The organism is Pseudarthrobacter sp. MDT1-22 (assembly GCF_054511035.1).
In genome coordinates this window covers 1-57,671 of sequence record NZ_JBTNDK010000010.1, presented here as the reverse complement: position 1 = coordinate 57,671, position 57,671 = coordinate 1, and the positions used below count along the sequence as shown (strand labels likewise).

Below are 57,671 nucleotides of genomic sequence, written 5' to 3'. Positions count from 1 at the left end.
CATCGACCTCATGGGCGCACCGCGGGAAGAGCCACTGTTGTCGTACCGTGGCGGCAGTCTGCGGGATCTCTCACCGGGACGTCAGCGAACCTCGACGCCTGCCGCGGCATACAGGGACTCCAGTTGGATCTCGACGGCCTGCAGTCCATCTGGCAAGCGGCGTTGGAACTCGATCAGCCACGGTTGGCGCACACCTGGATGCACACCGACCTCAAGCCCTCCAACCTCCTGGTCCGAAACAGCGTGCTGGTGGGGGTGGTCGATTTCGGCGGTCTCTCGGTCGGTGATCCGACCTGCGAGCACGCCGCGGTCTGGGATCTCCCGGCCGAAGCCAGGCATGCGTACGCCGAGGAACTGGGCCTCGACAAAAGCACGCGGCTGCGCGCTCGTGCCTGGGCGTTGGCCATCACACTGTCGGGGGTTCCCTACTACTGGTCCACCTGGCCGGACTTCGCACAGGAGTGCGTTCGCAGGCTTCAACTGATTCTGCGGGACACGGACGATGTGTAACGCGGGGACCTCACAACGTGTCCCGGAAGCGGACCGGTTGACGGAACCTGGAACCCGCCAAACTAAGCTGCAATTAGCCGCCACTCCTGGCTAACAGTCACACTTGCCGTCCTGACCTTTCCGAAAGGCACAAATACCCCCTTACGACCTGGCCATCATCGGATCCGGATCCGGCAATTCGCTGATCACGCCGTTCTGGGATGACAAGAAGGTAGCCATGATCGACGCCGGCGTGTTCGGCGGCACGTGCCTGAACGTCGGCTGCATCCCCACGAAGGTGTTTGTGTACCCGGATACCTTGGCGGCCGCGCCCAGGGAGGCCGCCCGCCTGGGTGTGGACCTGAGCCTGGACAAGGTGCGGTGGAATGAGCTGCGGGACAGGATCTTTGGCCGGATTGATTCGATTTCCGAGTCCGGCCGCCGCTACCGCGCGGAGGAATTGAAGAATGTGGACCTATACCAGGAACACGTCCGGTTCACCGGTCCGCGGACGCTCACCACTGATTCCGGGGTGGAGCTCACCACGGACCGCGTGGTGGTGGCCGCGGGTTCCCGGGCTGTGCTCCCCGACGTGCCGGGGATCGGCCTGCCGCACGTGCACACCTCGGACACCGTGATGCGCCTCGACGGTCCGCCCGAGCGGGTGGTGGTGGGCGGCGGGTACATCGAGGACAACGGCGACGGCAGCGTCACCGTTGTGTTCGCCGACGACGACGGCAAACCTCTGCGGGTCGCGGCGGACATCGTCCTGATGGCCACCGGGCGGGTGCCGAACACCGACCGGCTGGGCGCGGACGCCGCCGGCTTTGACCTGGATGAGGACCATACCCTGTCCGTGGACGCGAACCTCCGGGTCCTCGCCGGCGGCAAACCCGTTGACGGTGTCTATACCCTGGGTGACATCGCCAATAGCTACCAGCTCAAGCGCGTCGCCAACCGGGAGGCCCGGGTGGTGGCGCATAACCTGGAACACCCGGACCGGCTCCGGACCAGCGACTACACCGCAGTGCCGTTTGCGGTATTCAGCAATCCGCAGGTGGCCTCCGTGGGCCTGACCGAGGATGAAGCCCGGTCCCAGGCAACAGCCGGGACAGACGTTGTGACCGCCGTCCAGGACTACGGCTCCACTGCCTACGGCTGGGCCATGGAGGACGAGGAAGGGGTGGTCAAGCTTGTGGCCGAGCGGTCCACCAGCTCGCGCGGGGACCGTACTGGATCCATCCGGCCCTCATGGAAGTGGTGGAGAACGCCCTGCTCGCGCTGGACGTGGACGTGCCTGAAAACGCGCCGCTGTAGGGCGAACGTTCAGCGCAGCCGCGCCGCGAGGCCGCCGACGGACCGTATCAATTCCCCGAAGGCCTGCTCAGGGTTGTTGTTCGAGACGATCCGGGCATTTGGCGGGTGATTCCACAGGTTCCGGTAATCGGCCACGGTGGTCCCCATCAGCAGGGGCGATTCAACCTCGACGTCCACGGTGGCCAAGCGGGTTGCGTAATCGAGCGTCCCGGCGGCCACACCGGCAGCGAAGTAGTCGTGGACGTGCGCCAGGTAGCCCTGGCCGTAGAGACGGTGAAACTCAAAGTAGAAGCGAAGGGCATCGGACAGGTGCCGCACCAGCGGACTGTCGGCCGTGCTCCTGAGCCCTTCAGGCTGCTTCGGCAGGACCAGCTCCCGCTCACTGCAGCCGGCCGCCTCCGCGAGCCGCAACACATGCTCCGGCCGCAGCTCGATCCGCTCAGTGGTGTCCAGTGAACAGACAATGGGCAGCCGGTCCACCGGCAGGCCGCGGTAGGCCGCATAAACTTCCTTGGCCGCCTGCGGATCAACGTGAGTATTCCATTCGGCGGTGGGAGTGGTGTTCCCCTGGTGGTAGAAGCTGCCGCCCATGATAACTACCTTGCCCAGCAGTTCTGGCAGCCGAGGTTCGCGGCGGATGGCCAGCGCGAAGTTCGTCAGCGGCGCCGTGATCAGGGCCGTGAGCTCCCCCGGATGTGCCCGGGCCGCCTCCACCCACAGGTCGGCGGCGTGCCGCGCCGAGACCGTCCCGGACGGCGGCGGCAGGACGGCGTGGCCAATGCCCTGGGGACCATGGGTTTCGGGCGTGGTCACCAGCGGAATGCTCAGCGGAGCGGATGCCCCCACGGCGACCTCCACCCCGGTGCGTCCGCACAGTTCCAGCATGGCGAGGGTGTTCCGCGCCACCTGGTGTGCGTCCACGTTCCCGGGCGATGCCGTCACGGCCACGAACTCCACCTCCGGCAAGGAGGCCAGGTAAGCCAGCGCCAGGGCATCGTCGATCCCGGTATCAACGTCCAGTAGTAGCTTGGTCATCTGCGGAGTTTCCTAAAAGAGCGCAACTTTGGGGACCTTCGGGAAGATCGCATCCAGTTCCGCGAGCTCTGCCGGCGACGGCACCCAGGCCGCAGCGGCCGCATTTTCGCGGACCTGCTCCGGCCTGGTGGCGCCGGCGATCACGCTGCTGACGGCAGGCTGGGCCGCGAGCCAGGAGAAGGCCACCTGGATCTCGGTCAGGCCGCGGACTGCCGCGAAGGAACTGAAACGCTGGAGCTGGTCCCAGTCGGCGTCGTGCACCATGTTGGTCCGCGTATGGCTCAGCCGCGACCCCGCCGGAGCCGAGCCCGGCGAATACTTGCCCGTCAGCAGGCCGTTGGCCAGCGGGAAGTAAGGCAGGACACCCAGGCCGTAGGCTTCTGCCGCCGGGGTGACCTCGAGTTCTGCCCGCCGGTCCAGGAGGTTGTAGTGGTTCTGCGTCGAAATGAAACGTGTGCCGCCGGCGGCCCGGGCCACAAATTCCGCCTCGGCAATCTGCCAGCCGGCGCGGTTGGAGTGTCCGATGTAGCGGACCTTGCCGCTGGAGACAACGTCATCGAGGGCACTCAGTGTCTCCTCGATGGGGGTCAGGGGGTCAGGCGTGTGGAACTGGTAAAGGTCGATCCAGTCCGTGCCCAGCCGCCGCAGCGAGGCCTCCACCGCACGGACTATGTAGCGCCGTGACCCCCGGGCCCCAAAGTCGTTGCCATTGGCACCCCGGACGTCCATGCCGAACTTGGTGGCCACCACCGCATCATCCCGCTTGCCGGCCAGGGCCTTGCCCAGCATCGTCTCGCTGAGTCCGGGCTCCCGCCCGTAGTTGTCAGCAACATCGAAAAGCGTCACGCCGGCGTCGAGGGCGGCATGAACGACGGCGTCAGTCCCCGCCTGCGATTCGGTCACCGTATTGGCACGGCCCAGGTTGTTGCAACCGAGCCCCACCACGGAGACGGTCAGCCCGGAGTTTCCCAGGCGTCGGTAGTCAGGCATGGATTTCCCCTCTAGAGGCTGAACGAGTTGGCAGGCTTCGGGGAGTGCTTGAGTTTGAAGTTGTCCGGTTCGCTGAAGGGCGCGGCGCCGATGCTGAGTTTGGTGAAGTCGAGGTCTTCGCCACGGCTGCAGACCTTGATTGCGCTGACAGCCTTGTTCACGTCGGGGCAGAGGCAGAAGATGTTCAGTTTATAGTCGCTGAACTCCGAGCGTTCCACGGTTCCCAGGCCGCGCCAGGCCAGGTGGCTGATGAGGGCGTCCTTCGCCTTTTCCTCAAGGTAGCGGTCACGGTCCGTGCCCTCCTTGGTTTTGAGGGCGAACTGCGCCACCACCCAGAACTGGTCCTCGTCGGGGATTTCGGCGAAGCCGTCCTCGGCGCACTGGACGGCAAAGGCATCCATCAGGCCCTCCACCGCGGCGGCGTCCGCCACATCGGTCTCTTCGGTTTTGCTCTGGTGGCCAACCACGCCGTAGTTCATCACGAACTGGCTGTAGTCCTCGTCGAACCAGCCTTCACGGAAGTGCAGTACTCCCTCGTCGTCCCGTTTGTAGACCCTGATGATCCCGCTCATGACCGTCCCTTCGTGAACCATCCGGCGTCTGTTCCGTCGAATGGTGCGTGCTGTGCCTTGACGGCCTGATATAGCTCGTCCGTGGCCGCCTGGATGTCATCCACCAGCAGGTCCGGGTAATTCATGGCGACGCGGTGCTCGGCGAACTCGTCCTGGTCATCGATGAAGACGCCCCGGCCGGCCATGCGGATCACGTCCAGGTCCATGTCGATCACATGGAACTCGGTGACGGCGGGCCGGATGTCCGTCCACTCGTGGGCGACGGCGAGGTCAACGTAGACCCTGACGCCGCTGGGGTGGGCGTCGTCGTAGAACGTGGCCACCCAGTCTCCGGACCGCGGCACCAGCAGCACGGCGTCGGATGCTGTGTAAAAGGCGGCGCCCGGGCGCGAACAGAATTCGTTGGTTCCCTGGAAGATCCACCAGCCGTGCCGGTCCTCGCCGAGGTACCGCCCCGGGACCACCCAGTGGGCTTGCCCGTTCCATTTCCGGTTCCGGGCCACCACCAGCTGGCCTGGCTGCAGTCCCGCAGGAACGCGGGTGGTGCTCGTGTGCCTCGCCGGGCTTGAATCCCCGACGGCGGACGGATACTTCAGTGCGTCTTCTTCCCTCACAGGATCGGCAGGCTGCCGGTGGTGGGGTGCTCCTGGCCTGGCAGGGGGCGCGCGAAGGGGACCTTTGTGCCCAGAACCTGGGCGACGACGTCGTGCGTGATCTGCTGGGCCGTCAGCCCCACGCGCTCCAGCACCTGGCTGCGTGTGCCGTGGTCCAGGAACTCCGCGGGGAGCCCCACCTCGTTCAGGGCGGTGTCCACGCCGGCGGCGCGCATTTCCTGCCGGATCCGCGATCCGACGCCGCCTGCCCTGACACCGTCCTCGATGCAGATGACCAGCCGGTGGTGGGAGGCCAGCGCGATGATGGAACGCCGCACCGGCAGCACCCAGCGCGGGTCCGCCACAGTGGTGCTGATGCCTTGGGCGCCCAGGCGGTTGGACACGTCGAGGGCCAGTTCGGACATCGCTCCGACACTGACGATCAGGACGTCGTTTTCGGTGGAGCCGGCCGGCCGGCGGGCCAGCACGTCAACACCGTCGCCCAGGCGTTCGATGGCCTCCACTTCGGCGCCCACGGTGCCCTTGGAGAAGCGCACCACGGTGGGGGCGTCGCTGATGGCCACGGCCTCGCGCAGCTCTTCCCGCAGCCGGGAGGCGTCGCGCGGCGCGGCGAGGTGGAGTCCGGGCACGATCTGGACCATTGCCATGTCCCACATGCCGTGATGGCTGGCCCCGTCAGGGCCGGTGACACCGGCCCTGTCCAGGACGATGGTGACGCCGGCTTTGTGCAAGGCCACGTCCATGAGGAGCTGGTCAAAGGCACGGTTCAGGAAGGTGGCATACACGGCCACCACGGGGTGGAGCCCGCCGAAAGCCATGCCGGCGGCGGACGTCAGCGCATGCTGCTCGGCGATGCCGACATCGATCACGCGGTCCGGGTGCTTGGCCGCAAACTTATGCAGGCCCACGGGAATGAGCATGGCCCCGGTGATGCCCACAATGTCGGGGCGTTCGTCGGCGATCTTCGCGATTTCGTCAGCAAAAACAGACGTCCAGGACTGTGCCCCGGAAACTCCCGTCGGCTCACCGGTCTCCGGATCGATAATGCCGACGGCGTGGAACTGGTCCGCTTCATGGGCCCGGGCCGGGGCGTAGCCGTGGCCCTTTTCGGTCATGGCGTGGACAATCACGGGGCCGGCGTAGTTCCTGGCTGTGGACAGGGCGTGCTCCATGGCCTGCAGGTTGTGGCCGTCAACCGGGCCGATGTACTTCATGCCGAGGTCTTCGAACATGCCCTGCGGCGCCCACCAGTCCTTGATGCCCTTTTTCATGGCATGCAGGCTCTTGTAGGTGAACTGGCCTACGGGGCCGCCGTTCTGGAGCTTCTTCTTCCACCAGTCCAGCGTGCCCTCATAGGCAGGGGCGGCGCGAAACGAGTCGATGGTGGGGCGCAGTGAGGCGAGGTAGTCCGCGAAGCCGCCCACCGTGGGGGCGTAGGAGCGGCCGTTGTCGTTGACCACGATCACCACGCGGCGGCGCTTGTCCGCCGCAATGTTGTTGATGGCTTCCCAGGCCATGCCGCCGGTGAGCGCCCCGTCTCCGACGACGGCGACGGTGTAACGCTCCGACTCGCCGGTGAGCTGCCTGGCACGGGAGATGCCGTCCGCCCAGGAGAGGGAGGAGGAAGCATGCGAGCTTTCCACAATGTCATGCTCGGACTCGGCGCGGGAAGGGTAGCCGGACATTCCGCCCTGCTGGCGCAGGGTACTGAAGTCCTGGCGGCCGGTGAGGAGCTTGTGCACATACGACTGGTGGCCCGTGTCGAACACGATGCTGTCCCGGGGCGAATCGAAGATGCGGTGCACGGCCAGGGTCAGTTCCACAACGCCGAGGTTGGGTCCGAGGTGTCCACCTGTCTGGGAGACGTTGGTGATCAGGAAACTCCTGACCTCAGCGGCCAGCTCTTCGAGCTGCTCGTGAGACAGCTGGTTCAGGTCCTGCGGATTCCGGATGGTGTCCAAGATTCCCAATGACCCCTCCTTCGGGTGGTAGACGTGCCTGTTAACTCTAACGCCTTGCGGAAAATGCAAAGCCGAAGCCCCGGCTGGTCGGTGACCGGCCGGGGCTTCGAAAGAGTACTGCGTGGGTTCAGATTCCGGCTAGTTGGCCGAGATCTGGCGCAGGACGTACTGCAGGATGCCGCCGTTGCGGTAGTAGTCGGCTTCGCCCGGAGTATCGATGCGGAGTACTGCATCGAAGGACTTGGCGGAGCCGTCTTCTGCGGTGGCGGTGACCTTGAGGGTCTTGGGCGTGGTCCCTTCGTTCAGGGCAATAACGCCCTCAACCGAGAAGGTTTCCGTGCCGGTCAGGCCCAGGGTGGCCGCGGACTCGCCAGCCGGGTACTGCAGGGGCAGGACGCCCATGCCGATCAGGTTGGAACGGTGGATACGCTCGTAGCTCTCTGCGACGACGGCCTTGACGCCCAGGAGGGCGGTGCCCTTCGCTGCCCAGTCACGCGAGGATCCGGAACCGTATTCCTTGCCCGCCAGGACCACCAGCGGGGTGCCGGCTGCCTGGTAGTTCTGCGCGGCGTCGTAGACATATGCCTGCGGGCCGTCAGCCTGGGTGAAGTCGCGGGTGAAACCACCTTCGACGCCGTCCAGCAGTTGGTTCTTGATGCGGATGTTCGCGAAGGTGCCGCGGATCATGACTTCGTGGTTGCCACGGCGTGAGCCGTAGGAGTTGAAGTCCTTGCGCTGCACACCGTTGGCCAGCAGGTACTGGCCGGCGGGGGTGTCCGACTTGAAGGAACCGGCCGGGGAGATGTGGTCGGTGGTGACCGAATCGCCCAGCTTCAGCAGCACGCGTGCGCCGGAGATGTCCTGGACGGGTTCCGGCTGCGCCTTCATTCCGTCGAAGTACGGGGGCTTCCGGACGTAGGTGGAGTTCGGATCCCAGGCGAAGGTGTCACCGGCCGGCGTGTCGAGCGCCTTCCAGCGTGCATCGCCGTCGAAGACGCCCTCGTAGCCGCGGGCGAACATGTCCTTGTCGATCGAGGAGTCGATGACCTGCTGGACCTCAACCGGGTTGGGCCAGATGTCCTTCAGGAAGACGTCGTTACCGGCTTCGTCCTTGCCCAGGGAATCGGTGTCGAAGTCGAAGTCCATGGAACCGGCCAGGGCGTAGGCAATGACCAGCGGCGGGGAGGCCAGGTAGTTCATCTTCACGTCCGGGTTGATCCGGCCCTCGAAGTTGCGGTTACCGGAGAGCACCGCGGTGACGGAAAGGTCGTTGGCCTGGATGGCCTCGGAGATTTCGGCGTCCAGCGGTCCGGAGTTGCCGATGCAGGTGGCACAGCCGTAACCCACGATGTAGAAGCCGAGCTTCTCCAGGTACGGCGTCAGGCCCGACTTGTTGTAGTAGTCGGTGACAACCTTGGAGCCGGGAGCCACGGAGGTCTTGACCCACGGCTTCGAGGTCAGGCCCTTGTCGACGGCGTTGCGGGCCAGCAGGGCTGCGGCCAGCATCACCGAGGGGTTGGACGTGTTTGTGCAGGACGTGATGGAGGCGATGGATACCGCTCCGTGGTCCAGTTCGAACTCGCGGCCGTCTTCAGTCTTGATGTGCACCGGGTTGGTCGGACGCCCGTGGGCGCCGTTCGCTGCGGACACAACACGGCTGGTCTCGGTGGTGTGCGAGTCGGCGTGCGTGAACGACGGTGCATCCGATGCGGGGAAGGACTCGTCCAGGGACTCGTCCACGCTGCCGTCTTCGATGGCGACGTAGTTGTGGATGTCCTTGCGGAACTGTTCCTTGGCATCCGTCAGCTCAATGCGGTCCTGGGGACGCTTGGGGCCGGAGATGGAGGGAACAACCGTGGACAGGTCCAGCTCGAGGTACTCGGAGAACTTGATCTCGCGGGAAGCATCGTGCCAGAGGCCCTGTTCCTTGGCGTAGGACTCCACGAGCGCCACATTTTCGTCCGAGCGGCCGGTGAGGCGCAGGTAGTCCAATGTGACGTCGTCGATGGGGAACATTGCGGCAGTGGAGCCGAATTCCGGGCTCATGTTGCCGATGGTGGCGCGGTTGGCCAGCGGCACTGCCGCAACACCTTCGCCGTAGAATTCCACGAACTTGCCCACAACACCGTGCTTGCGCAGCTGCTCGGTGATGGTCAGCACAACGTCCGTAGCGGTGGCGCCGGCCGGAATGGACCCGGTCAGCTTGAAGCCCACAACACGAGGGATGAGCATCGAGACAGGCTGTCCCAGCATGGCCGCTTCGGCTTCGATGCCGCCAACGCCCCAGCCCAGGACACCCAGGCCATTGACCATGGTGGTGTGCGAGTCGGTGCCGACGCAGGTGTCCGGGTAGGCCCGGAGGACGCCGTCAATTTCACGGGTCATGACCGTGCGGGCCAGGTATTCGATGTTGACCTGGTGCACAATGCCGGTTCCCGGGGGAACAACCTTGAAGTCGTCGAATGCGGTCTGGCCCCACCGCAGGAACTGGTAACGCTCGCCGTTGCGCTGGTATTCGATCTCCATGTTGCGCTCCAGTGCGCCGGAGTTGCCGAAAGCGTCGATCTGCACGGAGTGGTCAATGACCATTTCCGCCGGAGCCAGCGGGTTGACCCGCTTGGGGTCACCGCCGAGTTCCTTGACCGCTTCACGCATTGTCGCCAGGTCCACCACGCAGGGGACGCCGGTGAAGTCCTGCATGATCACCCGGGCAGGCGTGAACTGGATTTCTGTATCGGGCTGGGCATTGGGATCCCAGCCAGCCAAGGCACGCACGTGATCGGCCGTGATGTTCGCGCCGTCCTCGGTCCTCAACAGGTTTTCAAGCAATACCTTGAGGCTGAACGGAAGGTTTTCTGCACCTTCAACGGAGTTCAACCGGAAAATTTCGTATTCGGTTCCGGCTACATTAAGTTTGCCTTTTGAACCGAAGCTGTCCACTGTGCTCATCGCAGGACTCCTCTCGCAACAGTTTCATCTTTGTCGCGCGGTAGACCGCTTGCTAGTTAGGCAGGCCTAATTAGTGCTGGCCACACAAATTGCAGGAGGTCAGCCGTGAATACGGGGCGCGACGTGGGATTACTACCGCCATCCTAGTAGCATCACTGACCCGGCGTCAGTAACGCCACCGTCTCCAGGTGGTGGGTGTGCGGATAGAGATCGAAGGCCCGCAGGCCCGCCAGGGACCAGCCTGCCTGCTGGAAGTACCCCACGTCCCGGGCAAACGATGCCGGATCACAGGACACGTAGGCGATGGCGCGGGGGCCGGCGGCGATCAGCTGGCTGACCACGGGCTTCCCGGCGCCCGCCCGGGGCGGATCCAGCACGATGGCGTCGAAATTCCGCGGCTTTTGGCGGAGGACACGTTCCACCCGGCCGTGCTCGATCTCCACCTGCGGCGCACCGTGAAGGTTCTTGCGGGCGTCCCGGCTGGTTCCCGGTGCTCCTTCCACCGAGAGAACCGACCCGGTCTCCCCCACCGCGTCAGCCAATGGAGCCGTGAACAGCCCGGCGCCGGCGTAGAGGTCTGCCACCACGGAACCCGGCGCCAGGAATCCGCCATTGTGGAGGAATTCTGTGACGGCCCCCACAAGCGTCCCGGGCGCGTCGCGGTGGATCTGCCAGAAACCCGCGCCCGTAACCCTGTAGTCGTGGCCGGCTGCCGACTCCTGGACCCAGGTCCGGCCACGCAGCTGCGCGACTTCCCCTGTGAGGGGGTCGAACGTGGCCACGGAAACGTCGTCCGGAAGCTGGGCCGCGATGGCACTGAGCCGCTTGGGCTTGGTGCCGGGTGCAGGAGCCAGCAGCACCAGTGGGCGTGAACCGTTCGACGGCGCTGCCACCTCCACGCGTTCGATGCCGGTCAGGTCGAGGTCCCACAAGCGCAGCCGGTTGATGCGCTCCGTTGCGAGCGGCATCTCCCGGACGGCAATGATGTGGTCGGAACGGTGCGCGTGCATGCCAAGTTTGCCGCCCGGAGTCACCGAGAAGCTGGCGCGCGTCCGCCACCCCAGGCCAGTGCCGGCGTCGTACGTTGACTCAGTCTCCAGGCTGGAATCCCGCCCGCCCGCGTCCACAGCCTCCACAGCCTCCACGAGGTTTCCGAGGTCCAGCCCGTCGGGCAGGCGTTCGACGGCGGCGAGGCGCTGAAGCTGTTCGGCCAGTACCGCCGACTTGAGCGCGCGCTGGCGGGTAAGGGAGATGTGGCCGAATTCGGCTCCGCCCACCGGCGGATGTCCGTGGGCCCAGGCGCGGAGGGAGTCAGCCGGACGCCAGAAGTGCTCCGCCCGGTCAGGGGAGGCTTCCAGCACCTCCACAACGTCGGCGCGCCAGAACTTGGCAGACTCCCCCGCGTCGGTGAGGCGGACGCGTACCTTTTCGCCGGGGATGCCGTGCCGGACAAAGATAACCCTGCCCTCGTGCCGGGCCACACAGTGGCCGCCGTGGGCCACCGGGCCGACGTCGAGCACCAGTTCGGTGGGGGCTGCCGTGGCAGCTGCGGGGTGGCTCTGGGTCTGGGGGTTCATCGGATATCCTGCATGTTTTTGGCTTCTTCGGACGATTTCAACTGCCACGGGACACTGGCCACCATCACGCCAGGTTCAAAGTGCAGCCGGGTTTTGATACGCAATGCTGTCTGGTTATGGACCAGCTGTTCCCACCATTTGCCGACCACGTATTCAGGGATGTAGACCACGATCAGGTCGCGGGGGGAATCACGGCGCATGTTCTTGACGTATTCCATGATGGGCGTGATGGTTTCCCGGTACGGGCTGGCGAGGACGGTCAGCGGCACGGGGATCTCCAGCTTTTCCCAGTCGGCAACCGTATGCGCGGTTTCCTCTGCATTAATGTCCACCGTGATGGCGTCCAGCCGCGACGGCCGCGAGGCCCGGGCGTAGGCCAGGGCACGCAACACCGGCTTGCGCACGTGGGACACCAACAGTACCGCGTGGACCCGGGACGGCAAGGCACGCGGCGAGGAGTCCTCGTCCACGGCCAGTTCCTTGGCCACGTTGTCATAGTGTGCCCGGATGCTCCACATGATCAGGAACAGGATGAACATGGCCAGCAGCGCGATCCACGCGCCTTGCTGGAACTTGGTGATCAGCACGATCACCAGCACCAGGGACGTCATGCCGAACCCGATGCTGTTGATGGTGCGGGACTTCACCATCCGGCGTCGGGTGGCTTTGTCCTTGGCGAGCTTGAGGTGCCTCCCCCAATGCCGGATCATGCCCAGCTGGCTGAGGGTAAAGGAAATAAAGACGCCCACGATGTAGAGCTGGATCAGTTTGGTGACGTCGCCGTTGAACGCGAGGATCAGCACCAACGCTCCGGCGGCCAGGGCAAGGACACCGTTGCTGAACGCCAGGCGGTCTCCCCTGGTCCGCAGCTGGCGAGGCAGGTAGCCGTCCTGGGCGAGGATGGAGCCAAGTACCGGGAACCCGTTGAACGCGGTGTTCGAGGCGAACACCAGGATTACTCCGGTGGCGGCGACCACGATGAAGAACAGGATTGATCCCGGGCCGAAGATGGTCTGGGCGATCTGGCTGATGGCCGGACTCTGAATGTAATCCTCCGGCAGCGGCAGGCCGTTCATCAGGAATTCCGTCGCCGGATCCAGCACAATATGCACCTTCGTGGCGTTGGCGAGAAAGATGATGCCGGCCAGCATGGACGAGGCGATGACGCCGAGCAGCAACAGCGTGGTGGCCGCGTTCTTGCTCTTCGGTTTCTGGAAGTTCGGCACACCGTTGCTGATGGCCTCAATGCCGGTCAGCGCGGCGGCGCCGGAGGAGAACGCCCGGAGCAGGAGGAAGGCGCCGGCCAGGCCCACCAGCCCTTCGTCGAAACCGGGAGCCGGCACAATCTCGAAGGCCGCCGACGGTGCTTCGCCCAGCTGGCCTGTGGCGGCCTGGAAGACGCCCACCGCTGTCATGCCGAGGATCGCTGCCATAAAAATGTACGTGGGGACAGCGAAAACGCTGCCGGCTTCCTTGATGCCGCGGAGGTTGACGAGGGCAAGGATTACGACGCCGATGGTGGCGAACAGGGTCTGTTGCCCGTGCAGGGACGGCACCGCCGTGGTGAGGTAGGTGGCCGCCGAGGACATCGAGACGGCCACCGTCAGGACGTAGTCCACCAGGAGCGCCGAGGCCACAGTCAGCCCGGAAAACTTGCCCAGGTTTTCGTTGGCGATCTCGTAGTCTCCGCCGCCGGAGGGGTAGGCGTGCACGTTCTGCCGGTAGGACGCCACCACCGTCAGGAGGACCACCATCACGGCCAGGCCCACCCACGGCGAAAAGGCCACGGCACTCACGCCGGCCAGGGCCAGCGTAAGCAGGATTTCATCGGGCGCGTAAGCCACAGATGACAGTGCGTCGGAAGCGAAAACCGGGAGTGCTACCCGTTTGGGGAGCAACGTATGGGCGAGCCTGTCATTCCTGAAGGGCCTGCCCACCAGCACCCGTTTCACGGCATTCAATATAGTCAGCACTCCACAAAGCTAGTCTGATTCCCTGCCCATGTCATGACGGCGTCCGGGCGGATGCAGCACGCGCGCTGCCGGTAGAGTTCTAGCAGCAGCAACAGGCTACGGAAGTTGAGGAGATACGGTGGCGCATTTCGTGATCATGGGATGTGGCCGGGTAGGGGCCACTCTGGCGCATACGCTGGAGGACGCCGGTCATTCCGTCGCCATCATCGACCAGGACGACCGCGCATTCCGCCGGCTTCGGCAGGGCTTCACGGGCCGGAAAGTCACCGGTGTGGGCTTCGACCGGGACACCCTCCAGCAGGCCGGCGTGGCAGAGGCGTACGCCTTCGCGGCCGTTTCCAGCGGTGACAACTCCAACATCCTGGCCACCCGCGTGGCGCGCGAGACCTTCCACGTCCCCCACGTTGTGGCCAGGATCTACGATCCCGGCAGGGCAGAAATCTATCAACGGCTCGGCATCCCCACCGTGGCCGCCGTCCGGTGGAGCGCAGACCAGGTCTTGCGCCGCATCCTGCCCGAACAGCATCTCGCCGGTGATTTCCGCGAGCCTTCCGGCCGGCTGGTCCTCGCCGAGGTGGACCTCTACGCCGGCTGGATCGGCCACCGGATCAGCGAGGTCGAAAAAGCTGCCGACATCCGGGTGGCATACCTCACCAGGTTCGGCGAGGGCATGCTTCCGGAAACCGGGACTTCGTACCAGGACGGCGACACAGTCCACGCCATGCTGCCGGTGGACCGCAGTTCCCAGGTCGCCCAGATTCTGGCCAAAGCACCCGCCAAGGAGTTGTAGTGAAAGTTGTTATCGTCGGCGCCGGCAGCGTCGGGTCATCGATCGCCAGGGAACTGCTGGCCCACAAGCACGAAATCCTGCTGATCGACCTCAAACCTGAGGTCATCGGACGCAGCGGGCTGCGCGGCGCGCACTGGCTCGTGGGCGACGCCTGCGAGCTCAGCACGCTGCAGGGAGCGAAAGTGGAGGACGCCGACGTCGTTGTTTCAGCCACGGGCGACGACAAGGTGAACCTGGTGGTCTCGCTCCTGGCCAAGACCGAATTCGGCGTGGGCCGCACCGTGGGTCGGGTCAACAACCCCAAAAACGACTGGATGTTCAACGACTCCTGGGGCGTGGACGTTGCCGTCAACACCCCCCAGCTGATGACCGCGCTTGTGGAGGAAGCGGTGGAGATCGGCGACCTGGTCCGGCTCCTGACACTGCAGACCGGCGTCGCTTCGCTGGTGGAGTTCACGGTGCCGCACGATTCGCACGTCATTGGCCTGACGGTGGGCGACATCCATTGGCCCGAGGACGCCACGCTGGTGGCAATCCTCCGGGACCACGCACCCATCACTCCCAGCCGGGATGACGTCATTGATGGCGGGGACGAGTTGTTTTTCGTCACCACCATCGCGGCCGAGGATCAGTTGCGTGCGCTGCTGTCGCCCGAATCAGCGGAGGAGCCGGAGGAGGCCTCCCATGAGCCCGAAGGCGTGCAGCCTGCCGAAACTCAGGCGCTGGAGGACGACGGCCTCGGCGGCTGATCCGACGTCGGGGCGTCGGCGTCCGCCGGTACCGGCCGGGTGACAAGCCACGCGATCCAGACGCCGAGGATATAGAGCGGCGCCCCCATGATCAGGCGGGTCGTGGCCAGGGCGGCGAGTCCGTCCTCGCCCATCAGGTACAGGGGGACCTGAACGATCAGCCGAAGTACCAGGACAGCCACGATGATCCACGTGCCCAGGCGGTAAGCCTTAAGCCGCGCGGGATCCTTGCGCCAGTCCAGCCCTTCGTTGCGGATGATCCCGAACAGCAGGCCGGCCACCGGCCACTTGATCGCGATGGAGATCACCATGGCGAGGATGTAGGCGGTGTTCGTGAAGAAGCCCGGCAGGTAGAAGTCCTCGGCCTTGCCCGTAGTGTTGGCGAGCCAGGCCGAGATTCCCACCCCCACCACGCCGGCGAGGGCCTGGGTCAGCGGGCGCCGCTGGACGAGGCGGACCACCGTAAACACCGCGGCGGAGGCCAGCGCGGCCACCAACGACGGCGTCAGGTCCCGCGTGATGGTAAAGGCGATCAGGAAGACCAGGCCGGGCACAATGCTCTCGGCGATGCCCTGGATTCCTCCGGCGCTCTTGAGGACATCGATCCGGCCGTCATGGGTGCGGTGCAGGCCGGCTTTGGCTGCATAGCCCTCAGCAAGTCCCTTCACCGCGGACGGCTCGGGCTGTTTGGACGGCTCGGGCTGCTTGGACGGCTCGGGCTGCTGGGGCGAGGTCATTCGTTCTCCTGGCGGGAAACTATTTCATAGCGTGGATTGAACATGGTGGGCAGGCCTTGGCTTTGGGACAGCATGCCCTCAAGGCGGACTACGGTCCCGGCCTCGATGCCCGGCACCCTGCGCCGCCCCAGCCAGACCACACGCAGGCGGCCACCCGTTCCCTGTGCCGGTTTGGCGCCCGTCTCGCGAATGTCGGGGTCCGAGACAATGGCGGTGAATGCCGCGTTCCGGTCCGCGGGCATGTAGGTGACCGATTCGATGTGCCCCTGGCACACTACCCTCCCCCGTTCCGGCAGCCGGCTGACCGGCATCCCCGCGTCCGGGGAGGATTCCCGGGGACCTTGGCGGGAATCAGCCAATCTGGGTGGTTTCCGGACCACGTTCGGGGCCCTTGAACTCGGGGGCATTGAATTCGGGGGCACCAGGCGGCGGGGTGACGCTGGCATCCTTGGGCAGCCGCAGCTGAAGCAGGTCCCGGGGCGGCATGGGGCTGTCGCCCCGGATGACCACAATCTTGCGGAAAAGGGACTCAAGCGGTGCCGCAGCCTCGCGCTCCATCGCTGCCGCGCCGCCCAGGACGCCGCGCAGGAACCAACGCGGCCCGTCGATGCCTATGAAGCGCGCCACCCGGTAGCCCTGGCTGCCGTCCTGTGCACCGGCGGGCAGTTTGGCGATCAGTTCGGTTCCGAAGCCACCCTGGACTTCTTCAACCTGCCCGCCCTGGCTTCCCACGGACTGACCGATCTGTTCGCGGATCTCGTCCCACAGTCCCTCTGTCTTGGGAGCAGCAAACGCCTGCAACTGAAGGCTGGAGCCGTTCAGGTCCATGGTCACAGCGACCACGCGCTGGGTGGCTTCCTCAACTTCGAGCCGGAGCTGGAGCCCCTCGCTCGGGGAAATCAGCAGCGCACCGAGGTCAACATATCCCTCGCGGCTGGAGACCTCGGAAACATCAAAGGGGCCCGAAACCCGACGCCCGGCGTCCGCCGAGGCCGTGTCAGCGGAATCCGTTGATTCCACTGAGGCCTGGGATTCGTCCGGGTCGGCCGGATGTTCCTTCTTTGATTTCCTGCCGAGCCCAAAAACCATGGGGATTGTCTCCTTAGTTGTGAAAGTGACTCGCCGGGCCCGGTGGGTACCGTCGGAAGTCTTGCTGCCGCGGGCAACCAACGCTGGTTGCCGCCGTCGGGTGTGTCAGGCGTTTGGCGAGGTGAAGCCGCCGGTGGATCCGAATCCGCCGGCTCCCCGCACCGATTCGCTCAATTCGTTGACGGGGACAAACTGCGCATATTCCACCCGCTGGATCACCATCTGTGCAATTCTATCGCCGCGCCGCAGCTCTATGGCGTTCCTGGAATCGGTGTTGAGGAGGGTCACGGAAATTTCCCCGCGATAACCGGCATCCACAGTGCCGGGCGCATTGACGATAGTCAGCCCATGCTTCGTGGCCAGGCCGGAGCGAGGGTGGATCAGGGCTACAAACCCGTCCGGCAGCGCGATGGAAACACCGGTAGCCACCAGCTTCCGCTCCCCCGGTGCCAGGACCACATCTTCCCGGGTCCGCAGGTCAGCTCCCGCGTCGCCGGGGAGGGCATAGGAAGGTGCCTCCAGCCCGGCGTCGAGCATTTTCAGCTGCACCTGCAGCGTCGGGGCCCCGTAGGCTGCGGCTGCATCCGGTGCAGGGCCGGCCAGCTCATCGTCAGGAACGGTTTCAACAGTGGCAAGTTCGTCAGTCACAGTCACTCACTCTAACGCCCAGCCGCAGTTCCGTCCTAGATTCAACGGGACGTCGCAGGCCAAGACCGGATGAACCCAAGATGAAATAGCCAGCCAAAGGTGGAAAGCTGGTGGCATGCCCGAATCCAGCTCCACCGCGCCCGTCCCTGACGCCCCCTCTGCCGGCACCCCGGCAGTTTTCCGGGAGAGGCTGTGGCCGAACGTCTGGATCTGGATCATCGCGGCAGGGATCTCCGGTGCCGGGATCCTCGTTTTCGCCCCGATCAGCATGGTTGCGGGCTATACGGCGGCCGGCGTCCTGTTCACGATCATTGCTGTCCTGCTCGTGCTGTCCACTCCGACGATCCTTGTCACCAGTGACGCCTTGACGGTAGGACGCGCCACCATTGAGCGCCGCTTCGTCGGCGACGCGGCAGCGTTCCACGGCAAGGACGCCACGGCCCAGCGCGGGACCCGGCTCAACGGCCTCGCCTACCTGTGCATCCGTGGCTGGATCGACCCGGTGGTGCGGATCGAAATCACGGACCCGTCCGACCGGACCCCCTATTGGCTGACGTCGTCCAGGCGGCCCGAGGAACTCACTGCCGCGCTTTCGCGGAAATAGGCACCCCGGATCAGCCCTCGCACTCCTTGCAATAGAAGTGGCCGTCCTTTTCCCGCCGAATCTGTGAACGGTGCCGGACCAGGAAGCACGAGGAACACGTAAACTCGTCCGCTTGTGGAGGCACCACCAGAACCAGCAGCTCCTCGCCGGACAGGTCCGCCCCGGGAAGCTCGTAGCCTGCGGCGAGGTCGCTTTCGTCCACATCAACCGCGGCCGTCGGGTTATCTGATCGCCGGGTTTGTGCCCGGCGTGGGCTCATCCTTCCGCATGCACGCGGCAAAATCCAGACTTCCGCGCCGGTGCGGTCCGCTGGCACTGCGCAAACCCCCGCTGCTGACCGCACTGGCGTCCGAAAGTGCCGGAATATCGCGGCGCGCCCTTGCTCCTAACCCAAAAGGGGGCCGGTGAGTGGCAGAGTTTCGATTGATAGTAATGCCAGGGTGGAGGATTTGTATGCAGGATCTACGGCTTGTAGGCGTACACGACGACGGGGAGCATCTCCTGTTGAGCGGTGCCGGCGGCGAGATGTTCCAGCTGCCGATCGATGAAGCACTGCGGACGGCCAGCCGGTCTTCGGCGAAGACGGCTTCCGCGGCTGCGCCCATTGCCATGTCCCCGCGGGACATACAGTCTCGGATCCGCAGCGGTGCCACCGCAGCGGAGGTGGCTGAGCTTTCCGGGCTTCCCCTCGCAAAGGTCGAGCGGTATGAGGGCCCGGTCCTTGCCGAGCGGGAGTATGTAGCGCAACAGGCACGGAAGGTGGAAGTGGCTTCGCCCTCCCCCGGCCATGACACCTACCGCTCCATTTTCGGCGACCACCCGGCTTCCCTCCACGACATGGTCAACCACCGGCTCTCAGCCCACGGGATTGAACCTTCCACCGTGGAGTGGGATTCGTGGCGGCGCCAGGACGGCAATTGGACCGTGGTGGCCCGTTTTGAAGCCAAAAAGGACGGCACCTCCGGCATCGGGGAAGAGCCGCCTGCGCAGTGGACGTTCAGTCCGGCCCGCAAGTCGCTGCAGAACGCCAACCGCTGGGCCCAGCAGCTCAGTGAGCTGGAACCGCTGGACGGTCCCGTTCCGGCCCGCCGTCTCACTGCCGTCACGGACCGCCCGTTTGACTTTGAAACCGACGCGGAAGCAGCGGCCGCCCGAAATTCGACCGGCCCGCAGGCCGTCCCGCAGGCCAGGGAATCTGACGGTCTCCTGGATATGCTCCGTTCACGCCGCGGCCAGCGTCTGGGTGTCGACGAAGACGCGGACGACGCCCTGGCGCTGTTGCTGACCCACGGCGTGCCCGCTGCCCATCCACGTCCCTCGGAGGTGGTCCCGGAACCGGATTCCAGGGAGCAGAAGTACCGGGAGCCCGAAATGCGCGAGGCAGCACCTGCCGAGTCCACCGCGCCGGACGACGCCCCGCCCGCCGATCCCCTCACCCGCAAGCGTGATGCGCGGCCGTCAATGCTGTCCAGGCTGAGCCTCATCCCGCCGCACCGGGACTCCGAGGACGATGACGTCCTGAAACTGCACGACGGCGTCAGCACCGACACGAGGGAAGTCACCATTGTGGCGTCCCCGCTTCGTCCCGCAGGGCAGGGTGCCCCCGGCGAGACAGCTCCGGGGCGTCCCGCGCCGAACGTGGGCCTGGACGAACTGCTGGGCGGCGGCAGCCCGCGCAGGGCGGCCTACGCGGCCGGCACCGATGACGCAGGATCGGGCCAGCACCACGACCATGACGCGGACCAGCCTGAACGGCAGCCCGCAAAACCGAAGCGGTCCACGGTTCCCAGCTGGGACGAGATCGTCTTCGGGACCAAGCGGGACTGACGCCTCAGCGTCGCCGTGGCTTGCCTTCGGCCTTAAAGCACAGCAGGGGTACTTCGCGTTCCGCTTTGGTCAGCGAGCCGTGCTGGCCCACCACCTCCATGGCGGCTGGGCGCCCGCGGCGGGTGTCGTAGAGGGCCAGCGCGTCCCGCGCTGCAATCATGATGTCGCCAATCCGGGGCCCGACGGCCGGGCGCAGTGTCCCGAACAGCCCGGCGGCGATGGCATCCTCCCGCGTAAAGGCCCAGATCCTGTCGCCGAAACGGGCACGCCACGCGCCCAGCAAGCGCTCCCGGCCCGCGGCGTCTGCCGGATCCTCAAGGTAGAGATGTACCATCCGGGGCTCCCCCGCCGTATGCCGCACGCCGTCAACAAGCGACGCGTCCGCGGCGAAGTCGATCCGCTGCTGTTCCGGGACGTCGAGCATCCCGTGGTCCGCGGTGAGCAGGACGGTGGTCCCGGCCGGGAGCGACGCGTGGAGCCGTTTGACGGTTGCGTCAAGCTCTTCGAGCTGGTGTTCCCACTGTTCGGACTGGCAACCGTGCCGGTGGCCGGCCTTATCCAGTTCGTTGACGTAGAAGTACATCAGGGACTTCCCGGCTGTGTCCATGGCTTCGGCGGCGGCTTCTGTGCGCGCGTGGGCCGTCACGGCTGAGACGAAATTCCCGCCGCGGAGGGCCGCCTGCGTCATGGGCGAGTTGCCGAACTGCGGCAGGCTGACCGTGGTCACACTAACTGAATCGGCAGCCCGTTCGAGGACGGTAGGAAACGGCTGCCACTCAGTGGGGTCCACCTTGGCATCCCAGTTGCCGAGCATGTTGACGACTTTGTCCTGGTCCGGGTCCAGGACGTCATAGCCCACCATTCCGTGCTGGCCGGGCGGGAGTCCCGTGCCGAAGCTGGCCAGGGCAGCGGCCGTGGTTGAGGGGAACGTGGAGTCCAGCCAGACGGGAACTTCCCCCTGCCCGGACTGCATCACGGAGCGCAGGAAGGGCGTGTGGGCAGACTTCTGTTTGAGCAGGTTCCGGCCCAGGCCGTCGACCAGGACCACGCAGACGCGCGACGCCGGCGGAAGGCCCAGGGAGTTCGTGAAACCTTCTACCCCGAGGCTGGCCGCCGCGCTGGTGAGGACATCCCCGATGGACCGCCGGCCAAAGGCAGGCGCGGGCGGCATTCTAAGCTGTGGGGCGGCCCCCTGCGAAACCGCTGCGGAAGAGACTGAGGAGACTGTTGCTTTCCCTTGGTCCGGCATCTCAGCGCTGCTGGTGCCCGCGGCTGAGCCGGTTTCCGAACACACCCGTCCGGGGCCGGGGCTGGAGCGTCTGGCCGGCGTGCGGCACGGGAGCCGTGGAACCGGTGTTCACGGCCCGCAGGGCGCGGGCAAAGAGTTTGGCGTCCTGGACGGCCTGCGGACCGTCGGCTTCGGCGCTGATCCGCAGGACGATGTCCTCCTGGGCAATGGTGCCGCTGTAGCCGTGGTCTGCCTCGCATTGCGGGTCTCCGCAGCTGGCGGGGCCCATGTCCAGCCGCTGGCCGCCGGACCAGGCAATGGCGAGGGTGACTTCCCGGACCGGATCCGAGGGCTTGTAGTCCTGCGGCTGGGAGTACATGTAGCTCAGGACCACGGAGCGGATCTGCGCGACGGGCACGGATTCGGTGGAGATCTGGGCCACGATCTGTTCGCCGGCGTCATCGAGCTGCTGGTCGTCCACGTGGGTGATCACCAGCATGTCTGCGGTCAGGACCAGCACGGTGATGTGGCGGCGGACTTCGGCCCGGTCAAAGTGGGTTTCGAGGTGCACCAGGTGGGCCACGCATTCGCGGCCGTCCAGGGCGTCGTCAACGACGTCAGCCACCAGGCGTGGGTAGAAGCCCGCTTTCTGGAGCGCACCGTCCAGGCTCTGGCCCTGCGGCGTGTGGCTGTGTGAGCTGTGGGGGCGGGTTGCCTGGTTGTCACTGCCGGAGGTGGAAGGCGTCGACTGGGAAGGCTGTGAGCTCATTCCCCCATTTTCACAGATCGGCCGGGGACATGCTAACCGCGGTCAGCCCAGCATGGCCCGGCGGGCACTGTCAGTGCGCTGGGCTGCGTTGCCGATCCGGATATCTGCGGCCAGGATGGACACGCCCTGGGTTCCGCAGAGGACAGGGTTGATTTCCACTAGGGCTATTTCCGGATGGTTGTCCTTCATCCAGGCCAAGCGCCCGGCGACTTCCTCCAAGGCGTCAATATCGACGGCGGGAAGGCCCTGGTAGCCGAAGAGTTTGCGGGCCGCGCGGGGCCCACGGACGAAGTCCTTCACGTCGGCCGCGGACAGCGGAGGCACACGGTGCGCCCAGTCATCCAGCAGGTTGACCGCGTCCCCGGCCAGCCCAAAGGAGACTACCGGCCCCAGCAGCGGATCCTCAATGGCCCGGAACGTGCACGCCTGCCCCACCGCGGCCATGGACTGCACCTCCAGGGCCCGCGAACCGTAAGGTGCCAGCGAGCGCCGCATCTGCGCGATGTTGCGGCGGAGGGAATCCGGATCCTCGATGTCGAGGCGGACTCCGCCCAGGTCGAGGCGGTGGCGAAGTGCCGGGTCGGTGGTTTTGAGCGCGACCGGCCAGCCCAGCCTGCCGGCGGCAGCAACGGCCTCCTCTTCTGAGTCGAAACCTGCGGACGGCAGCACCGCAATGCCGTAGTGCGCCAGCAGCTGGGCCGCGGACGCCGGCTCCAGGGTCTTGAGTTGCTCCCCGTGGACATCGTGGAGAAGCTGATCCAGCAGGATCCGTGCGCTTTCCGGATCGCAGCCTTCGGGTTGGACAAAGTGGCCGGGGTCCCGTGCCACCCACTCCGCGTAGCGCACCACGGCGGCGAGCGCCGCCACAGCCGCACCGGCGTTGGAGAAGCACGGCACTGTCCATCCCTCACTGCCCACCATGCCCTCCACGTAGATGGAGGGGTCAAGGATGCCGGTGAAGGCGGCGACTACCGGTTTTCCGGCGGCGGCCGAGCATTCGGCCAGGACCTCAGCGATATGGTCCACAGTCAGGCCCCGCACCGGCAGCAGGGCGGCCACCACGGCGTGGACGGCGTCGGACGCGAGAGCGTCCTGGAGGCTGCGGCGGAGGGCCGGCAGCGCCAGGGACATCCCGGCGTCGAGATCCACGTCGGTGATGATGCCATCCACGGTCAGGCCGTGCGCCTCGGCGCTGTCCGCCACCACGTTGCCCAGCGCAAGGGAGTTGCTGAAAATGGCCAGCCCTGGCCCCGCCGGGAGCGGCTGGCCGGACACTATCTGCGTGATGTCCATCAGCTGTTCGATGGTCTCGACCCGGATGACGCCGGACTGGCGCATCATGGCGTCCAGCGCACCGGCGGGTGCCTGGGTGGTCCGGACGGCGTGGCCAGGCGGCAGCCGCAGGCCCATGGTTTCAGACTTGGCCACCACCACGGGCTTGGTGCGGGCGAGCCGCCGGACGATCCGGGAAAATTTGCGGGGGTTCCCGATCGACTCCAGGTAAAGGCCCACCGCGGTGGTGTCGGCGTCGTCCTCCCAGAACTGCATCATGTCGTTGCCGGAGACGTCCGCGCGGTTGCCCGCCGACAGGAACGTCGAAAGGCCCAGCCTGCGGCGGTGTGACGCCGCATAGAGGGAAACACCGATCGCCGCCGACTGGCTGAACAGGCCCAGGCCCCCGCGACGCGGCAGTGAGGGCGCCATGGAGGCGTTCAGTCTCACGTCGGGATGGGTGTTCACGATCCCCAGGGAAGCGGGCCCGATCACCCTCATGCCGTTGGCCCTGGCCTTCCGGACCAGGTTGCGCTGGCGGGCGAGGCCGCGTTCGCCGTCGTCCGCGAAGCCCGCGGAGGCGATCACCAGCCCCTTGACCCCGGCCGCAGCGCACTGGTCAACCACGGTGGCCACTTCCTCATACGGAACGGCTATCACAGCGAGCCCCACAGGTTCCGGGACCTCGGAAATCCTGCCGAAGGACATCATTCCGGCGAGCTCCAACGCCTCCGGGTTGATGGCGTAGACCTGCCCGGAGAAGCCGCCTTCGATGATGTGTTCGAGCAGCTGGTACCCCACGGTCCCCCATTTGCGGCTGGCCCCGATGACGGCAATGGACGACGGCGCCAGCAGGTCCCGGACGCTTCTCGCCTCGGCGCGGTGCTCGCGTGATTCCATCACCACCCGGGACTTTTCGGTGGGGTCGATGTTGAACTCCAGGCTGACGACGCCGTCGTCGAAATGGCGTTTGACGTCGTAGCCGGCGTCGGCGAACACCATTAGCATTTTGCGGTTTTCCGGCAGCACTTCGGCGCTGAAGCGGCGGATCCCGATTTCGTGGGCGGCCGCGGCAAGGTGTTCGAGCAGGATTGAGCCGATGCCCCGGCCCTGGTGGGCGTCGGCAATGTTGAACGCGACCTCGGCTTCGAGGGGATCATCCAGCCTGTCGTAGCGGCCGATCCCCAGGATTTCGCCGCCAAAGGTGATCACCAGGGCAACCCGGTCCCTGTAGTCCACTTCGGTGAAGCGCTTGAGCTCCTTGCTGGACAGCCGGGCCTTGAACGCGAAGAAGCGCATGTAGATTGAGCTCTGCGACTGCCCGGCATGGAAAGCCTGGACCGCGTCCGCATCGCTGGGGTGGATGGGCCTCAGATGGGCGGTGCCACCGTCACGGAGCACGACATCGGCTTCCCAATGTTCCGGATATTCGCCGTCCCCGGGCTGATCCACCATAGGCTTAGCCTAACCACAAACTGACGGCGCAGGCCGTGTGCCCGGAGAACTTCCTCCAGACCTGCGCCCAGACCACAGCACCACCAGTAACCCAGAAGGATCCACCAGCCCCATGGCCCGCCGCCAAAGCCCAGCCCCTGCCGGGGACGCACCCCAGGATTTCGTCGAGAACATCGTGGACATCGATGTCACGTCCGAGATGGAAGGCTCCTTCCTGGAGTATGCGTATTCGGTGATCTACTCCAGGGCTCTGCCTGATGCCCGGGACGGGCTCAAGCCGGTCCAGCGCCGGATCCTGTACATGATGAGTGAGATGGGCCTGCGTCCGGACCGCGGCCACGTCAAGAGCGCCCGTGTGGTGGGCGAGGTCATGGGCAAGCTCCACCCCCACGGCGATACCGCCATCTATGACGCCATGGTGCGGATGGCCCAGGACTTCTCGCTGCGCCTGCCGCTGATTGACGGCCACGGCAACTTCGGCTCCCTCGACGACGGTCCCGCGGCCCCCCGGTACACGGAGGCCCGGCTCGCGGCAGCAGCCCTGACGCTGACCGACCACCTCGACGAAGACGTGGTGGACTTTGTCCCCAACTACGACAACCAGCTGACCCAGCCGGATGTCCTCCCGGCCGCGTTCCCCAACCTGCTGGTCAACGGCGCCACGGGCATCGCCGTCGGGATGGCCACCAACATGGCCCCGCATAACCTGGTGGAGGTCATCTCCGCCGCGCGGCACCTGATCGCCCACCCGGACGCGACCCTCGATGACCTCATGCGCTTTGTACCGGGGCCGGACCTGCCAACAGGCGGCCGGATCGTGGGCCTGGACGGCATCCGGGACGCCTACGCCACCGGACGCGGTTCCTTCAAGACCCGGGCGAAGGTGGAGATCGAGCAGCTCTCGGCCCGGCGCACCGGCCTGGTGGTCACCGAGCTTCCCTACATGGTGGGCCCCGAAAAGGTGATCGAGAAGATCAAGGACGCCGTCAATGGCAAGAAACTGACCGGGATCAGTGACATCGTCGATCTGACGGACCGCCAGCATGGCCTGCGCCTGGTCATCGAGCTGAAAAACGGGTTCAACCCGAACGCCGTGCTCCAGCAGCTCTACCGCTACTCGCCGATGGAGGATTCCTTCGGCATCAACAACGTGACGCTGGTGGACGGCCAGCCGCAGACCCTCGGCCTGGTAAAGCTGCTCTCCGTGTACGTGGAGCACCGGATCGATGTGGTGCGCCGGCGGACGTCGTTCCGGCTGGGTAAGAAGAAGGACCGCCTGCACCTGGTGGAGGGCCTCCTGATCGCCATCGTGGACATCGATGAGGTCATCCAGATCATCCGCTCCTCGGATGAGGTGGCGGCGGCCAGGGTCCGGCTGATGTCCATCTACGATCTTTCCGAGATCCAGGCCAACTACATCCTGGAACTGCGGCTGCGGCAGCTGACCAAGTACTCCCGGATCGAGCTTGAAAAGGAGCAGGAGGAGCTGCGCCGCGAGATCGTGGAACTGGAAGCCATCCTCGGCTCCGAGGAGCGGTTGCGCGGACTTGTGTCCTCCGAACTCGGCGAAATCGCCGAAAAATACGGCACTCCGCGGCGGACGGTTCTGCTCGAATCCGAGGCCGTCTCCCCCACCGTGGCGGCAGCCCTGGCGGCCGCCCCCAACGGCAAGGGCCAGGCCGCGCCGCTCGCCCTGGAGATCTCGGACGATCCCTGCTGGGCCATCCTGACGGCGTCGGGCCAGATCGCGCGCACGTCCAACCAGGAGCCCCTCGCCGAGTCCGGGCCGCGGGCCAAGCACGACGTTTTCCGTTCAGTGGTCAAGACCTCGGCCCGCGGGGAAATAGCGGCGGTCACCTCACAGGGCCGGATGCTGCGGCTTCAGGTCATGGACATGCCGGTGCTGCCGCCGATGTCCGGCCTGCCCAACCTCGCCGGCGGTGTTCCGGCCAAGGACTTCATCACGCTGCTGAAGGGTGAAGCGCTGGTGGCGTTCGCCCCGCTGGATGAAGTCCTGGCCATCGGCACCGCCCAGGGTGTGGTCAAGCGGGTCCAGCCCGATTACCCCCTGAACCGCGAGGACTGGGAAGTCATTGCGCTCAAGGACAAGGACGAGGTGGTGGGTGTGGCGTCGGCCGGGTCTGAGGAAACCGAGCTGGTGTTCCTGACCCGTGAGGCTCAATTGCTCCGTTTCAGCGCCGCCAACGTCCGGGCCCAGGGCAGAACGGCCGGCGGCATGGTGGGTATCAAGCTCGGCGCCGGGGACCAGGTGTTGTTCTTCGGGGCGGTCACCGCCGCCGACGACGACGCCGTGGTGGTCACCATTGCCGGCACGAGCGGCGCCCTGCCGGGCACCGCCCCGGGTGCGGCGAAAGTGACGGCCTTCGCCGAATACCCTGCCAAGGGCCGTGCAACAGCCGGCGTTCGCGCCCATAGGTTCCTCAAGGGCGAAGACACGCTGCTGCTGGCGTGGGCCGGGCACGGACCCGCGAAGGCCTCATCGCTCGCCGGTATTGCCAGGTCGCTGCCGCAGGAGCACGGCCGGCGCGACGGTTCGGGGATTCCGCTGTCCCAGGCAGTGGACGCGGTGGGTCCGGCCATGGCCTGGAGCGATCCGTCCTAGACTGCTGCCATGCCTATCATTCCTGATGAAAAGGACTGGACCTGGGTCCTCTCCCGGCCGTGCACCGAGTGCTCCTTCGACGCTTCCACCGCCACACCGGCCACGGTGCCGGGCAGCGTGGAAAACATGCTCCCGCGCTGGCGGGCCGTCCTCCGCCGGCCTGACGTTGCAGAACGCCCGGATGACAGCACGTGGTCGGCGCTGGAATATGCCTGCCACGTCCGCGACGTCTTCACGCTGTTCGACCAGCGGCTGAACCTAATGCTCGACGCCGACGGCGCCCGGTTTGAGAACTGGGACCAGGACCAAACGGCAGTCGACAAGGATTACGCCAATGCCGATCCCGCCGTGGTCAGCGCCGAACTGACGGCCGAGGGCAAGCAGATTGCCGAGTCCTTCGCCGGCGTCCGGGAGTCAGAGTGGGGACGGCGGGGCCTGCGCAGCAACGGTTCCGAATTCACGGTCCTGACGCTGGCCCAGTACTTCCTGCACGACGTCGTCCATCACCTCCACGATGTGGACGGCTGAGGGGACTCAACCCACCAGCGAAGCAGCCGTGCCCGTCCGGGACACCGCCGAGAGCTCCAGCCGGGCGTCATCCGGCTGGATGTCGGCCGGATTGTGGGTGACCATGACCACTGTCCGGTCTTTCAGGCCGGCGCGGAGGTCTGCCAGCATTTCCCGTCCCGACTGTGCGTCCAGATGAGCCGTGGGCTCGTCGAGCAGGATAACCTCGGCCCCCGTCAGCAGGGTCCGCGCCACGGCCAGCCGTTGCCGCTCGCCGCCGCTGAGGAAGGAACCACCCGGCCCGATCCGGGTGTCCAGCCCGGCCGGCAGCTGCGACACCAGGGCGCTGAGGCCGACGGCGGCCAACGCCGCTTCCAGCTCGGCTTCACCGGCGGCAGGCGCACCAGTGGTAGGCGGCGCATCGGTGGTAGGCGGGGCATGGACGCCCAGCATCAGGTTGCCCCGCAGCGTCGAATCGAACAGGTGTGCCTCCTGCGGGCACCAGGCCACCGTGCCGGTCACCGCGGCCCGGCCCGTGGCGGCCGGCAGGAATCCCAGCAGGACGGCGAGCAGCGTGGATTTCCCCGCGCCGGACGGACCGGTGACCGCCAGCCACGTGCCGGGTCCGGCCGTTGCGGAGACCCCGGAGAACACGGGTTTCCCGCCGGGCCAGGCCGCCCCGACGCCTTCCAGTTCAACCCCCGGGGCGGCACCGGAACGGGCGGGGACAGCATGCAGGCCGTCGCCGGCCCCGGTTTCCGTGGCACCGCCATCCAGCACCCCTGACTCACCGACCCGGCGCATAACGCTGCGTAGCGCCGGGTACTGGCGCACCGCCGTCGTCATCGCCGCGTACGGTTCCACGAGTGCAAGCTGCAGCAGGACAGCAACCGCGGCGGTGGCGGGCTCCATGGTTCCTGCCAGCACCTGGGGTGCGGTCAGAACGGCAGCACCCAAGGCGGCGGTGCCGCAGGCGGCGACGGTGATGGCCTGGCCGAGGCCTTCGGCCCAGGCGGAACGCTGCGATGCCCGGGTGGCCAGGCGGTCCTCGGCGCGCAGCGCGTCCAGGACTGTTGCAGCGATGCCGTTCGCGTGCAGCTCCGCCCGGGCATCCAGCGCGGCGGACGTGCGCCGCAGGACGCCTGCCCGCAGGCTCTGTTCCGCTGTGGCCGAGCGGCGGTCCCCCCACAGGGCGGCGGCCGGCGCCACGAACAGGCTGAAAGCTGCTGCCAAGGCAACGGCCGGCAGCGCGGCAGGCGCCACGAGGGCGGTTGCCACCAGCGTTGAACCGGCCACGGCCAGCGCCGTTGCGGGCGCCAGCACAACCCGCGGCAGCAGGTCCCGGACGGTGTCGACGTCGTCAATCACCGTACCCAGGACGTTGCCGCCCTGTAGGAGCCGCCGCAGTGAGAGTGCCTTGCGGCTCAGTGATTCCCAGAGCCGGCCGCGCAGGCGGGTGAGGGCGCCGAACACGGCATCGTGCAGCAGGAGCCGTTCCCAGTAGCGCAGGACGGCGCGCCCGATCCCAAAGAATCGCACCCCGACGATGGCAGCGAGCAGGTACAGGATGGGCGGCTGTTCGCTGGCCCTGATGATAAGCCAGCCGGAAAGGCCAGACAGGGCAACAGCGAAAAGGGCGGCAAAAGTCCCCACCACGGCGGCGCCGGTGAACCGGCCAGCCACCGGTGCCAGCAGGCCGGCCAGCAGACGGACAGTCCAGCCTGGCCGGGAATCCCCGGCCGCGGGCGTCTGCGTCCTCGCCGGATGACGCCCGGAAATTTCCGGGACATGCTCTTGCTCCACAATGGCCCCGGTTCCGTCGCACACGGTTCCGGACGGCCCTGTCCCTGCTGACAGCACAGCTCCGTCGGAGGGCGCCGTGATGCCGTGGGCGGAAACAGGCACCAGGTGGTCAGCCAGCTCGCGGGTCTGCTGGTCGTGGGCCACCAGGATGATGGTGACCTGGCCCCGGAGCGCACGGATCGAGTCCTGCACCAGCGCCGCCGACACGCCGTCAAGGTGTGCGGTGGGCTCGTCGAGAAGCAGCAAGGTGGCACCGGACCTGATGCGGGCCAGGCCGCGGGCCAGCGCAACGCGCCGCAGCTCGCCCGGGCTCAGTTCGGCCGGATGGTGGCCGGTGAGGTGGCCGGCAGCCGCAGCGGCCAGACAATCCGTGGCCGTCTCGGCTGCTGCCGGAGTATCTGAGCCCCTTCCGCCACCGAGGTACAGCATGACCTCCTCGAGCACGGAGTCCGCCACCATGACCGGATGCTGCGGGACCCAGGCGACCGCGTCGCGTGCCAGGCCGGAGAGGCGGCCGGAAACTGTGGTTCCGCCGCCGTCGCCGATGGTCCCGGCCAGCACGCCAAGGACGGTGCTTTTGCCGGCGCCGCTGGGACCGTCCAGGGCGGTGATCAGCCCGTGCGGGGCAGTAAACGTTAACGGCCCGACGGCGGGGGCGGACCGTCCGGAGTACGTGACACTGAGGTCGGTGACCGTCACTCCCCCGGACCCGGGCACGGAACACCGGCTGCCGCCGTCGGACGCGGCAGCCTCGCGTCCCTGTGCGGGCAGCGGTTGCGGCTCGGGTGCTTCAGTGACCTTCCTGGTCTCGGCCAGGGCCGCCCGGCCGTCATCACTGGCGTGGTGGGCGGCGCCCAGCTCGCGCAGCGGCAGGTAGCAGTCCGGCGCAAGAATCAGCGCCAGGAGGCCGGCCTCAAGCGGCATGTCGCCGTGCACCAGGCGGACGCCGATGAATACGGCAACCACTGCTACGGAAATGGTTGCGATCAGTTCCAGCGCCAGTGCGGACAGGAATGCGGTGCGCAGCGTCCCCATGGTCCTGGCGCGGTATTCCTCCGAGATCTCCTCTAGGGCCTTGCGCTGCGCGGTGGCACGGCCCAGCCCCACCAGCACGGGAAGGCCCTTGGCCAGTTCCAGCATGTGTGCGGAAAGCCGGGTCAGGGTTTCCTGGGCCTCGCGGACATGGTCCTCGGTATAGCGGCCAATCAGCACCATAAACAGCGGAACGAGCGGAACAGTCAGGACAATCACCACCGCGCTGACCCAGTCCGTGAACAGGATGCGGGCCCCGAGCAGCAGCGGGATCGCGGCGCAGTTCACGAGGGCGGGGAGGAACTGCGTGTAGTAGCTGTCCAGCGCATCCAGCCCGCGCGTAGCCAGGACGGCCAGCCCGCCATCGGCCGGACCGGTGCTCCGAGCACCGTTCCGCAGGGCCCGGGCCAGCAGCTCGGAGCGGAGTTCCTCCTTGATGCCCAGCGCGGCGCGGCGCGCGGCGATGCCCTGGGCCCAGACTGTGGCGGACCTTAGGACAACGCCCGCCAGGCCCCAGGGCAGCTGCTCGGCCCACGACCCGTTCCCGGTGGCCAGCCCGGCCAGCATGGCAGCCACGGCCTGCCCCATCAGGACCAGTGACAGCGCCTTCAGCGCTGCCAGCAGGCCAAGCCAGTAGATGGCGGAGCGGGTGGCCGGTCCGGCCGGAAAGTCTGGGCGCACAGCCGGTCAGCCCTTCGTGGTGAATGCCCGGACAGCAATGGCCGGCAGGAAGCTGTGCGCCGCGGGGATCTGGGACGCGCTGACACGGCGCCGGAACACCCAGTAGGTCCACGCCTGGTAAGTGATCACGAGGGGCAGGCCAACGGCTGCCACCACGCTCATGAGCCCGAGCGTGTAATCGGACGACGACGCGTTGGCAACAGTGAGGTCAAAGGCAGGGTCCAGGGTGGAGGGCAGCACCACCGGGAACACCGCACCGAAGATTGACGCGCTGCCGAGGATGAGGAAGACCCCCATCGCCATAAACGCCCTGCCTTCGGATCCCCGCCGTGCCAGGAACCAAGCGGCTGCTGCGGCAATGACGGCCACGATCACGGCCGCCCAGGTCCACGGCTTGCCCTCCAGGAACTGGATGAAGAGTGCCCAGCCTGCCAAAGGCAGCAGCAGGACCGGAAGCAGCCGGACGAACCAGCGGCGCGCGCGGTGGCGCACGTCGCCGTCGGTCTTCAATGCGAGGAACGCCAGCGCGTGCAGCAGGGAGAACCCCACCACGGCCAGCCCGCCCAGTACGGCGTAACCGCTGAACCACGCGAACGCACCGCCTTCGCGGTCACCGTTCGCGTTCAGCGGCAGGCCGGTGGTGGTCAAGGCCAGGGCAGCGCCGACGCCGAAGGCGGCGAAGAAAGAGCCGAGGGCTATGGCCCAGTCCCAGCGCGACCGCCATATGTCCGTGTCACCCTTGCCGCGGTATTCGAACGCCACGGCACGGAAGATGAGGGCAACCAGCACCACCAGGAGCGGGAGGTAGAGGGCGGAAAACAGCGAGGCGTACCAGAGCGGGAACGCCGCAAACGTTGCGGCTCCGGCCGTGATCAGCCAGACCTCGTTGCCGTCCCAGACCGGGCCGACGGTGTTCAGCAGCACCCGGCGCTCGGTGTTGTTCCGCGCGAAAAGCTTCATCAGCATTCCCACGCCGAGGTCAAAGCCTTCAAGGAAGAGGTAGCCGGTCCAAAGCACCGCGATGACGATGAACCAGATGGTGGGCAGCAGTTCCATGCTCGAGTATCCTCTGCTCTTCTTAGTAGGCGAATGCCAGGACGTCGTCGGCGGGCTTGCCAGTGCCGGGGCCCTTGCTGGCGTCCCCGTTTTTGTCGGCCGGCGTGTGGGCCAGTTCCGGCATCGCGGACACCACACCGCCCCGGATGAACTTGACCAGGAGCTTGACCTCAACCACCAGCAGCGCAGCGTAGACGGCGGTCAGGACGATCAGTGACGTCAGCAGCTCACCGGCCGACACTCCCGGTGAGACTGCGGCCGCGGTGAACATAAACACCTGGTCGATGCCGTTCAGGTCCGGGTTGGGGGCCACCACAAACGGCTGTCGGCCCATCTCGGTGAAAATCCAGCCGGCCGCGTTGGCGCCGAACGGGGCCAGGATGCCGAACACCGCCAGGCGCATCAGCCAACGGGACGCGGGCACCGTGCCATTCCGGGTAACCCAGAGCGCAATGAGCGCCGCCAGTGCCGCAAGGCCGCCGAAGCCGATCATCATCCGGAAGCCCCAGTAGGTGACTTCCATAACCGGGACGTACTCGATCTCCTGGCCGGCCCGCTCGCCGTAGATCGGGTTGTCCGGCAGGTGGGTTCCGTAGTCGGCCTTGTACTGGTCCAGGAGTCCGTTGACGCCCCTGACCTCGGTGGTGAAGTCGCCATTGGCCAGGAAGGAGAGGATGCCCGGAACTTCGATCAGGGCCACAATCTCATCGCAGTTCCTGGAGCCAAGGTTCCCGACGCTGAGCACGGAGAAACCGGTGCCGTCGTGGCACGCGGCCTCAGCCGCGGCCATCTTCATAGGCTGCTGCTCAAACATGAGTTTGCCCTGCAGGTCGCCGGTCAGGGCGGTACCGGCGAACGAGATCATGGCGACGACGGCGCCGATCCGCAACGAGCGGATCCACACTTTGTAATCGGTCCGGTCCCGGCCGGGGATGGCGGCTTCGCCGGGAATCACCTTCCCGTCGGCGCCGATGGTGTCGATGCCGTCCGTGCGCCTGCGCCAGAGATGGTACCAGGCGATGCCCAGGAGGAAACCGCCGGCAACGGCCAGCGCTCCCATCAGCGTGTGCGGAAAGGCCACCAGGGCCGTGTTGTTGGTGAACACGGCCCAGGCGTCGGTCATGACCGGCCGGCCGTCAATGATCTCCGCGCCCACCGGATGCTGCATCCAGCTGTTGGCCACGATGATGAAGTAGGCGGAGAACACCGATCCCACCACGGCCACCCAGAGGCAGGCCAGGTGGATGCCAGGCTTCAGCTGCTTCCAGCCGAAGATCCACAGGCCCAGGAACGTGGACTCAACGAAGAAGGCCAGCAGCGACTCCAGGGCCAGCGGCGCCCCGAACACGTCTCCAACGAAGCGGCTGTACTCGCTCCAGGCCATGCCGAACTGGAACTCCTGCACAATGCCGGTGGCCACGCCCATGATGAAGTTGATCAGGAAGAGCTTGCCCCAGAACTTGGTCATCCGGAGGTATTCCACCTTGCCGGTGCGGTGCCAGAACGTCTGCATCACGGCCACCACCAGGCCCAGTCCGATGGTGAGCGGCACCATCATGAAGTGGTAGACGGTGGTGATGCCGAATTGCCAGCGTGCGATTTCCAGAGCTTCCACAGCAGTCCCTCGGGTTGGCGGTGCAATTTTTCTACGTGACGTAGAACTTTGGCTTCTACAGAGTGTAGAACAATGCGGCGGGCACTGTAAACCAACAGTTCCACCTGGAAGTGGCTCCCACAAGGCCGCGGCGCGCCGAGTGTTCTACCGTACGTAGAAACTCAGGCGAAAAACAGGTAAATTTGTTTTTGTATCTGTAGCGCATAGTGCAGTCACCGCGGCCGTCAACGGCCCGGTGCGGGGAAATCGAAGGAAGTATTGCAATGGCAAGTCTTGGCGAACTGGAACGGGCAGTGATGGATCTGCTCTGGGCGGGCCACGAAGCAGCCACCGCGAATACCCTGCGCGACAGACTGGCAACAACCACCGAGGCAAAAGGGGATGCTGCCGGGCATGAGGGCAAGGAGCTTGCCGTCACCACGGTCCTGACCGTCCTCTCACGGCTTGAGAAGAAGGGCCTTGTGGAGCGTGAACGCGGTATGCGGCCGCACCGCTACCAGGCCGTTTCCAGCAGGGAAGACCACACGGCCGAGCTGATGCACGAAGTGCTGGGCTCAGCGCCTGACCGTGAAGCCGTGCTGGCACGGTTCATTGGCTCCGTTACGGACAGTGAAGCGGAAACGCTGCGCAAGCTGCTTGGCCACATCTAGCGGACCATGTTCTGGACCTCGTACCTGCTGGCGGTCCTCGCGATAGTCCTGGCGTGGCCAGTGCCTATCCTGCTTTCCCGTGCCTCGTGGCCTGCCCGGTCACCGTTCACGGCCATGCTGCTGTGGCAGGCAATAGCACTTGCGGGCGGGCTGTCCATGATCGGCGCCATGCTGGTCTACGGGCTTGAACCGATCGGAGACAACCTCATCTCCGGGCTTCGCGGGGTGGCGGATATGGTTCTGTTCAACGCGCCCACCACGGCCTTGGGCTTCTGGCATCTGTTCGCCCTGTCCGCCGCGGCGCTGCTCACCGCCCACCTGGTCTTCACCCTCTTGCTGACCTACTACAAGATCGAACGGCAGCGGCGTCGGCACCGGGAACTCCTGGCCCTGTTGGCCGCCCCGTCCGTCGACGCGGCCCGCACGGTGGTCATCAGCCACGATTCACCCGTCGCCTATTGCCTGCCCGGCGGGGCCCGCTCCGTGACGGTGCTCTCGGACGGCCTGATGGCCGCGCTGGAGCCGGCTGAGTTGCGGGCCGTCCTGAGCCACGAGAATGCCCACCTCAACCAGCGCCACCATCTTCTGCTCTGGGCGTTTGCCGCGTGGCGCCAGGCACTCCCCTGGTTGCCCACCACCCGCCTCGCTCAGGAGGCGGTGAACTCGCTCATCGAAATGCTGGCTGACGACGTCGCGTTGAAGTCGGAAGGCAAAGCCACACTCATCAAGGCGATCGCCATTGTGGCCAGCGGACCTACCGGAGGTATGACGGCAGGGATGGGGGCGGGGATGGCGGGAAGCATGGCGGCCGCCGCCATACCGTCCGCGCACCCCGGCCTTGCCCTGGACGGACTTGAGGCGCCCACAGGCGCCGTCTCTGGTTCTGCCCGGACCACTATCTCCCGGGTCAGCCGGCTGCTGTCCCCTGAGCCGCAGTTGCCTGCCGCCGCCCGCGGGCTGGTGCTTGCCGGCTCCGCCTTGCTCCTGGCCGTGCCCACCGCCCTGCTGATCGTGCCGGGCCTGCTGGGCTGAACCGACGCCGCGGATGGAACCGCCGTCCGGACTAAACCCCGGCATGGGCTGTGCCGACGCCGGCCTCGCCATCACAGGACATCAGGCGTCGATCCGCTCCCGGTCCAGGCTGGAGGCGCCGGCGATGATGAAGTCCTTGCGCGGGGCAACATCGGATCCCATCAGCAGGTCGAACGTGTCTTCGGCATGCTTGGCATTCTCGATCCCCACCTTGCGGAGCGTCCGGTGCCGCGGGTCCATGGTGGTCTCGGCAAGTTGTCCGGCGTCCATCTCGCCCAGGCCCTTGTACCGCTGGATCGGTTCCTTGTAGCGCTTGCCTTCCTTGGCCAGCCGGGCCAGGAGCACATGGAGTTCCGCCTCCGAGTAGGTGTAGATCATCTCGTTGGCTTTCTGCCCGGCGTTGATGACCTCCACCCGGTGCAGCGGCGGCACGGCAGCATAGACCCGTCCGGCGTCGATCATGGGGCGCATGTACCGGAAGAAGAGTGTCAGCAGCAGGGTCCGGATGTGGGCGCCGTCGACGTCGGCGTCGGTCATGAGAATGACCTTGCCGTACCGGGCCGCGTTGATGTCGAAGCTGCGTCCGGATCCCGCACCCACCACCTGGATCAGCGCAGCGCACTCCGTGTTGGACAGCATGTCCCCCACGGACGCCTTCTGCACGTTCAGGATCTTGCCGCGAATGGGCAGCAGCGCCTGGAAGTCCGAGGACCGCGCCAGCTTGGCGGTTCCCAGTGCGGAGTCGCCTTCCACGATGAAGAGTTCGGAACGGTCGACGTCGTCCGTCCGGCAGTCGGCAAGCTTGGTGGGCATGGACGAGGTTTCCAGGGCATTCTTGCGCCGCTGGGTTTCTTTGTGCACCCGCGCGGAAATCCTGGACTTCATCTCGCTGACGATCTTTTCCAGGAGCAGCGCTGAGTGGGCTTTGTCGTTCCGGTTGGCCGAATTCAGCTTTGCGGTGATCTCCTGCTCCACCACTTTCGACACGATGGCGCGGACGGCGGAGGTGCCTAGGATTTCCTTCGTCTGGCCTTCGAACTGCGGTTCGGCCAGCCGGACCGTCAGGACAGCTGTCAGGCCGGCGAAGATGTCATCCTTCTCGATCTTGTCGTTGCCGGCCTTCAGCTTGCGGGCGTTGGCCTCCACTGCTTTCCTGAACGTCTTGACCAGCGCCTGCTCGAAGCCCGACTGGTGGGTTCCGCCTTTGGGCGTGGCGATGATGTTGACGAAGCTGCGGACGGTGCTGTCATAGCCGATGCCCCACCGGAGAGCCACGTCCACTTCGCAGTCACGTTCAACCTCGGCGAGCTGGCTATGGCCCCGTTCGTCGAGTACCGGCACGGTTTCCTTGAATTTGCCTGAGCCGTGCAGCCGCCAGACGTCGGTCACTCCGGGATCGGCGGCGAGGAACTCGACGAACTCGGACAGGCCGCCGTCGTGGTGGAACACCTCTTCGTGGCCGGCTGCTTCACCGGGGGTACCGGGCAGCCTGCGCTCATCGCGGACGGTGAGCTTGAGTCCCGGTACCAGGAAGGACGTCTGGCGCGCCCGTGCGGCCAGTTCGTCGTAGGAGAACTTGGCGTCCGGCGTGAAAATCTGGCGGTCCGCCCAGTAGCGGATCCGGGTCCCGGTCACACCACGCTTCGCCTTGCCCACCACATCGAGCACCGAGCCGTCCACAAACGGCGCAAACACCGCCGACGGGTCCAGCTTGGATCCCTGGTCCTTGAAGCGCCCAGGCTCGCCGCGCCGGAACGACATTTTGTAGGTCTTGCTGCCGCGGTCCACTTCAACGTCCAGGCGCGCAGACAGGGCGTTCACCACGGAGGCGCCCACGCCGTGCAGGCCGCCGGAGGCCGTGTAGGACCCGCCGCCGAACTTGCCGCCCGCATGGAGCTTGGTGAAGACCACCTCGACGCCGGTGAGCCCCGTCTTGGGTTCCGTGTCCACAGGGATGCCGCGGCCGTCGTCGTGGATTTCCACCGAGTTGTCCGCGTGCAGGATGATCTTGATGTCGTGTCCAAATCCGGCAAGCGCTTCGTCCACCGAGTTGTCGATGATCTCCCACAGGCAGTGCATCAGCCCGCGCGAATCGGTGGAACCGATGTACATGCCGGGGCGCTTGCGGACGGCCTCGAGGCCCTCCAGGACAGAAAGGTGCCGGGCGGTGTAATCAGAACTTGGTGCCACGGGTTGTGAACTCCTTCAGTGACGGAACAGCTGGCGCTGCGGGCGCTCCATCAAGCCTAGTCGGCGCGGCAGCAGACAGCGGGCTGCCACACTTCCCACGGGCTGTGGGCAAGGCCACTCGTTATCTTTCCGTGACCGAAACCGGCGGCTTGATCAATTCTTGTGGCTACGCGGACAGCGAACTTGACCCGTCCTTGCGATGGGATTGGTACGAATACTGGTTATATGGACATACAGATCTACTAAGGAGGCCGACATGACAACAGCAGTGGCAGACCGCACACTCAACGCACTGGACCGGTGCGATCGTTGCGGGGCTCAGGCATATGTCCGCGTTGTACTCGAGTCCTCCGGCGGTGAGCTGCTGTTCTGCGGCCACCACGCCCGTGCAATCGAGGCTACACTGAGGCCGTTGAGCTCCGACTGGCACGACGAGACGGGCAGGCTTCACGAGAAGGCTCCCGTGTCCGTCGACTGACCAGGCGCACCACAACCTGATACACCTCGAAGAGGACCCCTCCAGCCAGAGGGGTCCTCTTCTGTCGTGAACTTGCCATGAAGCCGCAGACAGGAAAAGCGGGTCCCCTTCGGCCCATCCATCCGAAGATGATGGGCCGAAGGGGACCCGCACTGCCTGAGTCCTGGTCTAGTCCAGGTAGTCTCGCAGGACCTGCGACCGTGACGGGTGGCGGAGCTTGGACATGGTCTTGGACTCGATCTGGCGGATCCGCTCACGCGTGACACCGTAGACCTTGCCAATTTCGTCTAAAGTCTTCGGCTGGCCGTCGGTCAGGCCGAAACGCATGGCCACCACGCCGGCTTCGCGCTCGGACAGAGTGTCCAGGACGGAGTGCAGCTGTTCCTGCAGGAGCGTGAAGCTCACCGCGTCGGCGGGAACCACGGCCTCGGAATCCTCGATGAGGTCACCGAACTCGGAGTCACCGTCTTCACCCAGCGGGGTGTGCAGGGAGATCGGTTCGCGGCCGTACTTCTGGACCTCGACGACCTTCTCGGGAGTCATGTCCAGTTCGAGGGCCAGCTCTTCGGGTGTGGGTTCGCGGCCCAGGTCCTGGAGCATCTGGCGCTGCACGCGGGCCAGCTTGTTGATGACTTCAACCATGTGCACCGGGATGCGGATGGTACGGGCCTGGTCTGCCATGGCCCGGGTAATGGCCTGGCGGATCCACCACGTGGCGTACGTGGAGAACTTGAAGCCCTTGGTGTAGTCGAACTTCTCAACAGCGCGGATGAGGCCCAGGTTGCCTTCCTGGATAAGGTCCAGGAACAGCATGCCGCGGCCGGTGTAGCGCTTGGCCAGCGAGACCACGAGGCGGAGGTTGGCTTCGAGCAGGTGGTTCTTGGCGCGCTTGCCGTCGTGGATGACGAACTCAAGTTCACGCTTGAACTTGGGGTCCATCGAGCCGTCGTCGGCGTTGATTTTCTCTTCGGCGAAGAGTCCGGCTTCGATCCGGAGGGCGAGGTCAACTTCCTGCTCGGCATTGAGCAGCGCAACCTTACCGATCTGCTTGAGGTAGTCCTTGACGGGGTCAGCCGTGGCGCCAGCCGACATCACCTGCTGGACAGGGGCATCGTCATCATCGGCATCCGAGTAGACAAAACCCTTGCCCGTGGCTGCTGATGCGGCCTTGGCGGCGTTAATCTCGCTGTCGTCGGCGATGTTGATGTCGTCGAGGTCTTCCTCAACGTCCTCATCATCGTCCGATGCGCCGCGGGCTGATTTTCCGGCTGCTTCGGCAGCGGCTTTGGCGCCGGGCTTGGGCCCGCGCTTCTTGGGCTCAGGCTTGCCGTCCAAACCGGTGTCACCGGAGGCATCCTTGATGGCTTTGTTGGCTGCCCGCGTCGCTGCTCGCTTGGCGTTCGTTGCAGCCTGCTTCGCCTCAGGGGACAAATCGTCCTGGGCGGCGGGTTCCTTCTTCGCGGAAGACGGGGTCACAGAAAACCTTTCTAGCGGCGGTCTGTGGAATCACCATACGGGCAACACCACTATGACCCTGTCAAGTCCGTGATGAATATCAGGTGCAACCACGGCCGGCAGAGTCTACAAGTAGAACTGCCGGGGCGGCTGTAATGTTCCCAACGGGGCTTCATCACATGCACTTGATTCACGGACCCAACCGGGTCTCGGCAACCATTGTCTCACGGTTTTCCCAAACCCGACCTCAACGCTGCCCCCATCCAAACCGGTCAGGCGGAATTCGGTCAGGCTGCATCCGGTTCGAATTTCCGCCAGGCGGCCTCTTTCCGTGCAGCCCAGCCGCAGAGGCTGCCGCGCCGGACCAGCTCAAGCATGAGTTCGGCGAGCCGGTAGCCTGGCTCCTCGTCAAGGGCGCGGCCGAGGTACGCAGCAGCGTAGGAGCCCCTACCCCTGCACCACGCGATCCACCCACGCCCGGTCAGCGCGGCTGCACCGGCCTGCCCGCCGCACGCCGACAGCTGTTCCAGCACTTTGTCCAGGCTGTTAAGGGTGTGCCAGGCAGGAACCACCGGGTCCAGACCCAACAGGACTTCGCCATATCCTGGAATGGCAGGCATGCTGCGAGTACCGGGTCCGGTAGCACGCGTTCCGGCAGGCTCCCGTCCTGTCAGTCCGGCTCCCGACGCTGGAAGTCCGGATGGTAAGGGCCCCGGGAGCATGGGCCCCACCGGAGCCAGGATGCAGCCGACATCGAAGATGCCGAACATCTCGGCACCCGCCAGGGCAGCCGCCTGACCGGCGGCGGCCATCACCAGGACGGCGTCACGCCAGGCGGGGACCCGGAGCGACGCGCGTAGGAAGGCAGCGTCATTGACGGGCAGAGGCCCAGGCTGGTTGGCCAGCAGGGCCTCCCACTGGACCATCAGCTGGCCGAACTGTTCCCTGCTCCCCCGTCGCCGGTCCAGCTGTGCCGCCCACGTGGCCTCAGAGGCAAGGACGGCTGCCCGGTCCTCGCCGGAAAGCAGGGATGGAGGATGCGCCCCGTACTCCGGCGCGGGCCCAACGCTGCTGCCGCGGAAGACCATCTCGGCATTAAGCATGCTGTCCCGGATCGCCTGAACAGACCGGCCCGGCGAGGGGCAGCAGGACGGATCGGTGCAGAAAGCATCACGCCAGAAGGAGTCGCCGACATACCAGGCGTCCCGCACCGGCATCCCCGCGGCGCCTAGGACCCTCTGGAGTGCATCCAATAGCCCGCGGTAGGTTCCAGGTGGTTCCATCCAGCCGTCGTTGGTGAAGCATGCCAACAAGGCGGCGTCGGCATTCTTGTCAGCCAGGAGATAATCGCGCACCGTGCGCGCGTACTCCCGCGGGTCCGCGAGGGTTTCCGGGCCTGGAAGATCCAGCCTCAGGGTTGCTCCCAGCCGGTTCCCCTGCAGGGTCATCGCAACCAGGCTGTCGGCCGGCCAGTAGCCCAGGGAATGCGGAATGAACCCGAGGATGTCTTCAGGGCCTCGGACGGTCAGGTGTTCTGAAGGTTTCATGGTTCCAGCTTTGGCGCCGCGCGAGCCGCGGTGAAGCGCCAACTTGCCGTATGTGAATAACCTGCCTGTTCAGGAAAGGTGTCAGTCTTTATCCGCGCGGTCCTTGGTCTCGGACGGCTGGCGACGCTGGGCCAGGTTCGCCCGCCGCTGCTGCGCCATGGCCCGAAACAATGGTGCCACCACAACACCTTGCGCTGCCATCTGGCGCCGTACTTTGCGCCGACAGACAATCGTCATGGCGGCGCCAAAGCCCAGCAGCAGGAACTGTACGCTGAGCGCGATCCGGAACGGTTCCAACCCGTACAGGACGCCGTCGGAATAGCCGCTGGCCAGCAGGACGTCCAGCACCAGGCCGATCAGGAAGATGGCCACGAGGGCCGCGATAAAGCCGCCCACATTCACGATGCCCGTTGCGGTTCCGATCCTGTGCGCCGGATTGAACGTCCGTGCGAAATCAAACCCGATCATCGATCCCGGCCCCCCGATGGCCAGGACGACCACCAGGCACGCCAGCAGCCATAGCGGGGAACGGCCAGGCATCAGCAGCACCGCGGCCCAGGCAGAGGCCGTGGCGCCGGCGATGAGCAGGACCATCGTTGACCGGCGAAGCGGGTGGCGGGAAACGAACTGCCCAATGAAGGGGCCCACCGCCATCGCCGCCGCAACGTACAAGGTCATCAGGCCGGCCACGGTTCCGGCATCCAGGCCCTGCCCCGAGATCAGGAACGGATAGCCCCAGGTCATGGCGAAGACGGTGCCGCTGAACTGGATGGTGAAGTGGCTCCACATCCCCAGCCGGGTGCCAGGCTGGCGCCATGCCCGCGCGAGCGAGGCGCCTGTGGCCTTCAACCCCTGCTGCGCCTGCGGCGCGGGCGCACCGGGCGGGTGGTCCTTCAAGAGCACCAGCACCAGGACAACCGCCACGCCCGCCATGCCCGCCAGCATCAGGAAACCGGAGGTCCAGCCGAAGGAATGCAGGACAAAGGCGAAGGGAAGCACACTGAAAAGCTGCCCGAGCTGGCCTGACATGCCCGTCAGCTGGGTGACCAGGGGAACCCTGGCCGGCGCGAACCACAACGGAATCAGGCGGATCACGGAAATAAAGGTCATGGCGTCCCCGGCGCCCACCAGAACCCGCCCCGCCACACCGCCGGGGATGGTGTCGGCGAAGGCCAACTGGAGCTGGCCAAGACCCATCAGGACGGCTCCACCGGCGATCATGGCGCGCGAGCCGAATCTGTCCACCAGCAGGCCCACGGGGATCTGCAGGCCGGCGTAGACCAGCAATTGCAGCACCGTAAAGAAGGAGATGGCAGACGCGCCGGCATGGAACCGCTCGGTGGCCTCAAGTCCCACCACACCGAATGACGTGCGCTGGGAGACGGCCACAAGGTAGGCGAAGATGCCGATGGTCCAGATCAGCCAGGCTCGGGGTGCAGTCACCCCCTCATTATGCCCGGGCTGCTGCCCGGACCAGGGCAAGCGTCTGCCAGGCGGACGCCGTGGGGCGGGGCTACGGGTGCGGGTTCTCGCGGGCCAAGTAGGCCTCCACTGCCGCGCCCAGCTCGTCCCCGTTGGGCAGTTCGTCATTTTCATCGGCCAGGAGGGAGCGCCGGACTGTGCCTTCGGCCTTCTCGTCGTACCGCTCCTCCAGCCGGGTGACCACCTGCTGCACATCTTCGGAGGCGGCCACCTGCTCGGCGATCTGGCGCCCCACTTCCCGGCCCGCTTCGCGCAGCCGGTCCGCCGGCAGCATCAGGGACGTCGCGGCACCGAGGAATTCGAGTCCGGCGACGGCGGCCGGCGGGTACTCCGCCTCAGCGAGGTAGTGCGGAACGTGGATCACGTAGCCGGCAACATTGCGCCCGGCTTCCATCAGCCGCAGCTCCAGAATGTGGCCCACGGCCGCCGGAACGTCAACGGTGGGCTTCCAGACCGAGATGCCCTCGATCAGTTCCGGACGGTTGCCGTGGACGGTCACACCCACCGGGCGCGTGTGCGGCACCGGCATGGGAATGGAGTGGATCCAGGTCACGAGGTTCACGTCCAGCTTTTCCACAATGCCGACGACGGCGCGCGCGAACCGCTCCCATTGAAGGTCGGGTTCAAAACCGGCCAGCAGCAGGAAGGGGCTGCCGAGCCCGTCCGTCAGCTTGTACAGCGCCAGCTTCGGCTGCTGATAGTCCTGCAAGTGATCCTCCACAAAGGAGATGTGGGGCCGCCGCGACCGGTAGTCGATGAGCTGGTCGGCGTCGAACACCGCCACCGTCTCGGCGTCGAGGGTGTCCAGGAGCTCCGCATTGATCTGCTTCACCACGTGGCCGGCATCGGCGAAGCCAGTGAAACCCATCACCAGGTTCAGCCCGCGGAGCGCCGGGCTGTGGAACAGCTCGATGTTGCTCGCATAGAGCGCATCGGGGTCCAGCAGGGAACCGGAAATCCGTTCAAGCACGGCGTCGTCCTTTCAAGGAGTCGGGTGAATATCTTGTACAACGCGGCCAGGCACCCCTGAATTCCGCCAGCGGGTGTGGCGCAGGTCTCAGGAGATTCCGCTGCCGCGGCCCGCAGCGGCTACGATCGTGAATGGCCCGCCGGACGGGTTTACCGGCACCCCGGCGACGTCCCGATCGGACGGCCGCCGGATTTCCATGGCCGAGCGCCTGACATCCATACCAGCGCGAACAGCCTTTTCGAGAATTGAGGACTTACCCCGTGGTCAAGAATACTGAAATCAACCTTAGTACCCTCGCTAAGGACCTGAAGAGGACCCCCAGTGACGCCGTTGTCATCGGCGTGGGACAGGGATCGGACGGCCCCGTCCTGCTTGAGAATCCGCTGACCGCAAAATCGGCTGAAGCGCTAACTGACTCCCTGAAGGTCCTGGGCGTCACCGGCGCCGCTGACCAGGTCGTCCGGCTGCCCGGCCTGCCGGAAACGGGTTCCGGGGTCCTGGTCCTCGCCGGCGTCGGCAAGGTGGCCGCTGGCCGCCCGCTGACCGAAGAGGCCCTGCGGCGTGCCGCAGGTTCCGCCGTCCGCCAGCTCAGCGGCCTGCCCACCGTTGTCCTCGCGCTCCCAACGGCGGGAGTCGCCGACGTCGCGGCGGTGGCCGAAGGTGCCGCCCTGGGAGCCTATTCGTTCACCGAGTACCGGTCGTCCAACGACGGGCTGAAGGATCCGGTCCGCAACGCGGTGATCTACACGGACGTTACCGCCAATGATGCGCTGCGCTCTGCGCTGACGCGGGCAGGCCTGATCGGCAAAGCCGTCAACGCCACGCGGTCCCTGGTCAACCAGCCGCCCAGCCACCTCTACCCCGAATCCTTTGCGGAAGCCGCCAAGGAACTGTCCAAGGGCCTGCCTGTTAAGGTCACGGTCTGGGACGAAAAGCGCCTGGAAAAGGAAGGCTTCGGCGGCATCATGGGCGTGGGCAAGGGGTCCACGCGCCAGCCCCGCCTGGTGAAGGTCGAATACGCCCCTGCAAAGGCCACCGCAAAAATCGCCTTGGTGGGCAAGGGCATCACGTTCGACACCGGCGGAATTTCGATCAAGCCGGCCCTTGGCATGGGTGACATGAAGAGCGATATGGCAGGCGCCGCCGTCGTCCTTAATACTGTGCTGGCCATCGCGGGACTTGGCCTGCCGGTGAAGGCGACCGCCTGGCTCTGCATCGCAGAAAACATGCCCTCCGGTGCGGCCTCACGGCCGGCGGATGTCCTTACCATGTTCGGCGGCAAGACCGTTGAGGTGCTGAACACCGATGCCGAGGGCCGCCTGGTCATGGCAGACGGCATCGTCGCGGCGAGCCTCGAATACCCTGACGCCATCATCGACGTCGCCACCCTCACCGGTGCGCAGCTCATCGCCCTCGGCAACAGGACCGCCGGCGTGATGGGCTCTGACAGTGTCACCGGGCCACTCAAGGCCGCCGCCGACCGTGCGGGCGAACTGGTGTGGCCCATGCCGCTGCCGGAGGAACTGCGCCCGAGCATCGACTCCCAGGTGGCCGACCTCGCCAATATCGGTGAGCGCCACGGCGGCATGATGACCGCGGCTGTTTTCCTGCGCGAGTTTGTGGGCAAGGGCAAAGACGGGGAGCAGATCCCCTGGGCGCACATCGACATCGCCGGCCCCTCCTTCAACAACGGAAGCCCTTACGGCTACACCCACAAACAGGGCACGGGCTGCACGGTCCGCACACTGGTTGCCTACGTGGAGGACATGCTGGCGGCTGCCGTCTGACCCCCGGGGAACCCTGACCCGTGCTGTTGAGTTGTCACGCGGCCGTTTGACCTGCGACCACAGAACCGGCCGTGATCCCTTGGCCACATGGCCGCGTGACACTCGACACAAGCGCCCCACAAAGGCGGCGCCAAGGTGGAGCATGGATGAGGGGTTCGCTAAGGTGAACCCCGGTAGTCACAAATGCACGAGAACCTGCCTGCTGGCATAATCACGGCAGTACAAGTTCCAAGACCAGATGATGCGCACGATCGCGTCATCGTTCACGCGAGGGAGCGTCTAAGTGGCCGATCAGGCAACTGCGCAAGAATTCGACATCCTGGTACTAGGTGGCGGCAGCGGCGGATACGCCACGGCCCTGCGTGCCGTACAGCTTGGCTTGACCGTTGGTCTGGTTGAGAAGGCCAAACTGGGCGGCACCTGCCTGCACAACGGCTGTATCCCCACCAAGGCCCTGCTGCACTCCGCAGAAGTTGCCGACCACGCCCGCGACGGCGCCAAGTACGGCGTGAACGTGGAGCTCCAGTCCATCGACATGACCGCCGTGAACGCCTACAAAGACGGCATCATTGCCGGTAAGTTCAAGGGCCTGCAGGGTCTGATCAAGGGCAAGGGCATCACCGTCATTGAGGGCGAAGGCAAGCTCACCGCCCCGGACACCATCACCGTGAACGGCACGGCCTACAAGGGCAAGAACATCGTCCTCGCCACCGGCTCCTACTCCCGCTCCCTTCCGGGCCTGGAAATCGGCGGCCGCGTGATCACCTCCGACGAAGCCCTGAAGATGGACTACGTGCCCAAGAGCGTCATCGTCCTGGGCGGCGGCGTCATCGGCGTCGAATTCGCTTCGGTATGGAAGTCCTTCGCCGTGGACGTCACCATCATTGAGGGCCTGCCGTCCCTGGTGCCCAACGAGGACGCATCCATCATCAAGGTCCTGGAGCGCAGCTTCAAGAAGCGCGGCATCAAGTTCAACACCGGCACCTTCTTCCAGGGCGTCGAGCAGGACAACGACGGCGTCAAGGTCACCCTGGTGGACGGCAAGACCTTCGAAGCAGACCTTCTGCTCGTTGCTGTCGGACGCGGACCGTCCACGGCGGGCCTGGGGTTCGAAGAAGCGGGAGTCACGGTTGATCGCGGCTTCGTGATCACCAACGAACGCCTCCACACCGGCGTCGGCAACGTCTACGCCGTCGGCGACATCGTTCCCGGCGTGCAGCTGGCACACCGCGGTTTCCAGCAGGGCATCTTCGTCGCCGAAGAAATCGCCGGCTTGAAGCCCGTGGTTGTCGACGACATCAACGTCCCCAAGGTCACCTACTGCGATCCCGAGATTGCCTCGGTGGGTTACTCCGAGAAGGCCGCCAAGGAGAAGTTCGGCGAAGACAGGGTTGAAAGCACGGAATACAACCTGGCCGGAAACGGCAAGAGCGCCATTCTGGGCACCGGCGGCATCATCAAGTTCGTCCGCGAAAAAGACGGCCCTGTTGTTGGCGTCCACATGATCGGCACCCGCGTCGGCGAGCAGATCGGCGAAGCCCAGCTGATCGTCAACTGGGAAGCCTACCCGGAAGATGTTGCCGGACTCATCCACGCGCACCCGACGCAGAACGAGGCACTCGGCGAGGCCGCAATGGCCCTGGCCGGTCGCCCGCTTCACGGCTAATTACAGCCAGCAGCACAGCAAGACAACAGGGCTTTGTGCACCCGGCGTGACCCGCCGGGTGCACTAAGCTCGAACAAGCCAGCCATCATCCGCACAAAAGATCAATAAGGAGAACGGGGACGACATGTCTGAATCCGTTAACTTGCCCGCCCTCGGTGAGAGCGTCACCGAAGGAACCGTCACCCGCTGGCTCAAGCAGGTAGGTGACCGGGTAGAGGTGGACGAACCGCTGCTCGAGGTTTCCACCGACAAAGTAGACACCGAAATCCCCTCTCCGATTGCCGGCATCATCGAGGAAATCCTCGTAGCCGAAGACGAGACCGCTGAAGTAGGCGCTCCCCTGGTCCGCATCGGCGACGGCTCCGGCGGCGGCGCAGCCCCCGAAGCAGCAGCACCGGCTGCAGAGGCCCCGGCCGAGGAAGCCCCGGCCGCAGAAGCACCGGCTGCAGAAGCTCCCGCAGCGGCAGCACCCGCCGCTTCGGACGGCGAAAGCCACGATGTCACCCTCCCGGCACTGGGCGAAAGCGTCACCGAAGGAACCGTCACACGCTGGCTGAAGGCCGTGGGCGACACCGTTGCAGTGGACGAACCGCTGCTCGAGGTATCCACGGACAAGGTTGACACCGAAATCCCGTCCCCCGTCGCTGGAACGCTGCAGGAAATCCGGGTCAACGAAGACGAAACCGCCGAAGTTGGCGCCGTCCTCGCCGTCATCGGCTCCGGCGCGGCAGCCTCCGCACCGGCCCCAGCTGCAGCGCCGGCACCCGCCGCCGCGCCTGCCGCACCGGCGCCCGCAGCGGCACCGGCACCCGAAGCACCCAAGGCAGAGCCTGCTCCGGCGGCACCTGCCGCGGCAGCAGCACCTGCTCCCGCTACGGCCCCGGCACCCGCGGCCGAGCCTGCTGCCGGCGGCGAATCCGGCTACGTGACTCCCCTGGTCCGGAAGCTGGCCAACCAGCACGGCGTGGACGTCGCATCACTGTCCGGTACCGGCGTCGGCGGGCGCATCCGCAAGCAGGACGTCCTCGCCGCGGCAGAAGCCAAGGCCGCTCCCGCTGCAGCAGCACCGGCCAAGCCGTCCGCCGCTCCAGCCGGCCCGGCTGCCTCCTCCCTGCGTGGCACCACGCAGAAGGCACCCCGCATCCGCCAGGTCATCGCCCGCCGTATGCGCGAATCCCTCGAAATCTCCACGCAGCTCACTCAGGTGCACGAGGTGGACATGACCAAGGTGGCCAAGCTCCGCCTGAAGGCCAAGAACTCCTTCCTGGCCCAGAACGGCGTCAAGCTCACCTTCCTGCCGTTCATCGCCAAGGCCGTGGCCGAGGCCCTCAAGCAGCACCCCAAGCTCAACGCTGCGTACGACGAGGACAAGCAGGAAATCACATACCACAACGCCGAGCACCTGGCGATCGCAGTGGACACGGACAAGGGCCTCCTGGTTCCGGTCATCTCCGATGCCGGCAACCTGAACCTGGCCGGACTGGCCGCCAAGATCGCCGACGTTGCCGGGCGCACCCGCGACGGCAAGATCGGCCCGGACGAACTGTCCGGCGGAACGTTCAGCATCACCAACATCGGTTCGGTCGGCGCCCTGTTCGACACCCCGATCATCAACCAGCCTCAGGTCGGCATCCTGGGCACCGGCGCGATCGTCAAGCGCCCCGTGGTGGTGGCCGATGAGAACGGTGACGACTCGATCGCCATCCGCTCCATGATGTACCTGTCCCTCACGTACGACCACCGCCTGGTGGACGGCGCGGATGCAGGCCGCTTCCTCCAGACCCTGAAGGCCCGCCTTGAAGAAGGCGCCTTCGAGGCCGACCTGGGACTCTAGCCCCAGGCCAGAACCGCACGACGGCGGTGCACGCGCCGGTGGGAAACCACCGGAAGGCGTGCACCGCCGTCGCGTTTTAAGGCGCAGCGCTGTCTCCGCCGACACACAAACTCTGCGGCCGGCCTTACTACATGATGTAGAACCCCTGCGTAGACTGATCGCATGATTATCGTGTACAACCTCGTGGTCTTCCTGCACATCGTCGGCGCCGCCATGATCGTCGGAATCTGGATCGGGAACATGAAAACCCCCACCGTCCACCCCCGGCAGTTCGACGGCGCAGCTCTTCAGCTCATCACCGGCATTGTGCTGATGGGCTTGATCCCGTCCCTGGACATGGACGCGAATTACTTCAAGCTGGGCATCAAGTTCGCCATCGCCCTGGCCGTCGGCGTGCTGGCTTTCATCGGCCGCCGCAAATACAAAAAGGGCGAAGACATCAGCAAGGGCCTGGCCCACGGAGTTGGCGGACTTGCACTGCTCAACGTGGCCATCGCCACGATGTGGAACTGAACGCCGGCTGAACCACTCACGACGGCGCCGCTCCCCCTCTGTGGGGTGCGGCGCCGTCGAAGTTTAACGGCCAAGCGGTGACCGCCACGCAGCCGCCGGGCGGCTGGGTTGCACAGTCACAATCCACTGAGAGCGGACACCCTGTGCACGGCCGCCGCTCAATCCCTAGGATTGGAACCGGCGGGGCCAGGCAACGGCCGGTCCCGGTTCGAACCGACTTTGAGGAGTGGACATGGCAGCAACACGCACCGCGCACACAGTATGGAACGGCGACCTGATGACAGGGTCGGGTCAGACCACGCTGGACAGCTCCGGCCTGGGCACATTTGAGGTTACCTGGAAGGCCCGCACCGAAGCGGCCGAGGGCAAGACCAGCCCGGAAGAGCTGATCGCCGCAGCGCACGCGAGCTGTTTCTCGATGGCGTTCAGCAATATGCTCGCCCAGGCCGGACATGCTCCGGAAGAAGTCAACACCAAAGCCGACGTGACCTTCGTTCCCGGCACCGGCATCACCGGCAGCCACCTGACGGTGTCCGCAAAGATTCCCGGCATTTCCGAAGAGGAATTCCAGAAGATCGCCGGCGAAGCCAAGGTTGGGTGCCCGGTTTCCGGCGCGCTGGCCAGCATCGACATCACCCTGGCCGCTACCCTTCAGTCCTGATCCAGCCAGGCCGCTGCCGCGTTCGCTATGAACGCTGAAGGCTCCTGAGACAGAGCAGGCCCTGCCCCGCCCGGACTATCCGGGAGGAGCGGGGCCTGCTTTGTTCTGTTGCTACCGGGCCGGCCCTATTCGCCGTGCCGGCGGGACGGCAGCGGTGCAGGCTTCAGGCGCCGGTAGCCTTCGCGGACCGGGGGCCTGTCCGTGGGCAGTTCCTGGATCATTTCCTTGAGCGCACCGATCCCGTATTCCAGCTGGGGGTCCCTGCCGGCGGCATAGGCGTGCGGCGGGTAGAGCACTTCGATGTCGGGATCCACGCCGTAGTTTTCCACGGACCAGCCCACGCCGCCACCGAACCAGGTGGCGTACCGCGGCTGGGTCACGCCGGTACCGTCGGCCAGGGAGAACCTGTTGTCGATCCCCACCACACCGCCCCACGTGCGCGTGCCGATCACCGGGCCGATCCCCCGCAGTTTGGAGACCTGGGTGATGATGTCGCCGTCGGACCCGGCAAATTCATCGGCGAGGATGATCACCGGACCCCGCGGCGCGTGGTGCGGGTAGGTCCGCGGACGTTCGCCGCGGGGCATACTCCAGCCGGTGACCTTCCGGCCAATCAGCTCCGCCACCAGCTGGGACGTGTGTCCGCCACGGTTCCGGCGGACATCCACGATGAGTCCGTCCAGGGCAGTTTCGGTGTCCAGGTCGCGGTGCAGCTGCGCCCAGCCGTTGGCCATCATGTCCGGGATATGCAGGTACCCGTAGCGGCCGCCGGAGGCCTCCCGGACGATCCCGCGGTTCGCGGCCACCCATTCCTGGTAGCGCAGTCGCTCCTCGTCCTTGACCGGGATCACAGCGATCCTCCGCTGCTCCCCTGCCTCGACTCCATGCCCGGCTCCGTTGCGTAATGTCAGCTCCACAGCCCGTCCGGCGGCGCCCACCAGCTGCATCGCGGGGCTCACCGTGGCGGACAGCGGCACACCGTCGATAGCCAGTACTACGTCCCCGGCCATGGCGGCAGCGCCGGGCCGGGTCAGCGGCGAGGTGGCCAGCGGGTCCGAGGACTCGCCGGCCAGGATGCGGGTGATCTCCCAGCCCGCGGGTGTGAACGTGAAGTCTGCGCCAAGCCGTCCCTGGCCGTTGCTGCCGTTTTCCGTGACGGCTGCGGGCCGGACGTAGGCGTGCGAGGTGCCCAGCTCGCCGTGGAGCTCCCAGAGCAGGTCCACCAGGTCGTCGTGGGACCCCAACCGGTCAACGATCGGACGGTACCGCTTGTGGATCGACTCCCAATCCTGTCCTGCCATATCTTCTGCCCAGAAGAAGTCGCGCTGCAGGCGCCAGGCTTCGTCGAACGCCTGGCCCCAGACGCTGAGGGGGTCCATCATCACGCGGATGCGGCCCAGGTCCACCTTGACCAGCTGGCCGGATTCCTCATCGGCTTTGGCAGCAGAAGGAATCACACTGACCTGCTTGTCGTTGACCAGCACTACTTTCTTGCCATCGCCGGAGAGCCGGTAGCTGTCCAGGGCTTCCACCAGCGTGGCGGACTTACGGCGGGCAAGGTCGAACCGGACCAGGCTGGGGCGGGCGTCCTTGTCTTCCTGGCTGGCTTTGCCGTCGCCGGTGACGCCTGCCAGGGCCCAGTCCAGCCATAGCAGTGCACCCTCCGTTGACGTGAGTGACGTGTAGTTGCCCTGGGGCACCGGAACGCCGATGACACGGTGGGCCAGCCCGGCCGGATCCACGCGGACCGCGGGACCTGCCGCGGTGTCTGCGTCCGTGGTATCCGCGCTGTCCGTGTGTGCGGCAGGGGACAGGTCAACGGCGGGGCCAAACGGCGACGGCGTCGTGGCGGCCAGTGCCACCAGGTACGGCTTGATGGGGCTGGGGAAGGACAGGTCGAACGAGTGCCCGTCGTACACCGGATCAAAGCTGCGGTTGGACAGGAAGGCCAGGAACTTACCGTCCGGCGTGAAGCTTGGGGACCCGTCGCAGAAACGGCCGTCAGTGACCTCGACGATGCCGCCCGCCGGGTCCGCGGCATTGGCCAGCCGGAGCCGGCTCCGGGAACCGAACGAGGTGACAGGTTCGGACCAGGCAAGCCACTGGGAGTCAGGCGACCACGCGAGTTCCGCGATGCTGCCCTCGCCGATGCTGGTGACGAGGGAAAGCTCGCCGGTGGCTGTGTCCGCCACATAGACATCCCCGAAGGAGGTACCCACCGCAAGCCACCGGCCATCGGGGCTAACTTCCAGGGCGCTGGCGCGTGACGGCTTCGGGAAGGCGATGCGGGTCGGCAGGCCGGCCCGTCCTGCGTCGACGTCGGCTTCCGACGGGCCGTGGGCGGCGTCGGCCGGGGAGTCATCGGCCCGGGAGTCATCAGGCACCGGAACAACGACGTCGGCAGTCACCGGTGCGGACGATGCTGCCGCGGGAACCGGGCGCGGCAGTGGCGCTTCCTGGTCCCGAGCGGCTGCAGCGGTTACGGCAGCCGGGGCTGCCGTAACGGCAGGGACCACGGTGTCGGGAACCTGCGCGGCAATCTCCTTGATGTAGATCGCCTCCACGCCGTCGTGATCGGCGACGTAAGCGAGGCGGCCGCCGTCGAGCGGCCTGGGGAGCCGTGCCCGGACACCCGGCGTGGCCTCGACGATACGGGAGGGGCCGTCCTGGTGACGGAGCCAGTGAAGGGTGCCATGGGCCTCCACTGCGCTGGCGGAGCCGCTGTCATCCGGCATCACCGTGCCCAAATGTTTGGAGGTTTTCAACAGGCCCGGGCGACGCGATTGCGACGCGGAACCCAGCGAGATGTCCAGCCGTACCGCGGCAGAGGACAGATCGTGCAGGATCCAGAGCTCACCGGCAGATTCGAAGATGATCCGCCCACCGTCGGTGGACGCGTGCCGGACGTAGAAGTCCTCGTGGTCGGTGTGCCGTCGAAGATCGCCGCCGCCGGGCAGCACCGAGTACAGGTTTCCGTAACCCTCGTGGTCTGACAGGAACGCGATGCGCCCGTCCACCCACATCGGATCTGCGAGGTTTCCGTCGAGGTGGGCAACCAGGCGCTCGAACTCCCCGTTTCCGTCGGCGTCAATCCAGAGCTTGCCCGCTGTGCCGCCGCGGTACCGCTTCCACCAGGCCGGTTCACGGGAGAGCACACTGGCCAGGACAACCGGCCGCTCGTCCCCCACTTCCGGACCAAAGGCCACGGATTCGACGGGTCCGAAGGGGAGCTCCTCAGCCGACCCGCCGTCGACCGGGACGCTGTAAGCGTAGGTGTGCCGGCTTTCAGCCTGGCGGAACGCGCTGGTCACTACTGCGTCGCCGGCTGCCGTGAAGCCTTTGACCCTGGTTGTGGCGTGGCCGAAATACGTCAGTTGCCGGTAGCCACCGCCGTCCACCTCCGCCGAGACCACTTCCGGGGCGGTTCCCTGGACGACAGTCCAGACCAGCCGTTTGCCGTCAGGCGTAAAACGCGGATTGCGGGCAGGCAGCTGCAGTGACGAAACCCGCCAGGCGCGGCCGCCGCTGAGCGGCGCGATCCACACGTCGTCCTCTGCCACAAACGTGACCAGATCGCCGTGAACATGCGGAAACCGGAAGTAGCTCGAAGAAGTCATCGTTCGATCATAGTCAACTCCCGGTACGGTCCCGGGGAGGTACCGACGGCGTGCGGGCCGTGGTGAGATGGATCATGCACATCGTCATTGCCGGGGCCTCAGGGCTGATCGGGACCCATTTGTCCGCAACGCTGCGAGAGGCCGGCCATGACGTGACCACCCTCGTCCGACGCGAGCCCACGTCCGCGGCCGAAATCCGCTGGGACCCCGCAGCGCGCCGCCTGGATCCGGCGGCGCTGGCCGGCGCCGACGCAGTGGTCAACCTCTCCGGTGCCGGAATCGGGGACAGACCCTGGACCAGACGCCGGATCGACGAGCTGTTGACCTCGCGGTTGGACCCGACGCGCACACTGGTAGCGGCGATGGCGAAGCTGGAGCAGCCGCCGCAGGTCTTCGTCAGCCAGTCGGGCTCCAACTATTACGGTGACCGGGGTACTGCCGTTCTTCGCGAGAACTCGCCGAACGGCAAGGGCATTATGGCGCGGATCTGCCGTGAGTGGGAAGCAGCCGCGCACGAGGCCCCGTCAGGCGTCCGTGTTATCACTCCCCGGACGGGTGTTGTCCTCAGCCCTGCAGGCGGCGCACTGGGCCGGCTTCTGCCGCTGCTTCGCCTCGGGCTCGGTGGTCCACTCGGCAACGGCAGGCAGTACTGGCCGTGGATCACGCTTCCGGACGTCGCCGCAGCATTTCTGTTCCTCGCCGACTCCGGGCTCCACGGCCCGGTCAATGTCTGCGCCCCCGAAAACGCCGACGTTAACGCCTTGACCGGCGCACTGGCATCCGCGCTGCATCGGCCGGCATTTTTCCGCGTACCTTCGCCTGCCCTGCGCCTGGTCATGTGGAAGTTGGCCGATGAACTCATCCTTTCCAGCCAGCGGATGGAACCGGCGGCCCTGGAAGCAGCCGGCTTCCAGTGGCAGCACCCGTCACTGGCCCAGGCCGCTGCCTGGGTGGCCGGCAAACACTGAGCCTGAGTCAATGGGCTGAGCCAACAGGCTGAGCCAACGTGCTGAGCCAACGTGCTGAGGCAACCAGTCAGGTGCCGGGAAGGACGTCCGTGATCCGCCAGCGGCCGTCAACGGAGACCAGCACCAGCCGGAGGTTCTGGACGGCTGCAGGGGCGCCGGCCGCCACGATCGCTCCGGAAGCGTCCCTTTCCTCATAGGGCGACGTGGCTGACGTGACACTGACAACAACCTGGCCGGAGGGACCGCCGGGCTGGACCTGCAGATCCGCTACGGAACTCGTGAATCCGGCCAGGACGTGGCCTGACTCCTGGAGCTCGGCCTTAAGGCCTGCATCCGCGGCAGAGGCCGCCGATCCCGGGGCATTAACCAGATCCAGCAGCTCCAGCCGGCCGGAACTGAAGGCCAGGGACCTCACGGCGGCCAATCCCCGGACTGCTTCGAGCGGGTCCGCCGAGTCCAGCTGGGCCGCGGCGTCGGCCGGGACTCCTGCGGCGGCGAACACTGGGTCCACCCCTCCGGCATCCGCACTCTCCGCCACCGTCTCTGGCCAAGCTGGCGCCCCCCACGGCCCATCCGGCCCAAAGACGCCGGCGGCCCAGATAGCGCCTGCCAGGATCGCACCCGCTCCCACCGCCAACAGCATGGTGCCTCGATTGTGCCCGGCTATCCCTGAGCGCCCACGGCGCCGGGACGGGCCGGGGTCCACCGATTTCGACGACGCCACCGTCCGACGCCTCGCACCGGCGTTGGGTTCGTGACCCTTCGGGACAGGTTTCACGGCATGCCTGCCGCGCGGCGCCGGCTTTTCCCCGTCGACAGCCTGGACCATTGCGTCGACGCGGCCGGCCGCTGGTGCGCTGGCCTCAGGTGCGCTGGCCTCTGGTGCGCGGGGCTCCGGTGCGCGCACCACGGGCATCTCCGCTTTCTCCCCAGCCGGGAACGGAAGGACCTGCCGCACCCCCACCAGCCCGGACCAACGCGACGTCGAGATCCTGCGCCGCCAGGTCCGGAGACCATTCCAGAGCGCACCGCCGGGATGTTCCGGGACGGGGCGCCGCGTCAGGAGCTGCGGGATAACCGTGGCGTGGACGGAGGAGGCGAGGTCCACCGGCAACGGTGGGGCACTGCGGTAGACCGCCGTCGCCAGCTCAACAGCCGTGGGCCGGAGCCGCCGGTCCTCATTAAGACCAGCCTCCAGGGCCGCGGCCAGCTCGACTGGAACGTCAGGGAGCAGGAGGGAAAGAGGCAGACGGTCGGCGGTACGGCGTGGCGGCTGGCCCGTGAGGCAATACCACCCCAGCGCCGCCACCGAGTAAACGTCGCGTTCCGGCTGCAGCCCCGCCCTCACGGCGTCCACCGGTGCCGGATCCATGAACCCCGGGGTGCCATGGTCCGGCACTGCCGAAACATCACCCACCATCCTGGCGATCCCGACGTCGGACAGCATTGGCTTGCCATGGCCTGTAAAGAGGACGTTCCCGGGCGATACGTCACCGTGGGTGAACCCCTGGCCGTGCAGGTAGCCAAGTACCTGGGCAATAGGGGTGAGCACGGTGACCGTCTCCCCGATGGTGAGCTTGGCCCTGCTTCCGACCAGCTCTCCGAGGGAACCGCCGGGCGCGTAATCCAGCAGCAGCCCTATTGTCCCTACGGCCGTAACTGCTGATCCGGCCGGCTCGCGAAGACGGAGGGCGTCGTGGGCTTTGATGAGGTGCTGGTGGTCAAGGACAGAAAGAATGCGGATTTCACGGCGGATGGCCTCCTCGGCGTCGGCCCCGCTTTCCCTGCCTTCGCCGGGACCGGTCGCACCGCCGTGCCCTGCACCGAGGCATTTCAGCGCAAACTCGCGGCCGGACCTTGCTTCGGTAACCAGCCACACCGTTGAACTTCCGCCGCGGCCCAACACGCGGCCCACCAGGAAGCCGGGAACCACCGGGGCAGTGAAATCATCCATGACTTATGTCTAGCGGAATCCGGGAATGCCTGCAGAAGTTATCCACAGGCCATGGGCATCGCTGGATCCGTCAGAGATATGAGAGGTCCGACACTATAACCGGACCCCTCACGGATCGGGGTCTAAGCTTGACGGCATGACTCTTGAGTTTTCACAGGTGGGTCTCGCCCCGGACTTCGTTGACTACACGCGCGGCTGGGATCTGCAGCGCGGGATCCACAGCAAGGTCGTCACAGCCGAAGCGCCCAACACTGTCCTCATCCTTGAACATGCCGCCGTCTATACAGCGGGCAAGCTCACGGAAGAGCACGAACGCCCGTTGGACGGTACGCCCGTCGTTGCGGTGGACCGCGGCGGAAAGCTGACCTGGCATGGCCCCGGCCAGCTGATCGCGTATCCGATCCTCAAGCTGAAGAACCGGTCCGGCATCCGAGACTACGTTGAACGGCTCGAAGCCGTCATGATCGCGGTTATGGCTGACTATGGCATCAACGCAGAGCGCATCAAGGGACGCGCCGGCGTGTGGATCACGGCTGACAGCAAGGGCCCGGACCGGAAGATTGCAGCAATCGGCATCCGCGTCCTGGACGGGGCCACAATGCACGGCGTCGCCATTAACTGCAACAATGATCTGGCGCCTTATGCCCAGATCATCGCCTGTGGCATCACCGACGCCAGCGTCACCACAATGTCCATCGAAACCGGCAGGAACATAGCCCCGAGCGATATCGCGGACCGGTTCGTGGAAGAATTTCGCAAGCACGAAGAAGCACTCGTTTCAAGCCCTGAGGGAGCACTCCTGTGACACTGGCACCAGAAGGCCGGAAGCTGCTGCGCGTTGAGCAGCGCAACTCTGCAGTACCTGTGGAGCGGAAGCCGGAGTGGATCAAGGCGAAGGTCCAGAT

44 protein-coding genes and 1 pseudogene are annotated in these 57,671 nt (G+C 66.1%); 19 read left to right on the top strand and 26 right to left on the bottom strand.

All coding sequences use genetic code 11. The features are described from left to right. Positions 1 to 123: 123 nt before the first annotated feature. Together ACX80M_RS10025 and ACX80M_RS10020 are read left to right on the top strand one after the other, a co-directional pair. A complete protein-coding gene (locus tag ACX80M_RS10025) occupies positions 124 to 510 on the top strand; it encodes a phosphotransferase (RefSeq protein ID WP_459309520.1) in 387 nt (128 codons plus the stop codon). Positions 511 to 643: 133 nt separating this feature from the next. After that, positions 644 to 1,915, top strand: a complete 1,272-nt coding sequence (locus ACX80M_RS10020) for an FAD-dependent oxidoreductase (RefSeq protein ID WP_459309596.1) — start codon at positions 644 to 646, stop codon at positions 1,913 to 1,915. Here ACX80M_RS10020 and ACX80M_RS10015 read toward each other — a convergent pair. The 8 genes from ACX80M_RS10015 to ACX80M_RS09980 all read right to left on the bottom strand — a co-directional run bounded on the left by ACX80M_RS10015 (position 1,816) and on the right by ACX80M_RS09980 (position 13,477). Beyond that, entirely contained in the window at positions 1,816 to 2,841 is a 1,026-nt protein-coding gene (locus ACX80M_RS10015) for a nucleoside hydrolase (protein WP_252609165.1), read from the bottom strand. The two genes, ACX80M_RS10020 and ACX80M_RS10015, sit on opposite strands and share 100 nt — an antisense overlap. 12 nt (positions 2,842 to 2,853) lie before the next feature. Further along, on the bottom strand, positions 2,854 to 3,831 hold the full coding sequence (locus ACX80M_RS10010) for an aldo/keto reductase (RefSeq protein WP_252600188.1): 978 nt from the start codon (positions 3,829 to 3,831) through the stop codon (positions 2,854 to 2,856). Between the two features lie 11 nt (positions 3,832 to 3,842). After that, entirely contained in the window at positions 3,843 to 4,403 is a 561-nt protein-coding gene (locus ACX80M_RS10005; protein ID WP_252600187.1) for a hypothetical protein, read from the bottom strand. Further along, entirely contained in the window at positions 4,400 to 5,017 is a 618-nt protein-coding gene (locus tag ACX80M_RS10000) for a DUF402 domain-containing protein (RefSeq protein WP_459309518.1), read from the bottom strand. The genes ACX80M_RS10005 and ACX80M_RS10000 overlap by 4 nt, the downstream gene beginning before the upstream one ends. After that, positions 5,014 to 6,987 (bottom strand): 1-deoxy-D-xylulose-5-phosphate synthase, encoded by a 1,974-nt coding sequence (gene dxs / locus ACX80M_RS09995; RefSeq protein WP_459309517.1) that lies wholly within the window; start codon positions 6,985 to 6,987, stop codon positions 5,014 to 5,016. The genes ACX80M_RS10000 and dxs overlap by 4 nt, the downstream gene beginning before the upstream one ends. Positions 6,988 to 7,116: 129 nt before the next feature. Next, positions 7,117 to 9,927, bottom strand: a complete 2,811-nt coding sequence (gene acnA, locus ACX80M_RS09990) for an aconitate hydratase AcnA (protein ID WP_252600184.1) — start codon at positions 9,925 to 9,927, stop codon at positions 7,117 to 7,119. Positions 9,928 to 10,079: 152 nt separating this feature from the next. Next, positions 10,080 to 11,504 (bottom strand): class I SAM-dependent RNA methyltransferase, encoded by a 1,425-nt coding sequence (locus ACX80M_RS09985; protein ID WP_252600183.1) that lies wholly within the window; start codon positions 11,502 to 11,504, stop codon positions 10,080 to 10,082. Further along, positions 11,501 to 13,477: an APC family permease gene (locus ACX80M_RS09980; RefSeq protein ID WP_252600182.1), complete on the bottom strand. Its 1,977-nt coding sequence runs from the start codon at positions 13,475 to 13,477 to the stop codon at positions 11,501 to 11,503. Before ACX80M_RS09980 ends, ACX80M_RS09985 begins: the two co-directional genes overlap by 4 nt. Before the next feature lie 118 nt (positions 13,478 to 13,595). Here ACX80M_RS09980 and ACX80M_RS09975 point away from each other — a divergent pair, with 118 nt between their 5' ends. Next, complete coding sequence (locus ACX80M_RS09975; RefSeq protein ID WP_459309514.1) at positions 13,596 to 14,267, top strand: potassium channel family protein; 672 nt, start codon at positions 13,596 to 13,598, stop codon at positions 14,265 to 14,267. Further along, entirely contained in the window at positions 14,267 to 15,016 is a 750-nt protein-coding gene (locus ACX80M_RS09970) for a potassium channel family protein (protein ID WP_252600181.1), read from the top strand. Before ACX80M_RS09975 ends, ACX80M_RS09970 begins: the two co-directional genes overlap by 1 nt. Here the strand turns inward: ACX80M_RS09970 and ACX80M_RS09965 are convergent. The 4 genes from ACX80M_RS09965 to dut all read right to left on the bottom strand — a co-directional run bounded on the left by ACX80M_RS09965 (position 14,983) and on the right by dut (position 17,490). Next, a complete protein-coding gene (locus tag ACX80M_RS09965) occupies positions 14,983 to 15,753 on the bottom strand; it encodes a DUF3159 domain-containing protein (protein WP_252600180.1) in 771 nt (256 codons plus the stop codon). The genes ACX80M_RS09970 and ACX80M_RS09965 overlap by 34 nt on opposite strands. Beyond that, positions 15,750 to 16,112: a single stranded DNA-binding domain-containing protein gene (locus ACX80M_RS09960; protein WP_374209911.1), complete on the bottom strand. Its 363-nt coding sequence runs from the start codon at positions 16,110 to 16,112 to the stop codon at positions 15,750 to 15,752. Before ACX80M_RS09960 ends, ACX80M_RS09965 begins: the two co-directional genes overlap by 4 nt. Continuing rightward, complete coding sequence (locus tag ACX80M_RS09955; RefSeq protein WP_252600179.1) at positions 16,105 to 16,842, bottom strand: DUF3710 domain-containing protein; 738 nt, start codon at positions 16,840 to 16,842, stop codon at positions 16,105 to 16,107. The genes ACX80M_RS09960 and ACX80M_RS09955 overlap by 8 nt, the downstream gene beginning before the upstream one ends. Positions 16,843 to 16,947: 105 nt before the next feature. Beyond that, on the bottom strand, positions 16,948 to 17,490 hold the full coding sequence (gene dut / locus ACX80M_RS09950; RefSeq protein ID WP_459309512.1) for a dUTP diphosphatase: 543 nt from the start codon (positions 17,488 to 17,490) through the stop codon (positions 16,948 to 16,950). A gap of 115 nt (positions 17,491 to 17,605) precedes the next feature. Between dut and ACX80M_RS09945 the strand changes: the two genes are divergently transcribed. Beyond that, the gene (locus ACX80M_RS09945; RefSeq protein WP_252600177.1) at positions 17,606 to 18,094 is read left to right on the top strand and encodes a DUF3093 domain-containing protein; all 489 of its coding nucleotides are present in this window, start codon (positions 17,606 to 17,608) and stop codon (positions 18,092 to 18,094) included. A 10-nt stretch (positions 18,095 to 18,104) separates the two neighbouring features. On the opposite strand, the gene ACX80M_RS09940 is transcribed toward ACX80M_RS09945, so the two are convergent. Beyond that, complete coding sequence (locus ACX80M_RS09940; RefSeq protein WP_459309511.1) at positions 18,105 to 18,353, bottom strand: DUF4193 domain-containing protein; 249 nt, start codon at positions 18,351 to 18,353, stop codon at positions 18,105 to 18,107. Between the two features lie 194 nt (positions 18,354 to 18,547). On the opposite strand from ACX80M_RS09940, the gene sepH reads away from it, so the two are divergent. Further along, positions 18,548 to 19,921 (top strand): septation protein SepH, encoded by a 1,374-nt coding sequence (gene sepH, locus ACX80M_RS09935; RefSeq protein WP_459309510.1) that lies wholly within the window; start codon positions 18,548 to 18,550, stop codon positions 19,919 to 19,921. A 4-nt stretch (positions 19,922 to 19,925) separates the two neighbouring features. Here sepH and ACX80M_RS09930 read toward each other — a convergent pair whose 3' ends face one another. From ACX80M_RS09930 to ACX80M_RS09920, 3 genes are all read right to left on the bottom strand, one after another. Continuing rightward, a complete protein-coding gene (locus tag ACX80M_RS09930) occupies positions 19,926 to 21,092 on the bottom strand; it encodes an alkaline phosphatase family protein (protein WP_252609159.1) in 1,167 nt (388 codons plus the stop codon). A gap of 79 nt (positions 21,093 to 21,171) precedes the next feature. Then, complete coding sequence (locus tag ACX80M_RS09925) at positions 21,172 to 21,918, bottom strand: DUF5998 family protein (protein ID WP_252600174.1); 747 nt, start codon at positions 21,916 to 21,918, stop codon at positions 21,172 to 21,174. Positions 21,919 to 21,960: 42 nt separating this feature from the next. After that, complete coding sequence (locus ACX80M_RS09920) at positions 21,961 to 24,645, bottom strand: bifunctional acetate--CoA ligase family protein/GNAT family N-acetyltransferase (RefSeq protein WP_459309509.1); 2,685 nt, start codon at positions 24,643 to 24,645, stop codon at positions 21,961 to 21,963. Positions 24,646 to 24,757: 112 nt separating this feature from the next. Between ACX80M_RS09920 and ACX80M_RS09915 the strand changes: the two genes are divergently transcribed. Both ACX80M_RS09915 and ACX80M_RS09910 read left to right on the top strand, forming a co-directional pair. Continuing rightward, on the top strand, positions 24,758 to 27,268 hold the full coding sequence (locus ACX80M_RS09915; protein WP_252609155.1) for a DNA gyrase/topoisomerase IV subunit A: 2,511 nt from the start codon (positions 24,758 to 24,760) through the stop codon (positions 27,266 to 27,268). Positions 27,269 to 27,277: 9 nt separating this feature from the next. Next, on the top strand, positions 27,278 to 27,796 hold the full coding sequence (locus ACX80M_RS09910; protein WP_252600171.1) for a DinB family protein: 519 nt from the start codon (positions 27,278 to 27,280) through the stop codon (positions 27,794 to 27,796). A gap of 6 nt (positions 27,797 to 27,802) precedes the next feature. Here ACX80M_RS09910 and cydD read toward each other — a convergent pair whose 3' ends face one another. Genes cydD through ACX80M_RS09895 form a run of 3 tightly spaced genes read right to left on the bottom strand, consistent with a single transcriptional unit; the run spans position 27,803 to position 33,962 of the window. Then, entirely contained in the window at positions 27,803 to 31,291 is a 3,489-nt protein-coding gene (gene cydD / locus ACX80M_RS09905) for a thiol reductant ABC exporter subunit CydD (RefSeq protein ID WP_459309507.1), read from the bottom strand. 6 nt (positions 31,292 to 31,297) lie between these two features. Next, the gene (cydB, locus tag ACX80M_RS09900) at positions 31,298 to 32,347 is read right to left on the bottom strand and encodes a cytochrome d ubiquinol oxidase subunit II (RefSeq protein ID WP_252600169.1); all 1,050 of its coding nucleotides are present in this window, start codon (positions 32,345 to 32,347) and stop codon (positions 31,298 to 31,300) included. 22 nt (positions 32,348 to 32,369) lie between these two features. Continuing rightward, positions 32,370 to 33,962 (bottom strand): cytochrome ubiquinol oxidase subunit I, encoded by a 1,593-nt coding sequence (locus ACX80M_RS09895; RefSeq protein WP_252600168.1) that lies wholly within the window; start codon positions 33,960 to 33,962, stop codon positions 32,370 to 32,372. Positions 33,963 to 34,225: 263 nt separating this feature from the next. On the opposite strand from ACX80M_RS09895, the gene ACX80M_RS09890 reads away from it, so the two are divergent. Both ACX80M_RS09890 and ACX80M_RS09885 read left to right on the top strand, forming a co-directional pair. Beyond that, positions 34,226 to 34,612 carry a BlaI/MecI/CopY family transcriptional regulator gene (locus ACX80M_RS09890; RefSeq protein WP_056345326.1) on the top strand — a complete coding sequence of 129 codons (387 nt, stop codon included), beginning with the start codon at positions 34,226 to 34,228 and terminating at the stop codon, positions 34,610 to 34,612. A 6-nt stretch (positions 34,613 to 34,618) separates the two neighbouring features. Then, positions 34,619 to 35,644 carry a M56 family metallopeptidase gene (locus tag ACX80M_RS09885; RefSeq protein ID WP_459309506.1) on the top strand — a complete coding sequence of 342 codons (1,026 nt, stop codon included), beginning with the start codon at positions 34,619 to 34,621 and terminating at the stop codon, positions 35,642 to 35,644. An 81-nt stretch (positions 35,645 to 35,725) separates the two neighbouring features. Here ACX80M_RS09885 and ACX80M_RS09880 read toward each other — a convergent pair whose 3' ends face one another. Next, entirely contained in the window at positions 35,726 to 37,834 is a 2,109-nt protein-coding gene (locus ACX80M_RS09880; RefSeq protein WP_252600166.1) for a DNA gyrase/topoisomerase IV subunit B, read from the bottom strand. 256 nt (positions 37,835 to 38,090) lie between these two features. Between ACX80M_RS09880 and ACX80M_RS09875 the strand changes: the two genes are divergently transcribed. After that, positions 38,091 to 38,312: a DUF7455 domain-containing protein gene (locus ACX80M_RS09875; RefSeq protein ID WP_056345317.1), complete on the top strand. Its 222-nt coding sequence runs from the start codon at positions 38,091 to 38,093 to the stop codon at positions 38,310 to 38,312. A 168-nt stretch (positions 38,313 to 38,480) separates the two neighbouring features. Here ACX80M_RS09875 and ACX80M_RS09870 read toward each other — a convergent pair whose 3' ends face one another. The 4 genes from ACX80M_RS09870 to ACX80M_RS09855 form a co-directional block, all read right to left on the bottom strand. Continuing rightward, positions 38,481 to 39,788, bottom strand: a complete 1,308-nt coding sequence (locus tag ACX80M_RS09870; protein WP_058929344.1) for an RNA polymerase sigma factor — start codon at positions 39,786 to 39,788, stop codon at positions 38,481 to 38,483. A gap of 266 nt (positions 39,789 to 40,054) precedes the next feature. Beyond that, on the bottom strand, positions 40,055 to 41,314 hold the full coding sequence (locus tag ACX80M_RS09865; RefSeq protein WP_459309503.1) for a DUF4192 domain-containing protein: 1,260 nt from the start codon (positions 41,312 to 41,314) through the stop codon (positions 40,055 to 40,057). An 81-nt stretch (positions 41,315 to 41,395) separates the two neighbouring features. Next, positions 41,396 to 42,757, bottom strand: coding sequence for an MFS transporter (locus ACX80M_RS09860; RefSeq protein ID WP_252614041.1), 1,362 nt, complete (start codon positions 42,755 to 42,757; stop codon positions 41,396 to 41,398). A 70-nt stretch (positions 42,758 to 42,827) separates the two neighbouring features. After that, positions 42,828 to 43,766, bottom strand: coding sequence for a proteasome assembly chaperone family protein (locus ACX80M_RS09855; protein WP_252600163.1), 939 nt, complete (start codon positions 43,764 to 43,766; stop codon positions 42,828 to 42,830). 260 nt (positions 43,767 to 44,026) lie between these two features. Here ACX80M_RS09855 and ACX80M_RS09850 point away from each other — a divergent pair, with 260 nt between their 5' ends. The 5 genes from ACX80M_RS09850 to ACX80M_RS09830 all read left to right on the top strand — a co-directional run bounded on the left by ACX80M_RS09850 (position 44,027) and on the right by ACX80M_RS09830 (position 50,227). Beyond that, positions 44,027 to 45,553 carry a leucyl aminopeptidase gene (locus ACX80M_RS09850; RefSeq protein ID WP_252600162.1) on the top strand — a complete coding sequence of 509 codons (1,527 nt, stop codon included), beginning with the start codon at positions 44,027 to 44,029 and terminating at the stop codon, positions 45,551 to 45,553. Between the two features lie 283 nt (positions 45,554 to 45,836). Beyond that, complete coding sequence (gene lpdA / locus ACX80M_RS09845; RefSeq protein WP_252600161.1) at positions 45,837 to 47,219, top strand: dihydrolipoyl dehydrogenase; 1,383 nt, start codon at positions 45,837 to 45,839, stop codon at positions 47,217 to 47,219. Between the two features lie 124 nt (positions 47,220 to 47,343). Further along, a complete protein-coding gene (gene sucB / locus ACX80M_RS09840) occupies positions 47,344 to 49,053 on the top strand; it encodes a 2-oxoglutarate dehydrogenase, E2 component, dihydrolipoamide succinyltransferase (protein WP_252609150.1) in 1,710 nt (569 codons plus the stop codon). Between the two features lie 162 nt (positions 49,054 to 49,215). After that, the gene (locus ACX80M_RS09835) at positions 49,216 to 49,566 is read left to right on the top strand and encodes a hypothetical protein (protein ID WP_252614038.1); all 351 of its coding nucleotides are present in this window, start codon (positions 49,216 to 49,218) and stop codon (positions 49,564 to 49,566) included. Positions 49,567 to 49,798: 232 nt separating this feature from the next. Then, complete coding sequence (locus tag ACX80M_RS09830; protein ID WP_252600158.1) at positions 49,799 to 50,227, top strand: OsmC family protein; 429 nt, start codon at positions 49,799 to 49,801, stop codon at positions 50,225 to 50,227. Positions 50,228 to 50,352: 125 nt separating this feature from the next. On the opposite strand, the gene ACX80M_RS09825 is transcribed toward ACX80M_RS09830, so the two are convergent. Beyond that, complete coding sequence (locus ACX80M_RS09825; protein ID WP_459309501.1) at positions 50,353 to 53,844, bottom strand: S41 family peptidase; 3,492 nt, start codon at positions 53,842 to 53,844, stop codon at positions 50,353 to 50,355. 74 nt (positions 53,845 to 53,918) lie between these two features. Between ACX80M_RS09825 and ACX80M_RS09820 the strand changes: the two genes are divergently transcribed. Continuing rightward, entirely contained in the window at positions 53,919 to 54,812 is an 894-nt protein-coding gene (locus ACX80M_RS09820; RefSeq protein ID WP_252600156.1) for a TIGR01777 family oxidoreductase, read from the top strand. 67 nt (positions 54,813 to 54,879) lie between these two features. Here the strand turns inward: ACX80M_RS09820 and ACX80M_RS09815 are convergent, their stop codons facing one another. Then, the gene (locus ACX80M_RS09815) at positions 54,880 to 56,766 is read right to left on the bottom strand and encodes a serine/threonine protein kinase (protein ID WP_459309499.1); all 1,887 of its coding nucleotides are present in this window, start codon (positions 56,764 to 56,766) and stop codon (positions 54,880 to 54,882) included. Positions 56,767 to 56,902: 136 nt separating this feature from the next. On the opposite strand from ACX80M_RS09815, the gene lipB reads away from it, so the two are divergent. Then, positions 56,903 to 57,571 carry a lipoyl(octanoyl) transferase LipB gene (gene lipB, locus ACX80M_RS09810; protein WP_252609146.1) on the top strand — a complete coding sequence of 223 codons (669 nt, stop codon included), beginning with the start codon at positions 56,903 to 56,905 and terminating at the stop codon, positions 57,569 to 57,571. Then, positions 57,568 to 57,671, top strand: a pseudogene (locus ACX80M_RS09805) (lipoyl synthase); the annotation flags it as partial. The gene lipB and the pseudogene ACX80M_RS09805, both read left to right, overlap by 4 nt.

Excerpts from the sequence above, each read along its gene's own strand:
- ACX80M_RS09930 (WP_252609159.1), bottom strand. The coding sequence starts at position 21,092 with ATGCCGCCCGCGCCTGCCTTTGGCCGGCGGTCCATCGGGGATGTCCTC.
- ACX80M_RS09865 (WP_459309503.1), bottom strand. The coding sequence starts at position 41,314 with ATGAAACCTTCAGAACACCTGACCGTCCGAGGCCCTGAAGACATCCTC.
- ACX80M_RS09815 (WP_459309499.1), bottom strand. The coding sequence starts at position 56,766 with ATGGATGATTTCACTGCCCCGGTGGTTCCCGGCTTCCTGGTGGGCCGC.
- ACX80M_RS09885 (WP_459309506.1), top strand. The coding sequence starts at position 34,619 with ATGTTCTGGACCTCGTACCTGCTGGCGGTCCTCGCGATAGTCCTGGCG.
- ACX80M_RS09940 (WP_459309511.1), bottom strand. The coding sequence starts at position 18,353 with ATGAGCCCACGCCGGGCACAAACCCGGCGATCAGATAACCCGACGGCC.
- ACX80M_RS10010 (WP_252600188.1), bottom strand. The coding sequence starts at position 3,831 with ATGCCTGACTACCGACGCCTGGGAAACTCCGGGCTGACCGTCTCCGTG.
- ACX80M_RS09945 (WP_252600177.1), top strand. The coding sequence starts at position 17,606 with ATGCCCGAATCCAGCTCCACCGCGCCCGTCCCTGACGCCCCCTCTGCC.
- acnA (WP_252600184.1), bottom strand. The coding sequence starts at position 9,927 with ATGAGCACAGTGGACAGCTTCGGTTCAAAAGGCAAACTTAATGTAGCC.
- ACX80M_RS09890 (WP_056345326.1), top strand. The coding sequence starts at position 34,226 with ATGGCAAGTCTTGGCGAACTGGAACGGGCAGTGATGGATCTGCTCTGG.
- ACX80M_RS09910 (WP_252600171.1), top strand. The coding sequence starts at position 27,278 with ATGCCTATCATTCCTGATGAAAAGGACTGGACCTGGGTCCTCTCCCGG.
- ACX80M_RS09920 (WP_459309509.1), bottom strand. The coding sequence starts at position 24,645 with ATGGTGGATCAGCCCGGGGACGGCGAATATCCGGAACATTGGGAAGCC.
- cydB (WP_252600169.1), bottom strand. The coding sequence starts at position 32,347 with ATGGAACTGCTGCCCACCATCTGGTTCATCGTCATCGCGGTGCTTTGG.
- ACX80M_RS09820 (WP_252600156.1), top strand. The coding sequence starts at position 53,919 with ATGCACATCGTCATTGCCGGGGCCTCAGGGCTGATCGGGACCCATTTG.
- sucB (WP_252609150.1), top strand. The coding sequence starts at position 47,344 with ATGTCTGAATCCGTTAACTTGCCCGCCCTCGGTGAGAGCGTCACCGAA.
- sepH (WP_459309510.1), top strand. The coding sequence starts at position 18,548 with ATGCAGGATCTACGGCTTGTAGGCGTACACGACGACGGGGAGCATCTC.
- ACX80M_RS09985 (WP_252600183.1), bottom strand. The coding sequence starts at position 11,504 with ATGAACCCCCAGACCCAGAGCCACCCCGCAGCTGCCACGGCAGCCCCC.
- ACX80M_RS10015 (WP_252609165.1), bottom strand. The coding sequence starts at position 2,841 with ATGACCAAGCTACTACTGGACGTTGATACCGGGATCGACGATGCCCTG.
- ACX80M_RS09875 (WP_056345317.1), top strand. The coding sequence starts at position 38,091 with ATGACAACAGCAGTGGCAGACCGCACACTCAACGCACTGGACCGGTGC.
- ACX80M_RS09915 (WP_252609155.1), top strand. The coding sequence starts at position 24,758 with ATGGCCCGCCGCCAAAGCCCAGCCCCTGCCGGGGACGCACCCCAGGAT.
- ACX80M_RS09825 (WP_459309501.1), bottom strand. The coding sequence starts at position 53,844 with ATGACTTCTTCGAGCTACTTCCGGTTTCCGCATGTTCACGGCGATCTG.
- ACX80M_RS09955 (WP_252600179.1), bottom strand. The coding sequence starts at position 16,842 with ATGGTTTTTGGGCTCGGCAGGAAATCAAAGAAGGAACATCCGGCCGAC.
- ACX80M_RS09925 (WP_252600174.1), bottom strand. The coding sequence starts at position 21,918 with ATGAGCTCACAGCCTTCCCAGTCGACGCCTTCCACCTCCGGCAGTGAC.
- lipB (WP_252609146.1), top strand. The coding sequence starts at position 56,903 with ATGACTCTTGAGTTTTCACAGGTGGGTCTCGCCCCGGACTTCGTTGAC.
- ACX80M_RS09835 (WP_252614038.1), top strand. The coding sequence starts at position 49,216 with ATGATTATCGTGTACAACCTCGTGGTCTTCCTGCACATCGTCGGCGCC.
- ACX80M_RS09965 (WP_252600180.1), bottom strand. The coding sequence starts at position 15,753 with ATGACCTCGCCCCAGCAGCCCGAGCCGTCCAAGCAGCCCGAGCCGTCC.
- ACX80M_RS09830 (WP_252600158.1), top strand. The coding sequence starts at position 49,799 with ATGGCAGCAACACGCACCGCGCACACAGTATGGAACGGCGACCTGATG.
- ACX80M_RS10005 (WP_252600187.1), bottom strand. The coding sequence starts at position 4,403 with ATGAGCGGGATCATCAGGGTCTACAAACGGGACGACGAGGGAGTACTG.